Annotated in this window: 55 protein-coding genes and 1 pseudogene; 26 read left to right on the top strand and 30 right to left on the bottom strand. The window is 69.6% G+C overall.

Translation table 11 applies throughout. The features are described 5' to 3' along the window. Nucleotides 1-469, top strand: a pseudogene (locus KBY81_RS06385) (hypothetical protein); the annotation flags it as partial. A gap of 6 nt (nt 470-475) precedes the next feature. On the opposite strand, the gene KBY81_RS06380 reads toward KBY81_RS06385, so the two are convergent. The 7 genes from KBY81_RS06380 to corA all read right to left on the bottom strand — a co-directional run bounded on the left by KBY81_RS06380 (nt 476) and on the right by corA (nt 7,508). Then, on the bottom strand, nt 476-1,681 hold the full coding sequence (locus KBY81_RS06380; protein WP_254975996.1) for an aminotransferase class I/II-fold pyridoxal phosphate-dependent enzyme: 1,206 nt from the start codon (nt 1,679-1,681) through the stop codon (nt 476-478). Between the two features lies 1 nt (nt 1,682). Next, complete coding sequence (locus KBY81_RS06375; protein WP_254973227.1) at nt 1,683-2,783, bottom strand: PAS domain-containing sensor histidine kinase; 1,101 nt, start codon at nt 2,781-2,783, stop codon at nt 1,683-1,685. Then, nucleotides 2,784-3,476, bottom strand: coding sequence for a response regulator transcription factor (locus KBY81_RS06370; RefSeq protein ID WP_254973229.1), 693 nt, complete (start codon nt 3,474-3,476; stop codon nt 2,784-2,786). A 44-nt stretch (nt 3,477-3,520) separates the two neighbouring features. Then, nucleotides 3,521-4,153, bottom strand: coding sequence for a Crp/Fnr family transcriptional regulator (locus KBY81_RS06365; RefSeq protein ID WP_106222811.1), 633 nt, complete (start codon nt 4,151-4,153; stop codon nt 3,521-3,523). 77 nt (nt 4,154-4,230) lie between these two features. Then, on the bottom strand, nt 4,231-5,190 hold the full coding sequence (locus KBY81_RS06360) for a CHAD domain-containing protein (protein WP_106222810.1): 960 nt from the start codon (nt 5,188-5,190) through the stop codon (nt 4,231-4,233). Between the two features lie 17 nt (nt 5,191-5,207). Continuing rightward, nucleotides 5,208-6,254 (bottom strand): PstS family phosphate ABC transporter substrate-binding protein, encoded by a 1,047-nt coding sequence (locus tag KBY81_RS06355; protein ID WP_254973231.1) that lies wholly within the window; start codon nt 6,252-6,254, stop codon nt 5,208-5,210. 153 nt (nt 6,255-6,407) lie between these two features. Then, nucleotides 6,408-7,508 carry a magnesium/cobalt transporter CorA gene (gene corA / locus KBY81_RS06350; protein WP_254975995.1) on the bottom strand — a complete coding sequence of 367 codons (1,101 nt, stop codon included), beginning with the start codon at nt 7,506-7,508 and terminating at the stop codon, nt 6,408-6,410. Between the two features lie 228 nt (nt 7,509-7,736). Between corA and KBY81_RS06345 the strand changes: the two genes are divergently transcribed. Continuing rightward, the gene (locus tag KBY81_RS06345) at nt 7,737-7,952 is read left to right on the top strand and encodes a hypothetical protein (protein WP_106222808.1); all 216 of its coding nucleotides are present in this window, start codon (nt 7,737-7,739) and stop codon (nt 7,950-7,952) included. Nucleotides 7,953-7,979: 27 nt separating this feature from the next. Here the strand turns inward: KBY81_RS06345 and KBY81_RS06340 are convergent, their stop codons facing one another. Further along, the gene (locus KBY81_RS06340; RefSeq protein WP_254975994.1) at nt 7,980-9,677 is read right to left on the bottom strand and encodes a pyruvate kinase; all 1,698 of its coding nucleotides are present in this window, start codon (nt 9,675-9,677) and stop codon (nt 7,980-7,982) included. Further along, nucleotides 9,674-11,560 carry an NAD-binding protein gene (locus KBY81_RS06335; RefSeq protein WP_254975993.1) on the bottom strand — a complete coding sequence of 629 codons (1,887 nt, stop codon included), beginning with the start codon at nt 11,558-11,560 and terminating at the stop codon, nt 9,674-9,676. The genes KBY81_RS06340 and KBY81_RS06335 overlap by 4 nt, the downstream gene beginning before the upstream one ends. 188 nt (nt 11,561-11,748) lie before the next feature. On the opposite strand from KBY81_RS06335, the gene KBY81_RS06330 reads away from it, so the two are divergent. Next, nucleotides 11,749-14,274: a glycogen/starch/alpha-glucan phosphorylase gene (locus tag KBY81_RS06330; RefSeq protein ID WP_254975992.1), complete on the top strand. Its 2,526-nt coding sequence runs from the start codon at nt 11,749-11,751 to the stop codon at nt 14,272-14,274. A gap of 46 nt (nt 14,275-14,320) precedes the next feature. Next, nucleotides 14,321-14,734 carry a Crp/Fnr family transcriptional regulator gene (locus KBY81_RS06325; protein ID WP_254975991.1) on the top strand — a complete coding sequence of 138 codons (414 nt, stop codon included), beginning with the start codon at nt 14,321-14,323 and terminating at the stop codon, nt 14,732-14,734. Here KBY81_RS06325 and KBY81_RS06320 read toward each other — a convergent pair. Further along, complete coding sequence (locus KBY81_RS06320) at nt 14,712-15,944, bottom strand: FAD/NAD(P)-binding oxidoreductase (RefSeq protein WP_254975990.1); 1,233 nt, start codon at nt 15,942-15,944, stop codon at nt 14,712-14,714. The genes KBY81_RS06325 and KBY81_RS06320 overlap by 23 nt on opposite strands. A gap of 116 nt (nt 15,945-16,060) precedes the next feature. Here KBY81_RS06320 and KBY81_RS06315 point away from each other — a divergent pair, with 116 nt between their 5' ends. Genes KBY81_RS06315 through KBY81_RS06300 form a run of 4 tightly spaced genes read left to right on the top strand, consistent with a single transcriptional unit; the run spans nt 16,061 to nt 19,256 of the window. Next, nucleotides 16,061-16,273 carry an acetyltransferase gene (locus KBY81_RS06315; protein WP_254975989.1) on the top strand — a complete coding sequence of 71 codons (213 nt, stop codon included), beginning with the start codon at nt 16,061-16,063 and terminating at the stop codon, nt 16,271-16,273. Between the two features lie 35 nt (nt 16,274-16,308). After that, complete coding sequence (locus KBY81_RS06310; protein ID WP_254975988.1) at nt 16,309-17,223, top strand: cation diffusion facilitator family transporter; 915 nt, start codon at nt 16,309-16,311, stop codon at nt 17,221-17,223. A gap of 29 nt (nt 17,224-17,252) precedes the next feature. Continuing rightward, nucleotides 17,253-18,074: an inositol oxygenase family protein gene (locus KBY81_RS06305; protein WP_254975987.1), complete on the top strand. Its 822-nt coding sequence runs from the start codon at nt 17,253-17,255 to the stop codon at nt 18,072-18,074. A gap of 21 nt (nt 18,075-18,095) precedes the next feature. Further along, on the top strand, nt 18,096-19,256 hold the full coding sequence (locus tag KBY81_RS06300) for a UDP-galactopyranose mutase (protein WP_254973478.1): 1,161 nt from the start codon (nt 18,096-18,098) through the stop codon (nt 19,254-19,256). On the opposite strand, the gene KBY81_RS06295 is transcribed toward KBY81_RS06300, so the two are convergent. The 3 genes from KBY81_RS06295 to cysT form a co-directional block, all read right to left on the bottom strand. After that, the gene (locus KBY81_RS06295; RefSeq protein ID WP_254975986.1) at nt 19,251-20,069 is read right to left on the bottom strand and encodes a glycosyltransferase family 25 protein; all 819 of its coding nucleotides are present in this window, start codon (nt 20,067-20,069) and stop codon (nt 19,251-19,253) included. The genes KBY81_RS06300 and KBY81_RS06295 overlap by 6 nt on opposite strands. A 71-nt stretch (nt 20,070-20,140) precedes the next feature. Further along, entirely contained in the window at nt 20,141-21,040 is a 900-nt protein-coding gene (cysW, locus tag KBY81_RS06290; protein ID WP_254975985.1) for a sulfate ABC transporter permease subunit CysW, read from the bottom strand. A gap of 84 nt (nt 21,041-21,124) precedes the next feature. Further along, nucleotides 21,125-21,976 carry a sulfate ABC transporter permease subunit CysT gene (cysT, locus tag KBY81_RS06285; protein ID WP_254975984.1) on the bottom strand — a complete coding sequence of 284 codons (852 nt, stop codon included), beginning with the start codon at nt 21,974-21,976 and terminating at the stop codon, nt 21,125-21,127. Nucleotides 21,977-22,109: 133 nt separating this feature from the next. Here cysT and KBY81_RS06280 point away from each other — a divergent pair, with 133 nt between their 5' ends. Then, a complete protein-coding gene (locus KBY81_RS06280; RefSeq protein WP_254975983.1) occupies nt 22,110-23,132 on the top strand; it encodes a sulfate/molybdate ABC transporter ATP-binding protein in 1,023 nt (340 codons plus the stop codon). A gap of 21 nt (nt 23,133-23,153) precedes the next feature. Here KBY81_RS06280 and KBY81_RS06275 read toward each other — a convergent pair whose 3' ends face one another. From KBY81_RS06275 to KBY81_RS06265, 3 genes are all read right to left on the bottom strand, one after another. Continuing rightward, nucleotides 23,154-23,321: a hypothetical protein gene (locus KBY81_RS06275; RefSeq protein WP_254975982.1), complete on the bottom strand. Its 168-nt coding sequence runs from the start codon at nt 23,319-23,321 to the stop codon at nt 23,154-23,156. Between the two features lie 91 nt (nt 23,322-23,412). Beyond that, nucleotides 23,413-23,964 (bottom strand): Crp/Fnr family transcriptional regulator, encoded by a 552-nt coding sequence (locus KBY81_RS06270; RefSeq protein WP_159819231.1) that lies wholly within the window; start codon nt 23,962-23,964, stop codon nt 23,413-23,415. 197 nt (nt 23,965-24,161) lie between these two features. After that, complete coding sequence (locus KBY81_RS06265) at nt 24,162-24,593, bottom strand: Rrf2 family transcriptional regulator (protein ID WP_254975981.1); 432 nt, start codon at nt 24,591-24,593, stop codon at nt 24,162-24,164. Between the two features lie 207 nt (nt 24,594-24,800). Between KBY81_RS06265 and KBY81_RS06260 the strand changes: the two genes are divergently transcribed. The 3 genes from KBY81_RS06260 to KBY81_RS06250 all read left to right on the top strand — a co-directional run bounded on the left by KBY81_RS06260 (nt 24,801) and on the right by KBY81_RS06250 (nt 27,873). Then, complete coding sequence (locus tag KBY81_RS06260; RefSeq protein WP_254975980.1) at nt 24,801-25,817, top strand: sulfate ABC transporter substrate-binding protein; 1,017 nt, start codon at nt 24,801-24,803, stop codon at nt 25,815-25,817. Nucleotides 25,818-25,951: 134 nt separating this feature from the next. Further along, a complete protein-coding gene (locus KBY81_RS06255) occupies nt 25,952-27,019 on the top strand; it encodes a sulfate ABC transporter substrate-binding protein (RefSeq protein ID WP_254975979.1) in 1,068 nt (355 codons plus the stop codon). A 50-nt stretch (nt 27,020-27,069) separates the two neighbouring features. Further along, nucleotides 27,070-27,873: a class II glutamine amidotransferase gene (locus KBY81_RS06250; RefSeq protein WP_254973490.1), complete on the top strand. Its 804-nt coding sequence runs from the start codon at nt 27,070-27,072 to the stop codon at nt 27,871-27,873. Here the strand turns inward: KBY81_RS06250 and KBY81_RS06245 are convergent. Next, nucleotides 27,870-28,268, bottom strand: a complete 399-nt coding sequence (locus KBY81_RS06245) for a hypothetical protein (RefSeq protein ID WP_254975978.1) — start codon at nt 28,266-28,268, stop codon at nt 27,870-27,872. The two genes, KBY81_RS06250 and KBY81_RS06245, sit on opposite strands and share 4 nt — an antisense overlap. A gap of 370 nt (nt 28,269-28,638) precedes the next feature. Between KBY81_RS06245 and KBY81_RS06240 the strand changes: the two genes are divergently transcribed. Together KBY81_RS06240 and KBY81_RS06235 are read left to right on the top strand one after the other, a co-directional pair. Continuing rightward, the gene (locus KBY81_RS06240; protein WP_254975977.1) at nt 28,639-28,977 is read left to right on the top strand and encodes a rhodanese-like domain-containing protein; all 339 of its coding nucleotides are present in this window, start codon (nt 28,639-28,641) and stop codon (nt 28,975-28,977) included. A gap of 2 nt (nt 28,978-28,979) precedes the next feature. Further along, on the top strand, nt 28,980-29,999 hold the full coding sequence (locus tag KBY81_RS06235; protein ID WP_254975976.1) for an alpha/beta fold hydrolase family protein: 1,020 nt from the start codon (nt 28,980-28,982) through the stop codon (nt 29,997-29,999). Here KBY81_RS06235 and KBY81_RS06230 read toward each other — a convergent pair. Further along, nucleotides 29,963-30,160: a hypothetical protein gene (locus KBY81_RS06230; RefSeq protein WP_106222519.1), complete on the bottom strand. Its 198-nt coding sequence runs from the start codon at nt 30,158-30,160 to the stop codon at nt 29,963-29,965. The genes KBY81_RS06235 and KBY81_RS06230 overlap by 37 nt on opposite strands. Before the next feature lie 544 nt (nt 30,161-30,704). On the opposite strand from KBY81_RS06230, the gene chrA reads away from it, so the two are divergent. Further along, nucleotides 30,705-32,018 (top strand): chromate efflux transporter, encoded by a 1,314-nt coding sequence (gene chrA / locus KBY81_RS06225; RefSeq protein WP_261357108.1) that lies wholly within the window; start codon nt 30,705-30,707, stop codon nt 32,016-32,018. 9 nt (nt 32,019-32,027) lie between these two features. On the opposite strand, the gene KBY81_RS06220 is transcribed toward chrA, so the two are convergent. The 5 genes from KBY81_RS06220 to KBY81_RS06200 form a co-directional block, all read right to left on the bottom strand. Next, the gene (locus KBY81_RS06220; protein WP_254973499.1) at nt 32,028-32,363 is read right to left on the bottom strand and encodes a hypothetical protein; all 336 of its coding nucleotides are present in this window, start codon (nt 32,361-32,363) and stop codon (nt 32,028-32,030) included. A gap of 53 nt (nt 32,364-32,416) precedes the next feature. Beyond that, a complete protein-coding gene (locus KBY81_RS06215) occupies nt 32,417-33,898 on the bottom strand; it encodes an FAD-linked oxidase C-terminal domain-containing protein (RefSeq protein ID WP_261357107.1) in 1,482 nt (493 codons plus the stop codon). Between the two features lie 80 nt (nt 33,899-33,978). Then, nucleotides 33,979-34,416 carry a hypothetical protein gene (locus tag KBY81_RS06210; RefSeq protein WP_254975973.1) on the bottom strand — a complete coding sequence of 146 codons (438 nt, stop codon included), beginning with the start codon at nt 34,414-34,416 and terminating at the stop codon, nt 33,979-33,981. A 504-nt stretch (nt 34,417-34,920) separates the two neighbouring features. Further along, nucleotides 34,921-35,496, bottom strand: a complete 576-nt coding sequence (locus tag KBY81_RS06205) for a hypothetical protein (protein WP_254975972.1) — start codon at nt 35,494-35,496, stop codon at nt 34,921-34,923. A 516-nt stretch (nt 35,497-36,012) separates the two neighbouring features. Then, nucleotides 36,013-36,528 carry a hypothetical protein gene (locus tag KBY81_RS06200; RefSeq protein WP_254975971.1) on the bottom strand — a complete coding sequence of 172 codons (516 nt, stop codon included), beginning with the start codon at nt 36,526-36,528 and terminating at the stop codon, nt 36,013-36,015. 615 nt (nt 36,529-37,143) lie between these two features. Between KBY81_RS06200 and hemL the strand changes: the two genes are divergently transcribed. Genes hemL through KBY81_RS06160 form a run of 8 tightly spaced genes read left to right on the top strand, consistent with a single transcriptional unit; the run spans nt 37,144 to nt 44,760 of the window. Beyond that, entirely contained in the window at nt 37,144-38,472 is a 1,329-nt protein-coding gene (gene hemL / locus KBY81_RS06195; protein WP_254975970.1) for a glutamate-1-semialdehyde 2,1-aminomutase, read from the top strand. Further along, on the top strand, nt 38,469-39,668 hold the full coding sequence (locus KBY81_RS06190) for an ABC transporter substrate-binding protein (RefSeq protein ID WP_254975969.1): 1,200 nt from the start codon (nt 38,469-38,471) through the stop codon (nt 39,666-39,668). Before hemL ends, KBY81_RS06190 begins: the two co-directional genes overlap by 4 nt. 7 nt (nt 39,669-39,675) lie before the next feature. Continuing rightward, complete coding sequence (locus KBY81_RS06185) at nt 39,676-40,605, top strand: branched-chain amino acid ABC transporter permease (RefSeq protein ID WP_254973505.1); 930 nt, start codon at nt 39,676-39,678, stop codon at nt 40,603-40,605. A gap of 5 nt (nt 40,606-40,610) precedes the next feature. Next, entirely contained in the window at nt 40,611-41,522 is a 912-nt protein-coding gene (locus KBY81_RS06180; protein ID WP_254975968.1) for a branched-chain amino acid ABC transporter permease, read from the top strand. Further along, nucleotides 41,519-42,358 (top strand): ABC transporter ATP-binding protein, encoded by an 840-nt coding sequence (locus tag KBY81_RS06175; protein ID WP_254975967.1) that lies wholly within the window; start codon nt 41,519-41,521, stop codon nt 42,356-42,358. The genes KBY81_RS06180 and KBY81_RS06175 overlap by 4 nt, the downstream gene beginning before the upstream one ends. Then, a complete protein-coding gene (locus tag KBY81_RS06170; protein ID WP_106222499.1) occupies nt 42,355-43,074 on the top strand; it encodes an ABC transporter ATP-binding protein in 720 nt (239 codons plus the stop codon). The genes KBY81_RS06175 and KBY81_RS06170 overlap by 4 nt, the downstream gene beginning before the upstream one ends. Nucleotides 43,075-43,076: 2 nt before the next feature. Continuing rightward, nucleotides 43,077-44,048 carry an ion transporter gene (locus KBY81_RS06165; RefSeq protein ID WP_254975966.1) on the top strand — a complete coding sequence of 324 codons (972 nt, stop codon included), beginning with the start codon at nt 43,077-43,079 and terminating at the stop codon, nt 44,046-44,048. Then, a complete protein-coding gene (locus KBY81_RS06160; protein WP_254973513.1) occupies nt 44,023-44,760 on the top strand; it encodes a 3'-5' exonuclease in 738 nt (245 codons plus the stop codon). Before KBY81_RS06165 ends, KBY81_RS06160 begins: the two co-directional genes overlap by 26 nt. On the opposite strand, the gene KBY81_RS06155 is transcribed toward KBY81_RS06160, so the two are convergent. Genes KBY81_RS06155 through KBY81_RS06135 form a run of 5 tightly spaced genes read right to left on the bottom strand, consistent with a single transcriptional unit; the run spans nt 44,724 to nt 49,485 of the window. Then, complete coding sequence (locus KBY81_RS06155) at nt 44,724-45,578, bottom strand: metal ABC transporter permease (protein WP_106222480.1); 855 nt, start codon at nt 45,576-45,578, stop codon at nt 44,724-44,726. The genes KBY81_RS06160 and KBY81_RS06155 overlap by 37 nt on opposite strands. After that, nucleotides 45,575-46,363 (bottom strand): metal ABC transporter ATP-binding protein, encoded by a 789-nt coding sequence (locus tag KBY81_RS06150; RefSeq protein ID WP_254973516.1) that lies wholly within the window; start codon nt 46,361-46,363, stop codon nt 45,575-45,577. Before KBY81_RS06150 ends, KBY81_RS06155 begins: the two co-directional genes overlap by 4 nt. Beyond that, nucleotides 46,363-47,379: a metal ABC transporter solute-binding protein, Zn/Mn family gene (locus KBY81_RS06145; RefSeq protein ID WP_254975965.1), complete on the bottom strand. Its 1,017-nt coding sequence runs from the start codon at nt 47,377-47,379 to the stop codon at nt 46,363-46,365. The genes KBY81_RS06150 and KBY81_RS06145 overlap by 1 nt, the downstream gene beginning before the upstream one ends. Then, nucleotides 47,376-48,491, bottom strand: coding sequence for a WD40 repeat domain-containing protein (locus KBY81_RS06140; protein WP_254975964.1), 1,116 nt, complete (start codon nt 48,489-48,491; stop codon nt 47,376-47,378). Before KBY81_RS06140 ends, KBY81_RS06145 begins: the two co-directional genes overlap by 4 nt. 7 nt (nt 48,492-48,498) lie before the next feature. Further along, a complete protein-coding gene (locus KBY81_RS06135; protein ID WP_254973523.1) occupies nt 48,499-49,485 on the bottom strand; it encodes a GTP-binding protein in 987 nt (328 codons plus the stop codon). A gap of 186 nt (nt 49,486-49,671) precedes the next feature. On the opposite strand from KBY81_RS06135, the gene KBY81_RS06130 reads away from it, so the two are divergent. Beyond that, a complete protein-coding gene (locus KBY81_RS06130; protein ID WP_254975963.1) occupies nt 49,672-51,156 on the top strand; it encodes an NAD(P)/FAD-dependent oxidoreductase in 1,485 nt (494 codons plus the stop codon). On the opposite strand, the gene KBY81_RS06125 is transcribed toward KBY81_RS06130, so the two are convergent. After that, nucleotides 51,084-51,851, bottom strand: coding sequence for a potassium channel family protein (locus KBY81_RS06125; protein WP_219904409.1), 768 nt, complete (start codon nt 51,849-51,851; stop codon nt 51,084-51,086). The genes KBY81_RS06130 and KBY81_RS06125 overlap by 73 nt on opposite strands. A 111-nt stretch (nt 51,852-51,962) precedes the next feature. Here KBY81_RS06125 and KBY81_RS06120 point away from each other — a divergent pair, with 111 nt between their 5' ends. Together KBY81_RS06120 and KBY81_RS06115 are read left to right on the top strand one after the other, a co-directional pair. Next, nucleotides 51,963-52,343 carry a hypothetical protein gene (locus KBY81_RS06120; protein ID WP_181280187.1) on the top strand — a complete coding sequence of 127 codons (381 nt, stop codon included), beginning with the start codon at nt 51,963-51,965 and terminating at the stop codon, nt 52,341-52,343. A gap of 56 nt (nt 52,344-52,399) precedes the next feature. Further along, a complete protein-coding gene (locus tag KBY81_RS06115; RefSeq protein ID WP_106222468.1) occupies nt 52,400-52,915 on the top strand; it encodes an HdeD family acid-resistance protein in 516 nt (171 codons plus the stop codon). A gap of 10 nt (nt 52,916-52,925) precedes the next feature. On the opposite strand, the gene ggt is transcribed toward KBY81_RS06115, so the two are convergent. Continuing rightward, a partial coding sequence (gene ggt / locus KBY81_RS06110) for a gamma-glutamyltransferase (protein ID WP_254975962.1) occupies nt 52,926-54,295 on the bottom strand: 1,370 nt, incomplete at its 5' end.

Raw genomic sequence — 54,295 nt, 5'->3', positions numbered from 1 at the left:
GCCGCCGGGAGCTGGCCGGGAGCGCGCCGGCGCCAGGACGGGCCCGGAGCTGGCGGCGACCCGGATGCTCGCCCTGGCCCTGCAGGCCAGGGCGCTCGAGGCGGCCGAGTCCAGCGCCGTTACGGCGCTGTGGGAGCAGGCGACGCCCACCCGGGAGGCCCCCGCCGGGATGGCCACCGCTCCGGAGGGAATGGAACTGCGGCGACTGCCGCTCGCCAGAGCCCGCAGCGCCGGTCTGGCCTCCAGCGACCCCCTCGCCGTGCTCGCCGGCGGCAAGGTGCTGCTGCTGTGGCCGGATGGCAGCACCTTCTGGCTGCTGGCGGCCGCGGGCGACAGCCGGGCCGCAGGCGACAGCCGTGGCGCAGGCGACAGCCGTGGCGCAGGCGACAGCCGTGGCGGAGAAGGCAGCCGTGGCGGAGAAGGCAGCCGGAGCGGAGGGGACAGCCGTGCCGCCGGGGCCAAGCCCTGAGGCGGATCAGTCGCCGGTGGCCTGAGGCGCCGCCAGTGCCTCGAACAGGCGCCCCAGGGCCTCCGCCAGGGCGGTGGCGTCGAGCATGCCGTAGCTGAGCCGCAGCAGGGACTGCCCGCCGACCTGGGGCAGTCCGAAGCTGTCGCCCGGCAGGGCGGCCACACCGTGCCCCAGCACCAGATGGCGCAGCAGCGACGCGCCCCCCAGGCTGCAGGGGAACCGCAGCAGCCCATAGAAGGCGCCGTCAGGAGGGCCCAGCAGCTCCACCGCCTGGCCGCCGGCGCGGGCGGTGGCCACCGCATCGAACAGCTGCCGGCGCCGCTCGCCGAGGGCGGCGATGTGGGGCCGGCACCAGGCCGGGCCGGCCTCCAGGGCCGCCAGGGCCGCCCGCTGGCTCACCAGGGGCGGACAGATCAGCACCGTGTCCTGGACCTTGGCCAGCGCCCCCATCAGCTGGCGCGGCACCGCCGCATAGCCCACCCGCCAGCCGGCCATGCCGTAGGCCTTCGACAGGGAGAACAGGGACACCGTGTGGGCCCCGCTGCCCGGCAGACGGCCAGGACTTCCATGGGGCACCGTCCCATGGAGGAAGTCGGCGTAGGCCTCGTCGCTCACATGCAGCAGCCCATGGTGGTGGCAGAGGCGGTTGATGGCCGCCAGCACCTCCGGCGGCGTCACCAGACCGCTGGGGTTGTTGGGAGAGATCGTCACGATGGCCCGGGTGCGGGGGGTGATCGCCGCCGCCAGCCGCCCGGGATCGGGCACCAGCCCCGCCGCCACCGGCACGGGCACGCCGCCGGCCAGGCGGATCGCCATGGCGTGATTGAAATAGAAGGGCAGCGGCAGCAGCACCTCGTCGCCCGGGTCGCAGAGCACCTGGGCGATGGCGTGGAAGGCCATGTTGCTGCCTGCGGTCACCAGCAGGTCGCTGCCCTCCAGATCCAGCCACCGCGCCTCGGTGAGCTCCCGCCGGACCGCCGCCAGCAGGTCCTCCTCGCCCTGCATCGCGCCGTAGCGGTCAAGCCGCGGGTCGGCCTCCGCCAGCGCCAGGGCGACGGCCTGGCGCGCCGCCGCCGGGGGCGCCCAGCTGACCATGCCCTGGGCCAGGGAGAGGACATCCGGGCGCTGGCGCATCAGGGCCCCCACCTGGGCGATCACCGGATCGGCCACCGCCGCCATCCGCCCCGCGGCCTTGGGAGCTGTCCACCCCATCTCAGGCCATCACGGGCAGGAACAGCTCCATCACTGCCCCGCCCCTGGGATGGTTGGAGGCCTGGATGCGGCCGCCATGGGTGACGGCGATCTGCTGGACGATCGCCAGGCCCAGTCCGCTGCCCCCCCGATCGCTGCGCACCCTGGAGGGATCACCGCGGTAGAAGCGCTCGAACATGTGCTCGAGGTCGTCCTCGCTGAGCCCGGGACCCTCGTCGCGCACGGTCAGCAGGCACCAGCCCGCCGTCGCTTCGATCTCCACCCACACGGTGCCCTCCTCCGGGCTGTAGCGCAGGGCATTGTCCAGCAGGTTGAGCACGGCCCGGTGCAGCCGCGAGCCATCCCCCAGCACCGCCAGGTCCCCCTCGGCACTGAGCGCGAGGCGAATGGAGCGCCGTTCGGCCAGGGGCCGCAGGCCCAGCCAGACCTGCTGCACCAGCTGGGGCAGCTCGACCCGGCCACGGCGGCGCACCCCCTCGGGCAGGGTGTTCTCCAGCCGGGAGAGTTCCATCAGGTCGCCCACGAGCCGCTGCAGCCGCAGCAGCTCCCGCTGCAGCCGTTCCACCAGCACGGCATTGGCGTCGTTGACGTGGGCGGCGAGGCTGTCGCCCACCAGCAACAGGGCCGTGAGGGGCGTCTTGAGCTCGTGGGCCACATCGCTGACCCAACGCTCCTGCTGCTCCAGCTGGGCTTCGAGCGAACGACGACTCTGGAGCAGCAGCGCCACCCAGCCGCCCTCACCGGGGAGGGCAAAGACCGCCAGCTGCTGGTCGCCGAGCTCCCAGTCGAGCCGCTGGGGCCGCTCCCGTCGCCGGGTGTTGCGGACCACCTCCTCCAGTTCGCTGGAGCGGCAGACCCGCTCCAGGGGTTCCTGGCGCCGCAGCCCCGCTCCGGGGGCCTCCAGCAGCCGTTCGGCCCGCGGGTTGATCAGCTGGATGTGGTCGGTGCTGTCGAGGATCACCCAGCCATCGGGAGCGGCGTCGATCCAGCGCATCAGCTGCCGGAGGGACAGCCCGGCAACGGTGCGGCCGGGCCTGTCGCTGCGGCGTGCCAGCAGCCAGCCCAGGGCCAGCCCCAGCAGCCCCGCCAGCACGGTTCCCATTCAGCCGAAGCGGTAGCCGAAGCCCCGGACGGTGATCAGGTGTTCCGGAGCCGAGGGGTTGGCCTCCAGCTTCTCCCGCAGCCAGCGGATGTGGACGTCGACGGTCTTGCTGTCGCCGAAGTAGTCGTAGCCCCAGACCCGCTCCAGCAGCTTGTCGCGGCTCCAGACACGGCGGGGATGCTGCATGAACAGCTCCAGCAGCCGGTATTCCTTCGGCGAGAGGTTGACCTCCAGGCCATCGCGGGTGACGCGGCACTCCTCGGGGTAGAGGCTGAGGTTGGCGTGCTGGAGCACCTTGGCGGCCACCTCCACCGAGCGGCTGCGCCGCATCAGGGCCCGGCAGCGGGCCACCAGTTCCCGCAGGCCGAAGGGCTTGATCAGATAGTCGTCGGCTCCCACCTCCAGGCCCAGCACCCGGTCGGTTTCGCTGTCCCGGGCACTGACCACCAGGATCGGGGTCTGGTTGCCGGCGGAGCGGAGCTGCCGGCAGAGATCGAGGCCCCCCAGGCCGGGCAGCATCAGATCGAGCACCACCAGGGAGAATTCCTCTCCGGGAGGGCACTCCTGCAGGGTGCGCAGGGCCTCCTTGCCGTTGCCGCAGGCGGTGACGGAAAACCCCTCCAGCACCAGCACGTCGCGGATGGTCTCGCGGATCGTGTCGTCGTCCTCGACGACCAGGAGGGGGGGATGCATGCCGGCATTATCGGCGTCGGCGGCGGGGAGATCCCAGAACTGTCTCACCGCCGTGGCAGATAGCTGACCACCAGACGCCGCTGGCTGTCGAGCTGCAGCCAGCCTTCGTCGCGGAGGGCGCCGATCACGCGGGTGACGGTGACCCGGGTGGTGGCCAGGGCACTGGCCACCTCCTGATGGGTGAGGCGCAGGTTGAGGCGCAGACCCGACTCGCAGGGCTGGCCGTACTCGCTGGCCAGGAGCTCGAGGAAGCCGCGCACCCGTTCATCGACGCGCTTCAGACCCATCAGGGCCAGCAGGGCCTGGCTCTGCTGGATGCGCTGGCCGAGGGCCTCCAGCATCGCCACGGCCAGGGTGCCGTCCTGGCGGATCTCGCTGCAGCTGAGGCAGAGCAGGTCGGTGTCGGCCAGGGTGGTGGCGGCGTAGGCCTCGACACCATTGAGCGGATCGCCGAAGGGCTCGTTGGGGCCGGCCAGACCGAGCAGCATCTCGTCACCGTGAATGGTGATGGCACTGAGCTTCACCATGCCGCGAACCACGAGCCAGACGTTGTTCTTCAGCAGGGGGACATGGCTCCCGGCGCTGACATGAACCAGACTGCGTTTCTGGTAGTTGGCTTCAAGAAGTTCGCGGAATCCATCCTTGCTGCCGGATTCACGGGAGGGCGTGAATACCATCGGGGAAAGCGCATCGGATGCATCGAACTGTATGCAGCGACACCCGAGGGACGGGCAAAGGCCTGGTAGTGCTTTGGTTAAGAGCTCGGTAAGGCGGGGGAGGTCAGCAGGCTGGGCTGGGGCTGGCCCTGGCAGCGCCGTTCGAGCAGCGCCATCGACAGGCTGCGGCGCCGCTCCGGCCGAACCAGCCCATCGGCCCGCTGCCGCCACTGCCCCCAGCAGGCCTGGGCCCGGCCCCGCAGCAGGGCCTCCAGCACGGGCACGCTGCGCGCCAGCCCCGACGGCAGCTGGTCATCGATCGCCTTCTCCAGGACGTGGAGATCGTTGAGTTCACCGAGGAGCTCCTGCAGGTCCCGCAGCTCGGCGATCCACTGCCGGCAACGGGAGCCGGTGACGGCACCGAGATTCTCCAGCCCGTAGCGCGCCGTCTTGAGTCGCTTGCGCAGGTCGTGGACGAGTTCCATGTCACCCTGCCGGTCGGCGATGAACCAGCCGGGGTGCTGAAACAGGCCGGCCACCATCGGAGCCTGCCACTCCTGGCTCCAGGAACGCAGGGGAAGCGCCCCCAGCGGGGTGAGATCGGGCTCCCGGAGCCAGCCCTGGAGCTGAGAGAGCAGTTTCAGGTAGCCGCCGCTGTGCAGGGCCGTGACCAGCTGCTCGTAGGCCAGGGCCCGCTCGCGCCGCAGCTGCTTCAGCACCGGCCGCAGGGCCCTGCGCTCCCCATCGGGCAGCTCACCGATGAGGTCGTGCTCCAGCCGCTGGCGCAGCACATCCAGATCCCGCGCCATGCCGAGGCGGCGCACCATCTTGGCCAGCCGCGGATCGCCGACGGCCCGGGGCAGCCGCAGGGCGGGGGCGAACTGCTGCAGACAGGTGCGCAGACGACGCAGGGACACGCGCATCTGATGCAGGGGTTCGGGGTCCCGGTCGGCCAGAACGGGCCCCTGGAGTGACACCAGCTTCTGGGTGTGGCGCCCGATCAGGTCAACGGCGAAGGCTCCGTTGCTGGTGAAAGGCTCGTCGTACGGGCTGGCCATGGGAGGGGCCGGGGGCCTCAACGGGGTGATGTCGAGCGGATCTCCGCGAAGCTGCGGCGGATCGCCTGGCTGATGGTGAGTCCGATGGGCAGATCGCCGCCGAAGGAGGTGCCGAGCAGATGGCGATAGAGCTTGGATTCAACGATACGGTAGGTATCCTTCGGCAGGGGAATGGCGCCCGCCTGCTCCGTGAACCGCAGACCCCGCTGCACGGTGAACGTGATGAAACGACGCACTTCGGGCCTCTCGCGCAGGTCCTTGTCGTTCACATAGACGAAGAGCGGACGGGAGAGGGGCTGGTAGCGCTCCCGCTGTACGTTGTTGACTGAAGGCAGCCAGGCGCCCCTCGGCCCGGCGATTTCCAGGGCCTTGAGTCTGCCGCCCTGGCTTCGGTAGTACGAGAAACCGAAATAACCCAGGGCTTGGGGATTTTTCTCCACACAGCGCACCAGCACGTTATCGTCTTCGCTGGCGGTGTAATCGCTGCGGGAGTTACCCGAATCGCCATTAATGGCTTTGTTGAAGTAGTCGAAGGTTCCCGAATCCTTGCCGGGCCCGCAGAGGCTGATCGGCCGATCCGGCCAGGCGGGATTGACCTGCTTCCAGCGCTGGATGCGGCCCTGGGCCTTGCGGTTCCAGAGGCTGGAGAGCTGGGCCGTGCTGATGCGGCTGGCCCAGGTGTTGCGGGGGTTGACCACCACCGAGATGGCATCGAAGGCGAGCGGCAGTTCGATGAAGCGGACCCCCCTGGCGGCGCAGGCCTTCAGCTCCTTGGAATTGATCGGGCGGGAGGAGTTGCTGATCGGGATCTCACCCCGGCAGAAGCTGCGCAGGCCGCCGGAACTGCCCGTCTCCTTCAGGGCGATGGAGACCGGCGGCCCACCCGGCCGCTCCTGGAAGGCTTTGGCCGCCGCCTCCATGATCGGGAAGACGGTGCTCGACCCCTCGATCCGCACCACCGGCGCCGGGGCCGTCTGGGCGTCGGCCCGCTTCGCCGTCAGGGCAGTCCCGAGCCAGGCCCCCAGCAGGAGGGCCACCCCGGCCCGCGCCCCGGTACGCAGCATCGGACCTGTCGCGGACAGCTTCGGGACCATGTCGTGACCAGCGAAGGGGAGGCGCTGGGCCGATCCTGCACCACGAAGACCGGGGGTTGGGTTAAGGGGAGATTGTGGCTGCGGCCACGGCAGCCACGCTGCAAGGGATTCCTTCCAGGGTCATCAGCCCTGCCCTGTCCAGTCCTGGAACCAGCCCCGCCGCCACAGCCACCAGGCCTGGAGCGTGGCGATGAGCAGCATCAGCAGCATGACGATGGCGTAACCATGGCGCCACTTCAGCTCGGGCATGTACTCGAAGTTCATGCCGTAGATGCCGACGATGAACGTGAGCGGCGCGAAGATGCTGGTGAGAATGGTGAGGGTCTTCATCACCTGGTTCATCCGGTTGCCCACGCTGGCGGCATAGGACTGGGTGATGGCATCGCACTGGCCGCGGAGAGACCCGCAGGCTTCGAACAGCTGATCCACCAGCTCGGCCATGTCCCGGAAGCCCTCCAGGGCCTCGGTGCCCAGCAGCCTCTGCCGCTGACGCAGCAGCAGCCGGATCTGGTGGCGCAGGGGCCAGATCATGGTGCGGATGATCCGCAGGTTGCTGCGGAATTCGTAGGAGCGGCGCAGGATCACCGGCCGGGGATTCCGCAGGGAGGATTCCTCCAGGGCATCCAGCCGCTGGGACATGGCCTCCAGCATCGGGAACAGATCATCCAGCAGGTCATCGATCAGGAAGTGCAGGATGTCGTCCAGGTCCCGGTCCGCCAGGGATCCCGACTGGGACAGCAGCCAGTCGGTGAGTTCAGGGAAGGGATCGCCGCCGCCACCTTCCTCCAGGGTGATCAGCAACCCGGGCAGCAGCACCAGGGCCACCTGCTCGCTGACGAGATGGGCCGGGTCCTTGGCGAAGCTGAGCCGGTGCAGCACCACCAGCACCAGGTCCTCCAGCCCGTTGACCTGGGGCCGCTGGGGCACCTCGAGCAGGGGGCCGCGCAGCACCGCCGGCACCTCGAGGCGATCCAGGAGCTCCAGGATGGAGCGGCGATCGCCCAGCCCCTGCACCCGCAGCCACAGGGGTGTGCCCTCCTTGCGCAGGGCGACCAGGCGGTCGACGTCGCCGGCGGTCGTTCGCACGGGCCCGGAGGCGAGGCAGGCCACCGCATCGGCGCGGGTGGGCCCGAGCCCGCCGTGGACATAGAGGTGGGTGGGCAGGCCCGCCGGGCGCTGGTCGAGTCGCTGGGAATCGAGCGCCCCCGGAGTGAGTCGCAGCACGGGCGTACCGGTTGTTGGCACGATTCAACCGCAACCGTCCGTCAGGGGGTATCGCCAACGGCACCGTCCATGGGACCGTCCAACGTGGCTGGTCCCAGGTCTTTACGGGGCCTTAATGGAAGCCCGCTAGGGTGATCTCCTGATGATGTCCGTGCGTTGACAAACCAGCCATCCACGGGACCGCTGAATTCCGAACGCGGCCGGTCCGACCGAGATGTCAAGTCTCCCATGGAGGCCCATGGCAGCTATCGGGGCAGCGACTGGAGTCCCGAGCGGTTGATGTTCCACCAGAACCTGGAGTCCTTCGCTGACCAGGTCGGCTTGATCGTCGGCCTGCAGGCCAACGGCAAGATGACCCAGGACGAGGCCTACGCGAAAATCAAGAAGATCTGGAAAGGGCTCAAATTCACCCGCAGTTCCCTCTTCGACGAATCCACCGACTGAATCCTGCCGTCTGCGCAGTGACGGCGATCACGGCAGCGGGTCGTCGGGTTCACAGTTGGTCCGGAACGACAGGCAGGTGAGCAGGGGGCTGGTGGGATGCCCGTGCTGGGCCAGTGCGTCGAGCACCTCGGTGGCCCAGATGCAGGGCACATTCGCCGCGGTGCAGATCCGCAGGATCTCCTCCTGAATCGGAGCCAGGGCCTCCCAGCCGCACTCGATCGCCAGGTCGCCCCGGGCGATCATCACGCCCACCGGGGCGCCGTGGGCCATGGCCGCCAGCAGCAGCCGGGGCAGGTTCAGGTAGGCCTGGCGGGTTTCGATCTTGAGCACCACCGCCAGATCGCCCCGGCCCATCCCCTCCAGGCAGTGGCGCAGGCTCTGGATGTCGGACTCCCGGTGCACGAAGGAAGAGCTGATCATGTCGGCGTGCTGTGCCGCGAACGCCAGGTCCTCGATGTCCTTGGCGGTGAGGGCCGGCGTGCGCAGGTCACTGTCAGGGAAATTGATCCCCTTGTCGGAGCGAAGTCGGCTGCCCCTGGCCTGGGCCTTGGTGACCTCAATCACCACCTCCTGGGCGGACACCCCACGGATCACGGCACCGATGCGGCCATCGTCGAAGAGCACCCGCTCGCCGAGGCAAAGATCGCCGAAGACCTCCGGCAGGGTGCAGGGGAGCGTGCCGCCGCCCTGGTCCGGCTCCGGTGTCAGGCGGAGGACGTCGCCCGGACGCAGCAGCCGTTCGCCGCTCTCCGGCGCCAGCGGTCCCACGCGAAGCCGGGCTTTGCCGTGCCGCTGGCGGAACACCAGGCCGGACGTGAAGTGGCACGTCTTTTCGGCCTGCAGCAGCAGAACCCCATCGGGGCCGCGTCGCATCACCTGGAGGGTGCGCCAGCGGCCGGAGCCATCCCGCCCCTGCAGGCGACTCCCCTGCTTCAGCCGCTTCGCCTTCGACAGTCGCGCCGGCAGCCGCACGGCTTCCATGTCCTCCGGCCCGGGCAAGGCTCCAGGCGGCACCGCCAGGATCCGCACCGGTTGGGTGGGCCGCCCCATCCGGTCGCGGGGGGGACGGGCGCGGATCACTGCGGGCTGGAGGGCCAGCTGGCCGGTCCGCAGCTTCGGGCCCGCCAGGTCCATGGCGATCGCACAGGGGCGGCCCGTGATCACCCGGGCCGCTCTGAGCGCGTCCACCATCCGGCCCCAGACCACGGGGTCGTCATCGGCGCCATTGATGCGGGCGATGGACATCCCCGCCGCCAGCAGATCAGCGACCAGGGCGGGACTCCCGGCCGCCTCCGCCGGCAGGGTGACCATGATTCCGGCGCCCCCCGCGGCGGCCAGGGCTCCGAACAACCGGTCGCCATGCTGCTCCAGCGCGGCGGGACCGCCCAGGCCCGCGGGGCTGCCCGGCTGTTGCTGCGTCACCGCCGCTGAGGGGCCAAGACCTTCGAGCGCCTCCAGGGCGGTGATCACCGCCTCCAGACTGGACATCAGGTGGGCATCACAATCGGTGAGGGCACACAGGCCCCGCTGGCGCAGCGCCTTCGGCAGCCCCGGATGGGCATGGCGGTGGAAGGCCATGACATGCAGCAGGTTGCGGGCACTGGCCCGGTAGTCGGGGTGAATGGCCTCCAGGCAGGCGGCCTCCTCCACCGCGATGCGCTCCAGCGTGGCCCTGAGGGCCCGCAGGGTGTCGAGCATCCAGAGGGCCGGGGTGGGGTCGTTCATGGCGGCTGGCCCTCGGTGGCGTTGGCCCCACCCACGGCCACGGCTTCCACAGCACAGTGCAGGCCCTGACGGCGCAACTCCACCGCCAGCTGTTCGGCCAGCTCGAGGTCGAGGGCCGGGGTGACGCGCTCCGCCCCATCGAGCAGGGGGGCCATCACCCCCGGTGCCCCCCCCAGATGCCTGGCCAGGGACTGGAGAGCCGCGAAGCGGCCCTCTTCCCTGGGGGAGCCTTGCAGGCGGAGGCGCCAGCCGGGCGGATCGGGACAGCCCAGCTCGATCCGCCGCAGCTGGGTCAGGGTGGCCAGCACCAACAGCTCATCGCCCGCCGCCAGCACCAGATCGAGGCCGGGAAGGACTAGGGGGGAAGGCCGGCCGCTGCGCAGGAGGTGGATGGTGGTGACCCCGTAGCCCTGCTCCACCCGGGAGAGGTTCAGGCCCCACAGCGCATCGCCCTGTTGAATGCGGTAGCGCACCAGCAGGTGGTTGGCGCCGTCGATCCGACAGATCTCTTCCACCCGTTCCCCGAACGCCGTGGCCACGACGGCGTCGGCCACCAGATCCATGCTGGAGATCACCGCAACGCCGCCCAGCAACTCGCCGAGTCGTTCGGCCGCCTCGACGGCGTGGGAAAGGATGGCGTAGCGAGCGCCGGGCCAGGTCTTCTGCAGCTGGAAGGTCTCCTGGAGGTTGGCGAGCAGATCGATCGAGAGGAGGCCGACTCCCTCCACCCGACAGAGCTGCAACGCGGCGAGCGCACTCTCCCAGCGCGGAACGATCGCCAGACCCGGCCGTTGCAGCGCCGGCACGGGCCTGGGATCGATGCGCAGCACGTGCAGGCCGTCCCTGACCAGGTTGTCGGCCACCCTCGCGGCGAGTTCCTCCCCTTCGGCCAACAGGATCCAGCGACTGCCACGCCGGAAACGGCCGGGCTGGCCCCATCCGAAGCGGTCCCGCAGCAACCGTTCCAGGATCACCGCCACCAGGGCAGAGGTGAGCAGGGTGCCCACCAGGGAATACAGCAGGGTGACGCCGATCAGCCAGGGGGCCGCGGCGGCGATGCCGTCATCCGGGTGGAGCATCACGTTCACCGGATCGACGTACTCCCCCTTCAGAAGGGACAGGGTGACGAACATCCCCTGGCGCCATCCACCGCCGGTGGAAAACAGGGCCAGACCGAGGGCCATGAGCAACACGAAGGCCAGCAACCCGCCCTGCTGCAGCCGGCTGCAATGCCGCCACAGCCGCAGCGGTGCCCCCAGGCCGCGGCGCAGGGCCATCCCCCTGCCGCTGGCCGTCGTGGCGGGAACGGCGTCCGACGGACGGTGGTGGTGTGACCCCATCGGAATCACCTGCAGGGATCTGGCCGGGTCGGCTGTGGCCTGACGGAGGCGACGCTGCTGACGTCGATCCAGGTCTTTTCCTTCCACCACCAGGTACGACTGACCATCGACGCGGAAGCAGGCCTCCTGGTCACCAGGCCGCAGGGCCTCGGTGACGGCCCCGGCCGTGAGCAGCAGGGGATCCACCACAGCCACCCCAGGCAGGCGCTCCTCGAGCAGGGCCCCGAGGCTGGCCAGCTGGCCGGAGGAGCGCACCACCAGGTCCGCCGAGGGATTGAGCAACCTCACCTGCAGGGCCGCTTCCACGTTCACCGTGCTCTCGGTGCTCAGGAGCAGCACGGCGCGGGCTGTCTCGACCCCGGCCTGGGAGAGCACATGGGGCAGGCGCATGTCCCCCAGCACGAGCGCGTCTCCGAAGCGATCCTCCAGGCGCGGATCGCGCCAGTCCGGCCGCTCGCGGTCCAGGCAGCGCAGCGGAACATCAAAGGGAAGCAGGCGCAGCAGGCAGGCCTGGCCGAGGGACCCGAGGCCACAGATCAGCACCGAACCCTCCCTGGGGCAGGATGCCCCGGGAGTTGAGGACGGAGTGCTGGACTCCCCTGGATGGGCGTCAGACTCGGAAATGGAACCCTGGCAGGCCTGTCCATCCTCCCAAGCCGACGTTGATGCCGCTTCCCCCGGGACTTAACCATTCCTGGTGAGGGTGTACCCGTGCCCATGACCGTCCAGCCATGACCAGCACCCTCGCCCCCGGGATGAACCTTCCCGAGCCGGGCACCTACGCCGATCCCCAGCGCAACGGCCTGACGGCGAAGGATCTGCTCGATGGTCTGGTCGAGCATCTCTTTTATTCCCTCGGTCGGCGGGTGCAGAGGGCTGACCGCCACGACCTCTACATGGCGCTCAGCTACGCCGTGCGGGACCGGCTGATGACCCGCTACCTGGCGGGGCTGGAAGCCATCGACGCCCACCCCAGGCGGGTCGTGGCCTACCTCTCGGCCGAGTTCCTGATCGGCCCCCAGCTCGGCAATAACCTCCTGATGCTGGGCATCCAGCAGGAGGCCGCCGAGGCTCTCAAGCCGTTCGGCATCAACGACATCGAGGAGATCCTCCACGTGGAGGAGGAGCCCGGCCTCGGCAATGGCGGCCTGGGTCGTCTGGCCGCCTGCTTCCTCGAATCCCTCGCTACCCTCGAGATCCCGGCCACCGGCTACGGCATCCGCTACGAGTTCGGCATCTTCGACCAGCTGATCCGCGACGGCCGCCAGGTGGAAATCACCGACAAGTGGCTCAAGGGCGGTTGGCCATGGGAAATCGCGCAGCCGGAGAAAGCCTGCACCGTGGGCTTCGGCGGCCACACCGAGAGCTACCGCGACCGGAACGGCGCCTACCGGGTGCGCTGGATCCCCGCCGAGCTCGCCATCGGCGTCCCGCACGATGTGCCCGTGCTCGGCTACCGGGTGAACACCTGCAACCGGCTGCGGCTCTGGCGAGCAGAGGCGTGCGAATCCTTCGACTTCCAGGCCTTCGACAGCGGCAACTACGAGGGCGCCGTGGAGGCCAAAGTGAATTCGGAGACCCTCTCCAAGGTGCTTTACCCCAGCGACGGCACCAGTGCGGGCCGCCAGCTGCGCCTCAAGCAGCAGCACTTCTTCGTCAGCTGCTCGCTGCAGGACATGATCCGCAGCCTCGATGCCCGCGGCATTCCCGTCCAGGAGTTCCCCGAGCACTGGGCCATCCAGCTCAACGACACCCACCCCTCCATCGCCGTCGCCGAGCTGATGCGGCTCCTGCTCGACGACAAGCATCTCGAGTGGGACAGCGCCTGGGCCATCACCACCGCCTGCCTCTCCTACACCAACCACACCCTCCTGCCCGAGGCCCTGGAAAAGTGGGGCCTCGATCTCTTCGGCTCCCTGCTGCCCCGCCATCTCGAGCTGATCTTCGAGATCAACCGCCGCTTCCTCCAGCAGGTGCGCCTCAAGTACCCCGGCAACGACGCCGTGCTGCGACGCCTCTCGATCATCGATGAGGCCGGCGACAAGGCCGTCCGCATGGCCCACCTCGCCACCATCGGCTCCCACCACGTCAACGGCGTCGCCGCCCTCCACAGCGCCCTGGTCAAGCAGGACCTCTTCCCCGAGTTCGCCGCCCTCTGGCCCGAGAAGTTCACCAACGTCACCAACGGCGTCACCCCCCGGCGCTGGGTGGCCCTGGCCAATCCGGCGCTGCATGAGCTGTTCTGCGAGAGCATCGGCCCCGACTGGACGACCCGGCCCGGGGCCCTCCAGCGCCTTCAGGACTTCCAGGAGGATGGGTCGTTTCTGGATCGCTGGGGGGCGTGCAAGCGGATCGCCAAGGAGCGGCTGGCCGGATACGTCCGACGGCATCTGGAGCTGGCTGTTGACCCAGACAGCCTTTTCGACGTGCAGGTGAAGCGCATCCACGAGTACAAGCGCCAGCACCTCAATGCCCTCCAGGTGATCGCCCAGTACCTGCGCATCAAGAACGGCCTCGCTGACGGCATGGCCCCCCGCACCGTGATCTTCGGGGGCAAGGCCGCCCCCGGCTACGCCATGGCCAAGCTGATCATCCGCTTCATCAACGGCATCGCCGACGTCGTCAACGCCGATCCAGACATGGACGGCCGCCTGCGCGTCATCTTCCTCGCCGACTACAACGTCAAGCTCGGGGAGCGGGTCTATCCCGCCGCCGACCTCTCCGAGCAGATCTCCACCGCCGGCCTCGAGGCCTCCGGCACCGGCAACATGAAATTCATGATGAACGGCGCCCTCACCATCGGCACCCTCGATGGCGCCAACGTCGAGATCCGTGAGCAGGTGGGCGATGACAACTTCTTCCTGTTCGGACGGACCACTGAGGAGATCGGCCAGCTGCGGGGTCACTATCGGCCCTGGGAGTGGCTAGGGAACGATCCGGTGCTGGCCGAGGTGTTCGAGCTGATCGAGCAGGGGCACTTCAGCCAGGGGGACACGGAACGGTTCCGGCCCCTGACGGACCAGCTGCGGGGGGTCGATCCCTTCTTCGTGCTGGCCGATTTCAGCGACTACCTCCGGGCCCAGGACGCCATCAATGTCACCTGGGCCGACCGCAGCCGCTGGAATCGGATGGCCATCATGAACGCCGCCCGCAGCGGCTTCTTCTCCTCCGATCGCGCGATCAGGGAATATGCGCAGAGAATCTGGGACGTGCAGCCCTCTCCAGTGGCCATGACCGGAGGGCCCGGTCGCACCTGATCCTTAGCCCACCGTCAGCATGGTGGAGGGATTCTGGATTCGGACCATGACTCCCCAATCCTCAGGCGCCCTGACCACCATGCGGCTTCTGGCCCAGGGCCGGGACCTGCGGACCGTCGCCCCAGGGGAGGTGATCTTCCAGGCGGGTGACCTTGGCAACTCGGTCGTTGGGATCCTGGAAGGAGAGGTCAGGATCGACTGGGCCGGAGGTCGCGAGAGTGAACGCCTCGGCCTCGGCAGCACCTTCGGCGTGGGCGCCCTGGTGGACGCCCCGCACCTGCGCTTTGGCACCGCCACGGCCCAGCTGGACGCCCAGCTGCTGGAAATGAAGCGGGAGGAGTTCCTGTTTGCGCTTCAGGAGTTGCCGATGTTCGCCCTGGAGATGCTGCACGGGCTAGAGGAGCGCCTGGGCGATCTGAAGCGGGCGAGTGGCGAGCTCAGTGGGCCACCCCCGGCATGAAGCGCCGCTCGTGCTGGTATCCCTTCAGCATGCGGTTCCAGTAGATCCAGGGCAGCACGTCCTTCTTCACCACCCACATGCTCCAGCGCTCCTGGGTGGGATCGAGGGGGAAGGAGGGAACGGGCTGGCCGTCGTAGTTGAACTCGGCCATGATCACCCGCCCGTAGCCGGTGATCAGCGGACAGCAGGCGTAGCCGTCGTAGCGGGCGGCCAGGGGCTGGCCATCGAGGTGGGCCAGCAGGTTGGCCACCAGCACCGGCGCCTGGCCCCGCACCGCCGCGGCGGTCTTGGAATTGGGCAGCGAAGACACATCACCGAGGGAGAAGACGTTGGGATGGCGCACGTGCTGGGTGGTGAACTTGTCCACATCCACCCAGCCCCCCGGTCCGGCCACCGCCAGGGGGCTGGTGGCCACCACATCCGGGGCCGCCATCGGCGGGGTGACGTGCAGCATCCCGAAGGGGAGCACCTCCTCCCGCACCGTGTCGCCGTCCTTGACGGCGAAGACCGCCTCCTTGCTGGCGGCGCGCACCTCCTTGAGGGTGTGCAGGTAGCGGGGCTCGATGCCGCGGCGGGCCACCACCTGGCGCAGGGGTTCGGCGAAGGTGGGAATGCCGAAGATCCCCGGCGTGGCGGTGGCAAAGATCACCTTGGTCGCCGCCGCCACCACCGGCGAGCGCTTGAAGACGTCGTCGGCCAGGTACATGATCTTCTGGGGCGCCCCGGCGCATTTGATCGGTGTGTCGGGGAAGGTGAAGATCGCGTTGCCGCCGGAGAAGGCCTGGATCGTCTGCCAGGTGTAATCGACCAGATCCTTGGAATAGTTGCTGGTGATGCCCTGGCTGCCGAGGGCCTCCGGCAGCCCCTTGATCCGGTCCCAGCAGAGCTTGATGCCGGTGGCCACCACCAGGGCGTCGTAGTGGAGCGTTTCGCCGTCGCTGCTGGTCACGGTGCCGGCCGCCGGATCGAAGCTGGCGGCGGCGGCGTGGATCCAGCGCACCCCCTCGGGGATCAGGTCGGCCTCGGCCCGACGGGTCTGCTCGAGGCTGAAGACGCCGGCGCCCACCAGGGTCCAGCCGGGTTGGTAGTAGTGGTCGGGGGAGGGCTCCAGGATGGCGATCTCCAGGCCCGGCCGGGCCCGCTTGAGCTGGCTGGCCACGGTGAGGCCCGCAGCCCCTCCGCCGACGATCAGGATCTGGTGATGGGCCATGGAACGGGAATGAAACGCGGAGGGCCCGGCAACGGCGAGGGGAATCGTTACGGTCCTGATCCTTCGTGGCACCGAAGCGCCAGCAGACTGAAGGGATCGAGAACCGGAGCAGGGCGATGTTTCTGAAGGTACGCCACAACGACGACGCCAGCCTGGTGGTGGTGCTGAATGTCAGGCAGTTGTTCAACCCCTTCGACACCCAGGTCCAGGGCCGTCTCCATGGCGGCGAAGAGATGCAGGATCCCCAGGAGTACGCCAAAACCGACCTGCTCTTTCCCTCCGGGGAGGCCCTGCCCCGCTGCTGGCTCGATTCCCACTACCAGAGCTGAAGGCCAGCCAGGGCCATCGCTGCTAAGACGCCTCCATGGCGTCCCACTCCCACCAGCACGACCACGGGCATCCCCACCGCCAGGGCTCGCCCCGGGCCTTCTTCTGGGGGGTGCTGCTCAACAGCGCCCTCTCGGGGCTGCAGCTGGCGATCGGCATCGGCTTCGGCTCCCTGGCCCTGATCGGTGACGCCATCCACAACCTGGGCGATGTGGCCGGCCTGCTGTTCGGCTGGGGGGCCGAACGGCTCAGCGCCCGGCCGGCCACGGCCCGCTTCACCTACGGCTTCGGCCGCAGCACCCAGCTGGCCTCGCTGATGAACGCGGCCCTGATCCTGATGGCGGCGGGGGTGGTGATCGTCGAAGGGGTGCAGCGGCTGCTGAATCCTGTGCCCGTGGTGAGCGGCCCGGTGGCCTGGGCGGCGACGGCCGGCATCGTGGTCAACCTGCTCTCGGCCCGGCTGTTCGGCAGCGGCCACCACCACGATCTGAACCGGCGGGCGGCGGTGGTGCACCTGCTCACCGATGCCGCCGTCTCGGCCGCGGTGCTGATCAGCGCCGTGCTGGTGGGGCTGGTGGGCTGGATGTGGCTGGATGCGGCCACCGCCATCGGCGTGGGGCTGGCGGTGGCCTGGAGCGGCTGGGAACTGCTGGTGGAGGCCCTCAGCGCCAGCCTCGACGCCGTGCCGCGGGGCATCGACCTGGCCGCGGTGGAGGCGGCCCTGCGTGCCCTGCCCGGTGTGGAGGACGTCCACCATCTGCATGTCTGGGGCATGAGCACCTCCCGCGCCGCCCTCACCGCCCATCTCGTGGGCTCCGGCCATGGGCCGCTCGATGGAGACCTGCTGTCGCTGGCCCGGCAGCGGCTCGCCCAGCTGGGCATCAGCCACAGCACCCTCCAGATCGAGGCGCCCGGGAGCTGTGCGCAAGACGCGGCCCACGGGCCCCGATAGGCTGGCCCCAGCCTTCGGCGACGGACGCCTTGCGGTTCTCGCCTTCACTGCTGCCCAGCCACGTGCTGCCCGGCCACCTGCTGCCCAGTCACCTGGTGCCCAGGCTCAAGGGACGGGCCCGGCGCGGGCTGGAGAAGGGGCTGGCCGCAGCGGGCCTCGGCCTCGTGAAGCTCGATCCCCCCGACTCGCCCGCCCACCGGGCCGCCGAGCGCCAGCGGACCCTGCAGCGGCAGATCCTGGATCGCCATGACCAGCAGACGATCGCCGATGTGGAGGCCCTCAACGACCGGTATCGGTCACCGGTCCTCGGCAGCCTCCGGCCGATGGATCTGTTCCGGATGCTGGGGGAGTGCCTGGATCCCACCGACAATCGCCTGGGCTGCGCCAGCCAGCTGACCCACAGCCTGCAGGTGATCGAGGCGATGGTCGGCGACGGCGTGCTCGACGACGATCTGCTGCTGCTGGCCTTCCTGCACGACCTCGGCAAGCTGCTGCTGCTCACCGGTGAAGACCCGGCCAACGTGGTGGGCACCAATGCCATCCTCACGCCCAGGGCCAGGACCGGCCTCGACCAGCACATCTGCCAGTGGAACCACTGCGAATTCGGCTACCTGCGGTTCCGCTCCTTTCTGCCGCCCCATCTCAGCTGGACGATCCGGTACCACGGCCTCAAGGACACCAACCCCGTCGACTACATGAATGCCAGCGATGAACAGCACTTCAACGGCATCATGAAGCGCTTCCGCCACTACGACACGGCCTCCAAATCCATCGACATCAGACCCGAAACCCGGCTGGACGACTACCGAGATTTCATCGAAACGAGACTCCCCGATCGCATCCTTTTCTGATCAATTCGCAGCGTTGCCGTCATGCGCTTTCTTGTCGTTGGATCCGGCTTCGCCGGTGCCGTGCTGGCCAGGGAGCTTGCCGATCACACCGACCACTCCATCGATGTGATCGATGCCAGGGATCACATCGGCGGCAACTGCCACACGCACAGGGAACCGGAGACCGGCATCACCGTGCATACCTACGGAGCCCACATCTTTCACACCAGCGATCGGCAGGTATGGAACTACGTGCAACGCTTCACGGAGATGATGCCGTTCATCAACCGTCCCAAGGCCAGTATCGACAAGGGCATCTTCAGCCTGCCCGTCAACCTGCATACCATCAACCAATATTTCGGCAAGAAGTTCTCGCCTTCAGAAGCCCGGCAGTTTGTGGACTCCATCCGGCGCCATGACATCGAGCAGCCCCGGAACTTCGAAGAGCAGGCACTGCACTTCATGGGCGATGAGCTTTACCGGGCGTTCTTCCATGGCTACACGAAGAAACACTGGGGCTGTGAGCCTGAGCAGATCCCGGCCTCCGTGCTGAAGCGATTGCCGTTGCGCTTCAACTACAACGACAACTATTACTCTTCGATCTATCAGGGCATTCCCAGAGATGGCTACACCGCCATCTTCGAGCGGCTGCTCGACCATCCGCGCATCTCCCTGACCCTCAACCACCGCTGGCAACCCTCCGATGGCCAGGCCTATGACCATGTCTTCTACTCAGGGCCCCTCGATGGCTTCTTCGGCCACCGACGCGGGCGGCTTGGCTATCGCACGGTGTTCTGGGAGCGGCAGATCGAAACCGGGGATGCCCTGGGCCATCCAGGCATCAACTTTCCCTCCCTGGATGTGACCTTCACTCGCCGCAGGGAGCACAAGCATTACGAATACTGGAAGCAGCACGAGAAAACGATCGTGTTCACCGAATACAGCAAGGAAACGGGCACCGAGGATGAGCCCTACTACCCCAAGCGCCTGGCGGCCGACAAGGCCCTGCTGCATGGCTACCTGGGCGATTGCCTGCAGACGGAAAGGACCAGCTTCCTGGGCCGGCTGGGGCTCTACAAGTACATGGACATGCACCAGGTGATCGCCGAATCGCTCTCCCTGGCGCGGGAATTCATCGCCGCGATCGCTTCAGGGGAGCCCAGGCCCACCTTCCCCGAGGCCTTTCGCCTCAGCCTCTCATAGCTTGTCGCCGACCACACCCGGTCCGTCCTCCTCCAGCTGGAACACCAGCCCCCGGTTGCGCTGAATGATGGCGGGATCGCTGCCGCGGCCGGCCGGATCGGGACACAGCCGCAGGCTGTTCCAGGCGTACCACTTCAAAGGAAAGGAACTGACCCGGGGGGATTGACGCATCCCGTCGCAGATCATGTAGTCATACCCATAAACCACCGGCTGACCGGTGAGCCAGCCATAGAGCCGGCGGCATCCGGCCTGGGTGAGGGAATAGGCATGGGTGCAGTACAGCGGGCAGGTCACGATGTCCTGGAGGATCGGCATCGGCCTGGAGATCACACGGCGGGAGAGCGACCTCAGGCGGGGATGGCGATCGAGGAAGCGAAAGACACTGGGGCTGGGCAGATGCTTGTAGAGGATCTGGGAACCGAGAAACAGCAGGTCCCAGTCGGCAGGGGTGGCGGCATGGAAGGCCCTGGCCTGGGTCGTCCAGATGGGCGGAAAGAACACATCGTCCTCGAAGATGTGCACCAGCGGCAGATCCTGCTCGATGGCATGGGCCAGCAGGCCCAGGTGGGAGAGCAGGGACCCCTGGGAGCCGCGCCGGGCCGTGAAGCGATCGACATCGATCGGCCTGCCCAGACCATGGCGCTCGAACAGGGGCTCCAGATCCTCCGATCGGGCATCCACGGCGGGCCAGATCGACACCCGCGGGAATCCCGCCGCCCCCAGCCGCTGGAGCAGTCCGTCGCGGCGATCGGGACGGCGCTCCAGATTAATGCAGAAGGCGGGGGCCTCCAGAAACGCCTGCCAAGGCCCCATGGCTGTTGCTCCCTGCCGACGCGAACGCTAGGGAACCGTCCCGTGCCCCGCCCGAATCAGGCCGGTGGGGCTCAGGGCTCGATCCTGGCCGCCCGCTTGTCCTGCTCCAGCAGCTGCTCCACCAGGAGCTTGAGCAGCAGCGACACGATCGCCACGCCCCCCAGCACCATCGCCGCCCCGAAGGCCAGCTCGGTCTGGTAGTTCTTGTAGGCGTCCTCGACGAACAGCGGCAGGGTCTGGGTGAGGCCCTCAATGTTGCCGCTGACCACCGCGACGGCGCCGAATTCACCCAGGGCCCGGGCCGTGGTGAGGATCAGGCCGTAGAGCGCGGCCCAGCGCACCGAGGGGAGGGTCACCTTCCAGAACACCTGCCAGTTGGTGGCCCCCAGGGTGCGGGCGGCCTCCTCCTGCTCCCAGCCCTCCTCCTCCAGCAGGGGAATCACCTCCCGGGCCATGAAGGGGAAGGTGACGATGATCGTGGCCAGCACGATGCCGGGCCAGGAGAAGATGATCTTCCAGCCCAGGCTCTCGATGACGCCCCCCAGCAGGCCATGGGTGGGGCTGTAGAGCAGCACCAGCATCAGGCCCACCACCACCGGTGAGATCGAGAAGGGCAGGTCGATGATGCTGAGCAGCAGGGCCTTGCCCCGGAACTGGCGGCGGGCGATGGCGGTGGCCGCGGCCAGGCCGAAGATGACGTTGCAGGGCACCGCCACGGCGGTGGCGAGCAGGGTGAGGCGCAGGGCCGAGAGCAGTTCGTGGGACTGGAAGTTCTCGAGGAACGGCCCCAGGCCCCGGGCGAAGGCCGAAGCCACGACGCTCAGGGCCGGCAGCAGGATCACCACCCCCACGTAGACGCAGGCGATCAGGGGAATCAGGATCGCTCCCGGATCAGGGCCGTGCCGGCGGGACTTCGGACGTGGAGCCTGGGCGGCGGCGGGGGTCTCCAGGGTGGGAACGACGATGGTCATGGCGGACAGCCGACGGCGGGAACGGAAGACGGACAGGAGAGGGGGAGATGGCCGAGGCAGGGGGCGGCGGGACGGGCGGCAGGATCAGGCCCCATCGCCCTGGTAGCGCTGGCCCCACACCTGCAGCAGGTTGATGACGAGCAGGCTCAGCAGGGAGAAGATCAGCATCACCGCGCCGATCACGGTGGCGGCATCGAAGTCGTATTCCTCCAGCTTCTGGATGATCAGGGTGGGGGTGATCAGATCCCGGAACGGCACGTTGCTGGAGATCATCACCACCGAGCCGTACTCCCCCACGGCCCGGCTGTAGCCCTGGGCCACCCCGCCGAGGATCGCCGGCAGAAGCTGGGGCAGCACCACCCGAAGGGTGGTCTGGAGCGGCGTGGCCCCCAGGCACCAGGAGGCCTCCTCCTGCTCCTTTTCGAGGGAGCGCAGCACGGGCTCCACGGTGCGCACCACGAAGGGCAGGGAGATGAACACCATCGCCACGGTCACCCCCGGGGCGGCGAAGGCCACCTTGACGCCGAAGGCCTCGTGGAGCGGCTGGCCCAGCCAGCCGTTGGTGCTGTACACCGCCGTGAGAGCCAGGCCGGCGACGGCGGTGGGCAGGGCGAAGGGGAGATCGATCAGGGCATCGAGCAGACGCTGGCCCGGAAAGCGGCAGCGCACCAGCGCCCAGGCCACCACCAGCCCGAAGACGCCGTTGATCAGGCTGGCCACCAGGGCCAGGCCGAAGCTGACCTTGTAGGTGGCGATGGCCTCCGGCGTGGTGGCCATCTCCCAGAAACCGGCGGGTCCCACTTCGGCGGCCCTGAGCAGCATGGCCCCCAGGGGCAGGAACAGGATCAGGCCCAGGTAGGTCCAGGTGATGCGCCAGGGCCAGCTGGGCAGGGCCAGGGCCGGCGGACGCCAGCGACGCAGGAGGGCGGGGGTCATCAGGACAGGGGGACGGGGAGCGCGGGGGTGGAGCCGGACGGCGCTGGGCGCGACGACCGCGTCAGACTAAAGGACGGTTTGGCGGTGCGCTTACCGGTATAGTCAGATTCTCCCTGCCACCCAGGCCGTTTCCATGGGCATCCGCGTCGCCAACGTCAGCAAGAACTTCGGCGACTTCCGCGCCGTGGACGACGTCAGCGTCGACGTGGAAACCGGCTCCCTGGTGGCCCTGCTCGGCCCCTCCGGGTCGGGCAAGAGCACCCTGCTGCGACTGATCGCCGGGCTTGAGGAGGCCGATGCGGGCCGCATCTGGATCACCGGTGAGGAGGCCACCGCACGGTCGGTGCAGGAGCGCCAGGTGGGCTTCGTCTTCCAGCATTTCGCCCTGTTCAAGCACCGCAACGTGCGTCGCAACGTGGCCTTCGGCCTGGAACTGCGCCGCTGGAAGCCCGAGGCGATCCGCCGGCGGGTCGACGAACTGCTCGACCTCGTGCATCTGCGCGGCTACGGCAACCGCTACCCCTCCCAGCTGTCCGGCGGCCAGCGCCAGCGGGTGGCCCTGGCCCGCGCCCTGGCGGTGCAGCCCCGGGTGCTGCTGCTCGACGAACCCTTCAGCGCCCTCGATGCCAAGGTGCGCAAGGAACTGCGGGCCTGGTTGCGCAATCTCCACGACGAGATGCACGTCACCACCGTGATCGTCACCCACGACCAGGAGGAGGCCATGGAGGTGGCCGATCGGATCGTGGTCATGAACGAAGGCCGGGTGGAGCAGATCGGTTCCCCGGCGGAGATCTATGACCATCCCGCCTCCCCGTTCGTGATGAGCTTCGTGGGCGCCGTCAACGAGCTGCCCAGCGGCTCGCTGCCGGTGCGGCGCGATGCGGCCCCGGCGCTGCCGGCGGAGGGCCGGATCTTCGTGCGCCCCCACCATGTGCAGGTGCATGCCACCCCCCAGCCGGGCACCGTGCCGGCCCGCCTCCGGCGCCTCACCCACATGGGCCGCGACCTGCAGGCGGAACTGGTGCTCGATTCCGAGGAGGTGGTGGTGGCCCAGTTCCCCCGGGAAGAGGTGGACTACGCCAACCTGAAGCCCGGCGACCGACTGCATGTGATCAGCCGCCAGGCCCACGCCTTCCAGCCGGACTACTCGATCTGATCCGTGCCGCGGAGGATCTGATCAGGGCCGTGGGGGTTCGGTGTGAACCTCCGCCAGCCGGGCGTCGGCGAGGTACTGGGCCACGGCCAGGGTGTCCTGGTGGCGCAGCAGCTCACCGTTGCGGAAGATCAGGGTGAAGCGCTGGGGGTGGGGCTCATTGAGCCTGGAGCGGAAGTACTGGGCGGCCATGGCATTGGATGTGGATGAGCAGGATGGAGTCAGGGCAGTCGGCGCTGGGACGCCCGTGCCGGGACGTGGGCGCCGAAACGCGTCGGTGGGCTCAGGGGATGCTGACCATCAGGTCGGTGTCGCTCACCTGATGCAGCAGGCCGAGGCGCTTGAAATGGTTGAGGGTCTTGGTGACCGTCACCCGGGTGAGGCCGCAGATCTCCGCCAGGGCCTGATGGGTGAGGTTCATGTCCCGCAGGGAGAGGCGGTAGCCGCGGCTGCTCACCTGCCCGAAGCGGAGGCCAATCCAGCGCAGCAGCCGCAGCAGCCGTGAGTCGGCACCGCGGACCCGGTTGATCTCGAACAGCTCTTCGGTGTTGCGGATCTGGTGATGCAGGAAAGCCAGGATCTCGGCCTCGCTGGGATGGCCCTGCTCCACCACCACCGTGGACAGGCACTGGATCTCCACCGGACGCAGGGTGGAGTAGGCGTTGGTCACCCAGTCACCCGGGCCCCAGAGGCCGAGGGTGAAGGATTCGCCTTCTTCGTCGTGGGAGGCGGTGCGGATGTAGCCGTCCTGGATCTTCCAATGAAGTCCGTCGGGCAGGACGTCATGGGGCAGGAGCGTGAGGCGGAGGGTCTGGGGCGTGCGTGAGGTGGTCATGGCCGCAGGCGGAAAGCGATGGGATCGGGGGGTTCAGGGCAGGGCGGACAGCCAGCGTTCGGCTGGCGACAGGCATTCGCCGACAACAGCACATGGGGAGCCTGCGGGGACCCCAGAACCATACCTCACATTCCCCATCGGCAATGTGGCCTATTTAACGATCCGGCGCGGCCCGCTCAGATCCCGGCCCGTCCCGCTCAGATGAAGTACATCGCCTGGGCCTGGGCCAGGTGATCCCGCTGATCGAGCAGGTCCTGCAGGGTGGTGCCCGAGAGGATGCCGCGACGGGCCTCTTCAAGCCGCTCCTCCAGCCGGCCCAGCACTTCGAATTCGGGCGTGGCGCCCTGCTCGCCGGAACGGGCGGCGACATCCCCCTCCAGGCAGCTCACCACGTCATCGACCCGGATCTCGGCCGGCGGCCGCGCCAGCTGGTAGCCCCCCCTGGGGCCGCGGATGCTGCGCAGGATCTGGCCCCGGCGCAGGCTGGCGAGCATCTGCTCCAGATAGCGGTCGGGGATGCCCTGGCGCTGGGCGATCTCCGCCACCTGCAGCACCCCGCCCCGGGCGTGGATGGCGGCCAGCTCCATCAGCGAGACGAGGCCGTAGCCGGTTTTCGCACTGAAGGCCAAGGGATTCCCCGGTCGGTTTACGGGGATTGTGGCAGCCCAGGCCCTGGCGCCAGGCACCCACCGGACCTCCGCCCGGTGTCATCCGCCCTACATCGCCCGGCGAGCGGCAGGGATAACTTTCTCCAGTTCGCCCATCGGTCAACCGTGCTTCATTCGTTCTCCTCGCCCCCTCGGCCCGCCGCCTGCCGCCCGTGGCTGCCCGGCCTGGTGGCCGCCCCCCTGACCTTCGCCATCGCCCTGGGGGGTTCCGGCACCCTGCTGCCCCTGAACGCCCAGGCCCAGCAACCGGCGCCACGGCAGGAACTGCTGCTCGTGTCCTATGCCGTCACCAAGGCGGCCTACGACAAGATCATTCCCCGCTTCACGGCCGACTGGAAGAAGCGGACCGGCCAGACCGTCGTCATCCGCACCAGCTACGGCGGCTCGGGCTCCCAGACCAGGGCGGTGATCGACGGCCTGGCGGCGGATGTGGTGGGCCTGGCCCTGGCGGCCGACACCCTCAAACTCCAGGAGGCCGGCCTGATCCGTCCCGGCTGGGAGAGGGAGAACCCCAACAACAGCATCATCACCAACTCGGTGGTGGCCTTCTTCGTGCGGCCCGGCAACCCGAAGAAGATCCGCACCTGGAACGATCTCGACAACAAGAACGTGGAGGTGATCACCGCCAATCCCAAGACCTCCGGCGGCGCCCGCTGGAACTTCCTGGGCCTGTGGGGTTCGGTGACGGAGACCGGTGGCAATGAGGCCAAGGCCCGCGCCTTCGTGACCAACGTGTACCGCAACGTGGACACCCTGCCCAAGGATGCCCGCGAGGCGACCGACGTGTTCGTCAAACGCAACCAGGGTGATGTGCTGCTGAACTATGAGAACGAGGCGATCCTGGCCAGGAAGAGCGGCACCTGGAAAACCCCCTACATCGTGCCCACCACCAACATCCTGATCGAGGGGCCGATCGCCGTGGTCGACAGGAACGTGGACCGCAAGGGAACCCGCCGAGTGGCCGAGGCTTTCGCCAGGTACCTGTACAGCGAACCGGCCCAGCGGGCCTTTGCCGAGGAGGGATTCCGACCCGTCAACGCCAAGGTGAAGGCCGAGACGAGATCCCGATTCGCTCCGGTCTCGAAGCTGTTCACCGCCCGGGACTTCGGCGGCTGGGACACCATCAACAAGCGGTTCTTCGGCAAGGGAGGGCTCTGGGATTCGATCTTCTCCAAGTCCCGCTGAGCCAGCAGCCGGCCCCCTGAGCGGGGGAGCCGCAGGCCAGAGAGAGGGGGAGGGGGCCGGCCACGGGCACAGGGGAACTGGATAGCCGATCGGGATACCGGTGTATGCTCTGCCGGATTGTCGATCAGAAAACCGTGGTTTCCCCCTTCGCCCGTTCCGCCGCCCCCCTCGCCATCACCGGCCTCCTGCTGGGGGGTCTGGCCCTGACCGGCTGCAGCCCCCGGCCCGAGGGCGGCGCCAGCGGCGGTGCCGGTGCCGGTGCCGGCGGCGCTCCCCAGGAGCTGCTGCTGGTGAGCTACGCCGTGACCAAGGGGGCCTACGACCGGATCCTGCCCAAGTTCGAAGCCGACTGGAAGGCCAGAACCGGCCAGGCCATCAATGTCAAGACGAGCTACGGCGGCTCCGGCTCCCAGACCCGGGCGATCATCGACGGGCTCGATGCCGACGTGGCCACCCTCGCCCTGGCCGGTGACGTGCTCAAGCTCCAGGAAGCGGGCCTGGTGCAGCCGGGCTGGGAAAAGGATCTGCCCGGCGGCGCGATCATCACCCATTCGGTGGTGGCCTTCATCACCCGTGACGGCAATCCCAAGGGGGTCCGGACCTGGGCCGACCTGGCCAAGCCCGACGTCACCGTGGTGACGGCCAATCCCAAGACCTCCGGTGGTGCCCGCTGGAACTTCCTGGGGCTGTGGGGCTCGATCAGCCAGACCGGCGGAAGCGAGGCCCAGGCCAAGGCCTACGTCAGTTCGGTCTACCGCAACGTGGAGAACCTGCCCAAGGACGCCCGCGAGGCCAGTGACGTCTTCCTCAAACGCGGCCAGGGCGACGTGCTGCTGAACTACGAGAACGAGGCAATCCTCGCCAAGCGCAGCGGTGACCTCAAAGCCCCCTTCATCGTTCCCGAGGTCAACATCCGCATCGAGGGCCCGGTGACTGTTGTCGACCGCAACGTGGATCGCAAGGGCACCCGCAAGGCCGCCGAGGCCCTGGCCACCTATCTCCAGAGTGAGCCGGCCCAGGAGATCTTCGCCGAAGAGGGCTTCCGTCCGGTCAACCCGGGGGTCTGGAGCCGGGTGAAGGGCCGCTTCGCGCCGGTGAAGCAGCTATTCACGGCCGGCGACTTCGGCGGCTGGAAGCAGATCAACGACACCTTCTTCGGCAAGGACGGGGTCTGGGACCAGCTGTTCAGCAGCTCCCGCTGATCCGGGCCTCCCCCGGTGGGGAGAATGGAGGCCTCGGTGGACCTCGGGTGATGTGTGAACTGCTGGCCCTCAGCGCCAACACCCCCACCGACATGCGCTTCTCCTTCCATGGCCTCACCCGCCGGGGGGGAGCCACCGGCTGCCACGGGGACGGCTGGGGGGTGGCCAGCTTCGATCCCGATGGCCGCGGGGTGCATCTCTACCGGGAGGACGCCCCGGCCGCCTTCTCGCCGATCGCCGCACGGGTGGCCAGCCTGGATCTGCGCTCCCACTGCTCAATCGCCCACATCCGCAAGGCGACCCAGGGGGTGGTGGCCCTGGAGAACTGCCACCCCTTCCACCGGCGCTGGCAAGGGCGGGAATGGGTGTTCGCCCACAACGGCAACCTGCTGGGGCCGCTGCCGCCGACCCGGCTGTTCGTTCCGGAGGGGTCCACCGACAGCGAAGTGGCCTTCTGCTGGATCCTGGAGCAACTGAACGCCGCCGGTGCCGATCCGGCGGACCTGGACAGCATCTTCGACACGCTGGTGCTTTGCTCCCGGCAGCTGGAGCAGCAGGGCACCTTCAACTGTCTGATCAGCAACGGCAGCTGGCTGTTCGCCCACGCCAGCACCCGCCTGCACCGCATCACCCGCCGGGCCCCGTTCGGCCGGGCCACCCTGGCCGATGACGACCTCAGCGTCGACTTCTCCGAACTGGCCGGCGTCGACGACGTCGTGACGATCGTCAGCACCGAACCGCTGACCAGGGATGAGGCATGGCTGCCGCTTCAGGCCGGCGAGGCCGTCCTGCTGGTGGGGGGAGAGGTGGTGCGGCACCAGCCCCCTGGGGTGCCCGTCGAGCCCATCGGCTAAGCCAGGCAGAAGACATGGCGGTACCCCAGGTCGAGCAGCTCCTCCGCCAGCTGAACGGCTGACGCCTGGATCGGGCCCCCACTGCCCCGTCCGATGCAGATCAGGGGCCAGGCCAGATCGGGCAGCAGGGCGCGGATCCGGTCCGGCTCCATCTCCGCCTCCAGCTGGACGGCACCCTGGAGGGCCTCGCCGAGGGGATGCTTTCGCTGCACCAGGGTGGCTCCTTCCCAGAGCAGGCGGCGCACCTCCAGGGGCTGAAGATCCTGGCGCTCGGCACGGGTGAGGAACTCCCGATCGCAGAGGGAGTCCTGACGGTCCCGGAGGCCATCGTGGTCGTGGTGATAGCCCATACGGAACGGAGGCAGAGTCCTTTTCGCCTGCAGCATGACCTGCATCAGGGGAACAGCCTGTGCGTTCAGGCCTTCGGCCATGTGTTCACAACCACGACTGAAGAGACAGGAGAAGAGCACCATGTCGGAGTGCTCCGAAGGAGTGCGAGTAAGGGACTTCAGGGATCCTGCCGAACAGCAGGATCCTTTTTCATGGGCGGCGCCTTGGCGGAAAGCCTGTTTTCAACGGTTTGTTGCCCGGATTACCGTAGTTAAGACCTTCGGGCCTGAAGATTGGGGCACCGCAGCAAGGATCTCCATGGCAACCGCCCTCCAAAACGCAGAATCCACAAGTCTTTCCGGTGATCTCCTCTCCCCCCGGCAACTCCTGCGCCTGCTGGCCGGCTCAGGCCCCAACGGCCCGGATGCACCGCAAGTGATCATCGATCTTCGCGCCAGGAGCCGCTATCGCCACAGCCATGTCCCAGGGAGTCACAACATTCCCAGCGGCTGGCTGATCAGCGGCGAGCTCCCCGACGGTGACCTGATCCTGGTGGGCGACAGCACCCAGCATTCGGCCGCGACGATCGACCATCTCCAGGCGCAGGGCCATGCCCGACGCATCCGCCATCTCGCTGGCGGCTTCGGGGCCTGGCAACACCAGCACCTGCCCGTGACCGGACGGCAACGCAAGGGGTGGCCCCAGCTCTTCCGGGGGATCCCGGGGCTCCGCCCGAACCGCCTGCTCCGCCCGGCCTCCCGGCAGGAGGCCTGACGTTGACGACCACCCGAACGACCCATCGCGCCGGCCATCGGCAGGTCCTCGAGCTGTTCCGCGAGCAGCCGTTGCGGCTGGAATCCGGGGAGACCCTGGGGCCGATCACGATCGCCCATGAGAGCTGGGGGCAGCCCGATGCTGCGCGCAGCAACGGCGTGCTGCTCCTGCATGGATTCAGCGGCGACAGCCACGCTGCCGGCCCGGCGGGCCCAGGCCACCCCACCCGAGGCTGGTGGGATGGGCTGATCGGCCCGGGCCGGGCGATCGACACCGACCGGTTCTTCGTGGTCTGCCCGAACGTGCTGGGGGGCTGCCAGGGCAGCACCGGCCCCGGCAGCCCGGCCCCCGACGGCAGGCCGTGGGGAAGCCGTTTCCCCTCGCTCACGATCCGCGACCAGGTGGCGGCGGAGGTGGCCTTCAGCGGCAGGCTCAAGATCCGGCGCTGGCAGGCGGTGATCGGGGGCTCCATGGGCGGCATGCGCGCCATGGAATGGGCGATCGCCCATCCCGGGCGGCTGGAGCGGCTGGTCCTGCTGGCCACGACAGCCCGCTGCTCCGCCCGGACCAACGATGTCCACCGCAGCCAGATCGACGCCATCCAGCAGGACCCGGCCTTCCTGGGCGGCGACTACGACGACCATCCCGGCGGCGGACCCCGGACGGGGCTGGCCCGGGCTCGGGCCATCGCCCGGCTCACCTACGGGGGCCTCGACGACGGGAGCGGGTTCCTGGAGCGCTTCGACGCCAACAGCTACATCGTCCTCACCCAGGCCATGGCCGGCCATGACGTGGGCCGCGGGCGGGGCGGGGTGGCCGCGGCCCTGGCCCGGATCAGCGTGCCCGCGTCCGTGGCTTCGGTGAGCTCCGACCGGCTCTTCCCACCCCACAGCCAGCGCGAGCTGGCCCGGGCGATCGCCGGGCCCGTCCGCTTCACTTCGATCGACAGCCACCTCGGCCACGACGGCTTCCTGGCGGAACAGAATCAGCTCGCACCGATCCTGCGACAGGCGCTGGCCTGACGCCGGCGGGCCAGGGCGCGGGAGAGAGTCGGCAGCGCCGGGGTTCCATCGGCCGAGCGCAGCAGGGCCAGGCCCAGGACCAGGAGTGGCACCCCGATCAGGACCGGGGCCGTCAGCATGCCAAGCGCCAGCAGCAGGGTCGGGCCGAAGTTGTTGGGCACCGGAGGGAGGCTCTCGGGATGGACGGCGGACGCCTCAGGGGAACCGTGTGGGAAGAACGATCGTGACACGAACGATGGGGAGCGACACCATCGTCCTACCGACAATCGATCGAGGGGAACGTCACTCGAACCACAGCAGGATGTGGGGCCGGATCATCGCTCGAAAAGCCAGCCACAAAGCAGACAGAACGCCGCGATGAGAACGAACAACTGGGGGGAGAAACCGATCACATGGCCGACAATCACACCCGCCAGAATCACCATCCAGGCACGCCAGTTCGGCCACGGACTGAAGAAGGAGTCCTCGCGGACGACTCCTGCCGGCGGCTTCTGGGATGTCCTTGCCGATGCCCCTGCGCCGGCACTGAGGGTGGAGGTGGAAGTGGAGCTGGGGTCTGGAGCTTGGCGCCCTGTCATGGCCAGTCTTTTGCGTTCATCCTGCGTCCCCATCGATGGACCCGATGTAAGTGGGAACACATCCCCGCGGTGGCGGACGGGCACGTCCCACTGACTAGGTTGTGACCCTTCGCGGTGCCGATCGGTGCTGAAGGATCCGTTCAGCCTCACCACGGCCGCCCGTTTCTGGCTGCGGCTGGGGCTGGTCAGTTTCGGCGGGCCGGCCGGCCAGATCGCGCTGCTGCATGCCGAACTGGTGGAGCGCCGGCGCTGGCTGTCGGAGCGTCGCTTCCTGCATGCGCTCAACTACTGCATGCTGCTGCCGGGTCCGGAGGCCACCCAGCTGGCCACCTACCTGGGCTGGCTGATGCACGGCCTGGGGGGTGCCCTGGTCGCCGGTGGCCTGTTCCTGCTGCCGTCGGTGGTGGTGCTGCTGAGCCTCTCCGCGATCTACGCCCTCTGGGGCCAGCTGCCGCTGCTGGCGGCGGTGTTCTGGGCGCTCAAACCGGCGGTGCTCGGAATCGTGCTCCAGGCGGCCTGGCGGCTGGGGCGGCGCACGCTGCACAACCCCGCCCTGGCGCTGATCGCGGCGGCGGCCTGCCTGGCCCTGGCCGTGGGCCGGGTGCCCTACCCGGCCCTGATCATCGCCACGGCCCTGGTGGGCTGGATCGGCGGTCGGCTGCGGCCGGCCCTGTTCCGGGGCCCCGCGCCACGCACCTCCGCCGCCTCCGGGGCTGCCCCAACCCCGGAGGCCGCCCTGCACGGCGATGACACCCCCACCCCCGCCCACGCCCGCTTCCGCTGGCCCGGCCTCGGCCTCACCCTGCTCGGGGGCGGCGCGGCCCTCGGGCTGCCCCTGGCCCTGCTGACGCTGGCGGGGGGCTGGGACGGCCAGCTCGCCACCATGGCCCGGTTCTTCTTCAAGGTGGCCCTGGTCAGCTTCGGCGGCGCCTATGCCGTTCTCCCCTACGTGGCCCAGGGGGCGGTGGAGACCTACGGCTGGCTGGACGCCGCCCAGATGGTGGACGGCCTGGCCCTCGGCGAGACCACCCCGGGGCCGCTGATCATGGTGGTGGCCTTCGTGGGCTTCATGGGGGGCTGGAACGGCAGCGGCACCCTGGCGGCCGGCGTGGCGGCCGCCCTGGTGGTGGTGTGGTTCACCTTCCTCCCCTCCTTCCTGTTCATCCTGGCCGGCGGCCCCCTTGTGGAGGCAAGCCGCGAGGACCTGCGCGTCGGCGCACCCCTCACCGCCATCACCGCCGCCGTGGTCGGGGTGATCGTGAGCCTGGCGCTCTACCTGGCCGGCCCGGCCCTGGCCCCAGGCGGCGCCCCCGACGGCGGCGCCGTGCTGGTGCTGCTGGTGGCCGTGGTGCTGCTGTGCCGGGGGCTCGGTGCCCTGCCGGTGATCGGCGCCGCCACCGCGGTGGGCCTGGGGCGCTGGTGGCTCAGCGGGGGGGGCTGAGGCCGGCGGTCAGGGGAGCATCCCGCAGGCGAACAGCTTGTTCATCACCGGGCCCGCCACCTGGTCGATGAAGCCCTGACGCAGCTGGGGATCGTCGTTGAGCATGTCGAGCACGCGCTGCTCCTGGGACCCACGCCGCTCGCTGCGGGCGGCCCAGAGCTGGTCGCAGCTGGATTTCTGGTAGCGATCGATCACCTTCTTGGCCACCAGGTTGACGACCGGGGACTGGGCAAGGACGGGGGCCGGGGTCAGCAGACCTCCGGAGAGACCGGCCGTGACACCGACGACAACACCCATCACGGCACCTGCGGCGATACCCGGACGGGCCAGCGGGCGGTTCAGCATGGAGCGCCAGGGGAAACGGTGTCCCCAACGTAGATCCGTGCCATCGGCCGGGCTCAGAAGACGTCCAGGGGCTCGCGGCTGGGCGGCTGGACGGCACCACCGCTGAGGGCGTCAAGGCGCACGGTGAGCGTCGACGCCTGGCGACGGGCCGATTCCCCGCAGCTGCGCGGGGTGGGGAAGATCTTGCCGGGATTGGCCAGGCCCGCCGGGTCGAAGGCCTCCCGCACCAGGCGCATGGTGGCCAGGTCGTCGGGGGCGAACATCCAGTCGAGGTAGCAGCGCTTGTCGCTGCCCACCCCGTGCTCGCCGGTGATGCTGCCGCCCGCCTCGATGCAGAGGCGCAGGATGTCGGCCCCCAGCTCCTGCACCCGGTCGGTCACGCCGGGTTCATCGGCCCGATACAGGATCAGGGGGTGGAGATTGCCGTCTCCGGCATGGAACACGTTGGCCACCGGCAGGTCGTAGCGGTGGCTGAGCTCCTCGATCGCCGCCAGCACCGAAGGCAGGGCGCTGCGGGGAACGACGCCGTCCTGCACGTAGTAGGTGGGGGTGATGCGGCCGACGGCGGCGAAGGCAGACTTGCGCCCCTTCCACAGCAGGGCCCGGTCGGCCTCGCTGGAGGCCCGCCGGATCGTGCGGGCACCGGCCCGTCGGCAGAGATCCCCGGCGATCTCCACGGCGGCGGCCACCTCCCGTTCCTGGCCGTCCAGTTCGATCAGGAGCACGGCGGCCGCATCGCGGGGGTATTCGTCCCGGCCGAACAGGTCGTCGACGGCGTTGATGGTGAAGTTGTCCATGATCTCCATCCCGGCCGGCAGCACCCCGGCGGCGGTGACCAGCCGCACCGCCTCACCGGCGGCCTCCATGGCGGTGAAATCGGCCAGCAGCACCGCCACGCTCTGGGGCGCCCGCAGCAGCCGCAGGGTGATGGCGGTGGCGATGCCGAGGGTGCCTTCGCTGCCGATGAACACCCCGCGCAGATCCAGCTCGGGGGTCTCGGCCAGACCGCTGCCCAGGGTGGTGACCGTGCCGTCGGGGAGCACCACCTCCATCTCCAGCACGTGGTTGCTGGTGACGCCGTACTTGAGGCAGTGCACGCCGCCGGAGTTCTCGGCCACGTTGCCGCCGATGCTGCAGACCACCTGGCTGGAGGGATCCGGGGCGTAGTAGAAGCCGTCGCCGGCCACTGCCCGGGTGACCCAGCCGTTGATCACCCCCGGCTGGACGGTGATGCGCCGGTTGGCCAGATCGACATCCAGGATCGAGCGCATGCGACTGGTGGCGATCACCAGGGCTCCGTTCTCGGCCAGGGCGCCGCCCGAGAGGCCGGTGCCGCTGCCGCGGGCCAGGAAAGGCACCCCGTGGCGGTGGCACAGCCGCAGGATGGCGGCCACCTGCTCGGTGGTCTCGGGCAGCACCACCAGCGGGGGCTGGGCCCGGTGCAGGGTGAGGCCGTCGCAGTCGTAGGCCAGCAGCTCCTGGGGCGCCGCCACCACGGCTTTCGGCGGCAGGATGGCGCGCAGCCGACGCTCCATCAGGGGCCAGTCGGGGCTCACGGCTTGCGGACGGGGGTCAAGGAACGCTCCGCTGAACAGGGAACAGGCTTCTGCCGACCTTACCTGGGTCCGATGGGGACCTCGCCGGCGGCCGGAGGGATCACCACAGTGGATCCACCGGTGGGGGCGGGAACCAGCCCGCCGAGCTCCTCACTGAGGGGCCCGAAGAGCTTCAGCAGGGCCTTGCGGTACTGGGATTCGTTGATCACGTCCTCATCCACCAGTTGGCGCAGGTTCTCGATGCGGGCCTTGATCTGGGCATCCTTGAGCAAGGAGGTGCAGTCGAAGTTCTGATTGGTCTTCGCCAGGGGAAGGGTGACGCTCATCAGGGCCAGCAGGGAAGAGCGATTGCCCACATTGCCGGTGGCGTTGGGTGTCACGATCACTTCATTGGCGGCGCCCCACTGGTCGGGATAGGCCCCGGCCGAGATCGAGAGGCTGGGAACCGAGCCACCATCGGAGCTGCAGCGGATCCCGCCGCCGAGATCGATGGACACCCGGGACCGCTGCGTGTTGCCCTGGTTGGGGCTCAGATAGATCTGGGCCTGGGCGGGAGCGATGGCGACAGGGAGGCCCGATCCAGCCCCGGCCAGAGCGAACAGACCCGCAAGGTGAACAGTCCGGAGGGAGTGACGCCGCATACGTAGAAGGGGCGAGAGGGGGAGAGAACGCGATACGACACGCCACGGGTCTGGCCAGGGCCGAGGCGAAAGCTGGTGGGACGTAGACGGATGAGCCTCTCGGCCTCAGCCAAGGGCAGGGGCACCAGGCTGGGGGAGCGGGTCGGGCCAGCGCCAAGGACGCCGTAAACCCCCAATGTGAGACGAATCAGACGGGATTCGCTGTTGGCGATCTGCACCAGACCGCGGCTGTTCTGCAGCCGCATCGGCCCCAGCGTCAGCGCCAGGCCTGCTGACGGGGCGGCGACAAGGAGGGCAAGACAGGCCAGGGCCTGACGGGCGGGAGGAGCCAGGAACCCCTGAATCACTGCAGGTTGCCCTTCATTGCGCATAACAGGTGGCGCTGGCGCGGGCGTTGTAGCTGCCGGCCTTGAAACCCGTGGCGGCGGAGAACTTCACATGCACCTCGGTCGGCGGCAGGGTGCCATCGGCATTAGGGATGTTGATCTCCGCCGAGGTGGCAAAGGGGGAACCGCCGATCCGCACCTCGCTGGTGCTGGGGCTGGTGCCACCGCTCAGGGTGGGGGAGGCCACCTGCACCCGGGCCGCGGTGGTGAGGTTGCTGTAGGCCGAGAGCAGACCCGGCTGGGGGTTGCCGAACATCTCGCGGGTGACCCGGCCCTCGGCACCCAGCTCGGCCACATCGGAGGAGAGGGTGCGGGCATCGCGGGACACGCCCAGACGCCCCTGGCTGACCACCAGGGTGCACTGGGGCGTGTACACCAGTTCCTGGAAGTCCACCGGCTGGGAGCTGACGCCATCGGCGCGGGCACCCGGAACCCCGAGGCACACCTGGTTGGCGAGCAGGCCTGCCCAGAGGAACCGGGCAAGGCTCGGGCGCGTGGGCGGCCGGATCGGGCTGGGGGCGGCGTGATGGAGCGCTCGAAGGTGTGTCATCGCGCTAGGGCTGGCCCTGCTTGGGGCCAGGGCTGGCTGGTTTGACGGCCCGCCCCGGCCAACGCGAGCAGACGCGAAGGGAGGTCAGGCCGGAAGCGCTCACGGAGCAGACATAAAACTCTCGAGAAACATCCAGAACCCTGTAGCGAATGCTTCGGGCCTCTCCTGCGCCAAGCCGGAAGCTGCTGGGCCGGAAGCTGACGATTCTCTCGGCCTCCTCCACGGCCAAGGGCTCCTCGGCGGCCGTTTTCCGGCCATCCACCAGCCGGGGCTGGTACACCGCCATGCGCACACGCTGAAAGCGTGATTCGGTGTTCCTGACCTGAATCTGGCCCGAAGCCTGGATCAGAACCAGCGGACCCTGTGTCAGGGCCTTGGCCGCCAATGCCCAGAAAGAAACCGCGCCGGCAACGGTGGCCAGCGCGGCAAGGAGGAAAGGAAATCTACGAATCACAAGGGGAGTGAATCAGGAGGATGGGATGAATCGCAGATCGCCCTCAAAGGAGAATCTGATGATCAGATTGCTCCATCATCGGTGCAGGTAACTGTTGAGGAGGTCGAATAGATACCGGCTGGCCACCTGGTGGCGGAACTGAGTGTGAATTCAACACCAAGGTCGGTCGCTGCAAGGGAGCCATCATCCGCGAGATCGATCGCAAAAGCGGCCGTTTTCTTGACTCCATCGATATACATGGCCTTGGCATTGGCAGGAACTACTGATCCGTACCCGCCCGTTCTGACCAGGTCAGCAGGAACACTGAAGACAACCGCAGCCGCACCCGTCGTCTCGTCGATCAGGTTCGAAGTCGCGCTGATCTGAACAGCGTCTGTAGGAGACGCCAGAACGAGAAGGCTCTGCGTCATCGTGGCGGCGCCACTGCCACTGGCAACGAGCGTACACTCCTTATTGAGTTCGCCAGTGAATGTTGGCGCAACAGGCGTGCCGATCGTCGCTGCCATGGCACCCAGACCACCACCCAGAATGGTCACAGTAGCCAGGGCAAGGGCCAGGCGGAAGGATGTTGTCGTCATGTTGTCCTCAGAGCAATGGGATCGAGCCATGGAAGGCCTGCAAGACGCAAGGCCTGCAAGGAAATGGCAGAAGATCGGGTAGAGAAACCAATCAGCACACACAACGTCAATGATGTGTCAATGCAGCAAGTCTGCTGTTTATGTTCTCTATTTCCCCCTCCCCCTGTCTCCTGGATTTACTCTAGGCCCATGGGTTAGGCATCTGTTGCCATGGACATGCTTTGCCCCTGGAAGATCGCTCATTTCGGTGGCATCAAGGAGCCACACATTGAGTGAGTTTTTGACTGAAAGTGTCTTCACTTTGTGAGCCGCTTTCCTCACCACCATCTTTCGTGCCACCGGCACCCCCACACCCGCGGACAGGCCGTGGCAGGCGGCTCGAGGGTGGGGGCAGGGGTGGGGAAACGGACCAGACCCGGCGCTGCTGACACCGCAGGCCCTGCACGAAGCCGGCCGATGTCCTGGGCCCAACCGCCTGTGCCCGCCAGGGTTTGGACGCCGCCGGCCAGCGACCGGAGGCCATCCGGCCCACCACGGAGTCTGAAGGGATCCCACCTCGGCACCCTTCTGGGTCAGGATGGGAAACGAATGCGTCCACCTTCCGCGGATCCCGCCTTGAGTTCGGCCACCCCTTCAGCGCCCGCCTCGGCCCCTTCCCTCCTCACCACCCGATCCGAGGAGATCTTCGCCGCCGCCCAGACCCTGATGCCCGGGGGCGTCAGTTCTCCGGTGCGGGCCTTCAAGTCGGTGGGCGGCCAGCCGATCGTCTTCGACCGGGTCAAGGGCGCCTACGCCTGGGACGTCGACGGCAACCGCTACATCGATTACGTGGGCAGCTGGGGCCCCGCCATCTGCGGCCACAGCCACCCTGAGGTGATCGCGGCCCTGCACCAGGCCCTGGAGAAGGGCACCAGCTTCGGCGCCCCCTGCGTGCTCGAGAACGAGCTGGCCGAACTGGTCATCGCCGCCGTGCCGTCGGTGGAGATGGTGCGCTTCGTCAACTCCGGCACCGAGGCCTGCATGGCCGTGCTGCGGCTGATGCGTGCCTTCACCGGCCGGGAGAAGGTGATCAAGTTCGAAGGCTGCTACCACGGCCACGCCGACATGTTCCTGGTGAAGGCGGGCTCCGGGGTGGCCACCCTCGGCCTGCCCGACTCCCCCGGTGTGCCCCGCGCCGTCACGGCCGGCACCCTCACCGCCCCCTACAACTGCCTGGAGTCGGTCAAGCAGCTGTTCGCCAACAACCCCGGTGAGATCGCCGGGGTGATCCTGGAGCCGGTGGTGGGCAATGCCGGCTTCATCACCCCCGAACCCGGCTTCCTCGAGGGCCTGCGCGAACTCACCAAGGAGAACGGCGCCCTGCTGGTGTTCGACGAAGTCATGACCGGCTTCCGCATCAGCTACGGCGGCGCCCAGGCCCGCTTCGGCGTCACCCCGGACCTCACCACCATGGGCAAGGTGATCGGCGGCGGTCTGCCGGTGGGGGCCTACGGCGGCCGGGCCGACATCATGGCGATGGTGGCGCCCGCCGGCCCCATGTATCAGGCCGGCACCCTGAGCGGCAATCCCCTGGCCATGACCGCCGGCATCAAGACCCTGCAGCTGCTCAGCCAGCCCGGCACCTACGAGCGGCTGGAGACCATCACCAAGCGGCTCATCGACGGCGTCCGCGCCGCCGCCGCCGAGGCGGGCATCCCCTTCTGCGGCGGCAGCATCAGCGCCATGTTCGGCTTCTTCCTCTGCGAAGGGCCGGTGCACAACTTCGAGCAGGCCAAGGCGGCCGACACGGTGCGCTTCGGCCGCCTGCACCGCGGCATGCTCGAGCGCGGCGTCTACCTGGCACCAAGCGCCTTCGAGGCCGGCTTCACCTCCCTGGCCCACAGCGACGCCGACATCGACGCCACCATCGACGCCTTCCGCGACGTCTTCCTCTCGCTGGCGTGAGGGTCGGCCGTCTGCTGCAGGTCGGCACCGGGCTGCTGACCCTCGGCCTGCTGGTGGCGGGCTGCAGCTCCGACCCCGGCAGTCAGCCCGTTGATCTGGCCGGCGGGGTGCCGGTGGGGGCGGTGCTGGCCCTCACCGGCAACGCCAACGTCTACGGCCAGGACCAGAAGATCGGCCTGGAGCTGGCCCTGCAGCACCGCAACGGCAACGGGGGCATCAACGGCCAGCCCCTGAAGCTGGCGCTGGAGGACAGCGGCAGCGATGAACCCGGGGCGAATGCGGCCTTCACCCTGCAGATCAACCGGGGCGTGCTGGCCCTGGTCGGCCCCACCCTCTCCCAGCAGGCCTTCTCCGCCGACCCGATCGCCCAGCGCCGCGGCGTGCCGGTGGTGGCCCCCTCCAACACCGCCACCGGCATCCCGGAGATCGGTTTCTTCATCAGCCGGGTCTCGGCCCAGAGCTCGGTGATCGCACCCCTGGCCATCGAGCGGGCCCTGAAGATCCAGCCCGGCCTGAAGCGGGCGGCGGTGTTCTACGCCCAGGACGACGCCTACAGCACCGCCGAGACCACCATCTTCCAGAAGGCCCTCAAGGAGAAAGGTCTCGATCCGGTGACGGTGCAGCGCACCCAGCTCAACGACCAGGACTTCCAGAACCAGATCAGCGCCGCCCTGCGGGAGCGGCCCGACCTGATCGTGCTGTCGCTCCAGGCGGTGGACGGCGGCAACCTGATCCGCCAGCTGCGGGAGCTGGGTTACCGGGGCCTGATCGTGGCCGGCAACGGCATGAACACCCCCAACATCTACCCGATCTGCCAGAAGTACTGTGACGGGCTGCTGATCGCCCAGGCCTACAGCCCCGAGCTGGACACCCCCGCCAACACAGCCTTCCTCAAGGCCTTCCAGGCGGCCAAGGGCGGCGCCATCCCGCCCCAGCTCACCGCCCAGGCCTACACGGCCCTGCAGGTGATCGGCGAGGCCTTGGTGCGGCTGGACAAACGCCAGCCCCTGAAGGGGGCCACCCTGACGGCGGCGCGCAAGGCGCTGATGGAGGAGATCCTGGCCGGCACCTACGCCACCCCCCTGGGGGAGATCCGCTTCACTCCGGAGGGAGAGGTGATCCAGAGCCAGTTCTTCGTGGCCCAGGTGCGCATGGATCCGGGTGGGCGCAGCGGACGCTTCGCCCTGCTGAAGTAGGCGCCGGGTGGACCTGCTCCAGATCCTGGTCAACGGTCTGTCGGTGGGGGCGGTCTACGGCCTGTTCGCCCTCGGCTACACCCTGGTGTTCTCGGTGCTGGGGGTGATCAACTTCGCCCACGGAGCCGTGTTCACCCTGGGGGCCTACTTCACCTACCTGCTGATCGGCGGCGCGGTGGGGGCCAACGGTCTGCTGGCCGGCTTCCAGCTGCCCGTCGCCCTGCCCTTCTGGGGTGCCCTGCCCCTGGCGGGCCTGGGGGCGGCCCTGGTGGCCCTGCTGGTGGAGCGGGTGGCCTTCCGCCCCCTGCGCCGCCGCCGGGCCGACCCGCTGCTGGCCCTGATCACCAGCCTGGGGGCCGGGGTGATCCTGGTGAACCTGATCCAGCTGCTGGTGGGGGCGGAAAGCTACGCCATCCCCACCGGCGCCCTCGGCGGCCTGCCGGCCTCCTTCCCCCTGCTGGGGGCCCGGGTGCGCACGGTCCAGGCCCTGCTGCTGGGCGTCGCCGTGCTGCTGCTGGCCCTGCTCACCCTCTGGCTGGAGGGCAGCCGCAACGGCAAGGGGCTGCAGGCGGTGGCCGAGGACCCCGAAACCGCCCAGCTGCTGGGCATCGACAGCACGGCCATGGTGCGGCTGGCCTTCGGCCTCAGCGGCTTCCTGGCCGGGGTGGCCGGCGGGCTGGTGGGGCTGAGCGTCAGCATCGCCGGGCCCTACTTCGGCATCGGCTACGGCCTCAAGGGGCTGGCGGTGCTGGTGCTCGGCGGACTGGGCAGCGTGCCGGGGGCGGTGCTGGGCGGGCTGATCGTCGGGCTGGCGGAGGCGTTCGTGCCGGCCGACTGGTCGGGCTGGAAGGATGCGGTGAGCTACGGCTTCCTCTTTCTGGTGCTGCTGCTGCGGCCGCGGGGGCTGCTGGGCCGGCCGCTGCCCACCAAAGTGTGAGGGCCATGGACGCCACTCTGCTCGAACAGATGCTGCTCGGCGCCCTGCTGGCGCTCTCGGTCTACCTGCCCCTGCGCTGCGGCCAGCTGTCCCTGGCCACCCCGGGCTTCTATGCGGTGGGCGGCTACGTGGCCGCCCTGCTCTCCACCGGCGTTCCCGCCTTCGCCGGCAGCGGCGCCACCTCGCCGCTGCCGGCCCTGCTGGCGGAGATGGCGCTGGGCGGGGCCCTGGCGGGGCTGATCGCCCTGGCGATCGGCGGGCCGGTGCTGCGGCTGCGGGGCATCTACCTGGCCATCGCCACCATCGCCCTGGTGGAGATCCTGCGGGTGTTCAACCTCAACCTGCCCTTCACCGGCGGGGCCATGGGGATCTTCGGCATCCCCCAGCCCTTCGCCCACGCCGAGGGCTATGTGCTGTTCACCCTGGTGCTGCTGGCGCTGGCCTGCTGGCTGTGCCATCGGCTGGAGGCCCTGCGGCTGGGGCGGGCCATGGCCGCCATCCGCGACGACGAACTGGCGGCCGCCTGCGTCGGCATCGACACCCCCCGCACCAAGCTGATCGCCTTCGTGGCCAGTGCCGTGCTCGCCGGCGTCACCGGCGCGCTGGCGGCCCATTTCTTCAACTCCTGGAACGCCCGGGCCGGCAGTTTCGACGCCAGCATCACCACCCTGGCCTTCGTGGTCTTCGGCGGTTCCCGCCTGTGGCCGGGACCGGTGCTGGGGGGACTGGTGCTCACCGCCCTGCCGGAGCTGCTGCGGCCCGTGGGCGACCTGCGCCTGATCCTGTTCGGGGCGGTGATCCTGCTGGGTCCGCTGTTCTTTCCCCAGGGGCTCGTCACGGCGGAGCGGCTGGGCTGGCTGGCCGCCCTGCTCGGCCGTCGCCGCCACCGGGGCCGCCAGGCTCCCCAGGCCCCATGAACCAGAGCCCCGACGGCACCGCCCCGGTGCCCCTGCTGCAGGTGGAGGCCGTCAGCTGCCGCTTCGGCGGCCTGCTGGCCCTCGATCAGGTGAGCCTGGCGCTGGCGGAGGGAGAGATCTTCGGCCTGATCGGCCCCAACGGCGCCGGCAAGACCACCCTGTTCAACGTCATCTCCGGCCTCACCACCCCCAGCGGCGGCCGCTGCCTGTGGCGGGGCGCGCCCACCACGGGCCTGGGGGCCAGCGGTCTCAACCGGCTCGGCATCGCCCGCACCTTCCAGAACCTGCGCCTGTTCGAGAGCCTCTCGGTGCGCGAGAACGTGCTGGTGGGCCTCCACCATGCGGCCCGCACCCCCCTGCTGGGGGCCCTGCTGGCCAGCGGCGGCTTCCGCCGCCACCGGAGGGGCCTGGAGGATCGGGCGATGGAGCTGCTCACCCTGCTGGAGCTGGAGGCCCTGGCGGAGCAGCGGGCCGGGGACCTGCCCTACGGCGACCGCCGCCGGCTGGAGATCGCCCGGGCCCTGGCGACGGCCCCGCAGCTGCTGCTGCTCGATGAACCCGCCGCCGGCATGAACCCGGCCGAGAAGGACGACCTGCGGCGGCTGATCGGCACGATCCGCGAGCAGTTCGCGCTGACGGTGCTGATCATCGAGCACCACGTGCCACTGATGATGCAGCTCTGTGATCGGCTGGCGGTGCTCAACTTCGGCAGGCGCATCGCCCTGGGCAGCCCCGCCGAGGTGCGCACCGACCCGCGGGTGATCGAGGCCTACCTGGGTGGCTCGGGCGGCGGATCGGCAGGTGGCTCTGGCGATGCCGCCGGAGACGGCCGATGACGGCCCCGCTGCTGGAGCTGCGCCGGCTCACCGTGCGCTACGGCGCTCTCACCGCCCTGCGGGGCCTCGATCTGCAGGTGAGGGAGGGGGAGCTGGTGGCCCTGCTGGGGGCCAACGGTGCCGGCAAGAGCACCACCCTGCGGGCCATCTCCCGGCTGGTGGGCGCCGCGGCCGGCCAGGTGCTGTGGCGCGGCGCCGACCTGGCGGGGGTGAGCACCCACCGCACGGTGCGCCTCGGCATCGGCCATTGCCCGGAGGGCCGCCGGGTGCTGGCCCGCCAGACCGTGGCCACCAACCTGGAGCTGGGGGCCTGGCTGCGGCGCGATCGGGCCGGCATCGCCGCCGACCTGGAGCGCTGCTACGGCCTGTTCCCCCGCCTGGCGGAGCGGCGCCGCCAGCTGGCCGGCAACCTTTCGGGGGGCGAGCAGCAGATGCTGGCGATCGCCCGGGCCCTGATGGGCCGGCCCAGCCTGCTGCTGCTCGATGAGCCGAGCCTGGGCCTGGCTCCGAAGCTGGTGGCCGAGGTGATGGCGGCCCTGGCGGCGCTGCACGCCGGCGGGCTGTCGATGCTGCTGGTGGAACAGAACGCCACCGCCGCCCTGGAGATCGCCGACCGCGGCGTGGTGCTCGAAGGCGGCAGCATCGCCCTGGAGGGCAGCGCTGCCGCCCTGCTGGCCGATGCGGGCCTGCGGGCCTCCTACCTGGGGAGCGGCTGAGGATGCCGCCGGCGACGCTGCAGGAGCCGCTGCTGGTGCCGTTGCTGCTGGGCGGCCTGCTGGCCGTGGCCCTGGCGCTGGTGCGGGTGGTGGGTCGCCCCTGGCTGGAGCGGACGATCCTCGAGACGGACACCCCCTCCGGCAAGGCTTTCGACGCCCTGCTGATGCTGGCGATCGCCCTCAGCGTGCTGGCGGTGGTGCTGGAGAGCGATCCGCTGCTGCGGCAGCGCTGGGCCGCCGCCTTCCTGGGGCTGGAGTGGGGCTTCACCCTGCTGTTCAGCCTCGAGTACCTGCTGCGGCTGCTGCTGGTGGCCGAGCCGCGGCGCTATGCCACCAGCTTCTTCGGGCTGGTGGATCTGCTGGCGATCCTGCCCACCTACCTGGGGCTGCTGATCGGCGGCGGCCAGCTGTTCCTGGTGGTGCGGGTGCTGCGGCTGCTGCGGGTGTTCCGGGTGCTGAAGCTGGGCGCCTACCTGCAGGAGGCCGAACTCCTCTGGAGCGCCCTGATCGCCGCCCGCCGCAAGATCACCGTGTTCCTGCTGGCGATGGTGACGCTGGTGATCCTGATCGGCGCCTTCATGTACGTGATCGAGGCCGGCAACGACGGCTTCCGCAGCATCCCGGTGGCCATCTACTGGGCCTGCGTCACGATCACCACCGTGGGCTACGGCGACGTGGCGCCGGTGACACCCCTGGGGCGCTTCATGGCCTCGGTGGTGATGCTGATCGGCTACAGCATCATCGCCGTGCCCACCGGCATCCTCAGCGCCGAGATCGGCCTGTCGGTGCTGCGGCCGGCCAGCCCGCAGCCGGCAGGCCCCTGCCCCGCCTGCGGGCTGGGTGGCCACGAGGCCGAAGCGCGCCACTGCAAGCACTGCGGGGCGGCGCTGGCCGGGAATGCTCTCGGTGAGAATCCCCCCAGTCGCGACGAGCCCACCCCAGGTGCCCATGGAGGAGCCGAGCCCCAGCGCTGAACTCCTGGCCGCGGGCTGGTCGGAGCAGGACGTGCGTCGCTACCGCCAGTTGGGGACCTACCGCAGCCGCTGGGGCGCCGCCAACCTGGATCGTGACGAGCGGCGCTTCCTGCGCAGGGGTGACGAGGCCCTGCGGACGATCCAGCGGTCACCGGCACCGGCTCCGGTCTCACGCGCGGGCCTGGCCGATCTCCACCCGAGCTGTTTCGTGGCGCTGGATTTCGAGACAGCCGATCAGGGCCGGGACAGTGCCTGCTCGATCGCCCTGGTGCGGGTGGAGGGGCGGACGATCGTGCGCCGCGAGCACCACCTGATCCGACCGCCGCGCCGGACCTTCCTGTTCACCTCCATCCACGGGATCAGCTGGGCCCAGGTGGCCGATGCGCCCAGCTTCGCCGAACTCTGGCCCCAGCTGGCGGCCTGTCTGGAGGGGGCCCAGTTCATCGCCGCCCACAACGCCAGCTTCGATGCCGGGGTGCTGCGGGCCTGCTGCGAGCAGGCCGGCCTGCGGCCCCCGGCCCAACCCTTCGTCTGCACCGTGCAGGTGGCCCGGCGGGCCTGGAACCTGCGGCCCACCAAGCTGCCGGATGTGTGCCGCCATCTGGGCCTGCCGCTCCGGCACCACGATGCCCTCTCCGATGCCGAGGCCTGCGCCGGCATCGTGCTGGCGGCCGGTCAGGGGGTGACGGCCGGGTTGGCCCGCAGCCGCTGAGGGCGCCACTGGCTGACGCCAAGGGCGACCAGGAAGCCGAGGAACTGCACGATCACCACGCAGGGGCCCGACGGCAGGTTGGTGAGGCCCGAGCCGAGCAGCCCCAGCACGGCGCAGCCGCCGCCGATCAGCGAAGAGAGCACCAGGTAGGTGCCGAAACGGCGGCTCACCAGCCGGGAGGCACAGGCGGGGATCACCACGAAGGCGCTGATCAGCAGCACCCCCACCGCCTTGATCGACACGGCCACCACCACGGCCAGCAACAGGATGAAGGCGATGCGATGCCACTGGCTGCCCACCCCGAAGGCGCCGGCCAGATCGGCATGGAGGGTGACCAGCACCTGGGCCCGCAGGCTCACCAGCAGGTAGGCCACCGCCGCCACCAGCAGCACGGCGATCAGGCCGAGATCCAGCCAGGAGATGCCGAGGATGTCGCCGAACAGCAGCTGCTGGATGCCGCCGGTGTAGGTGGTCACCAGGCTGAGGGCGACCACGGCGAAGGCCAGGGAGGTGGAGTAAACGATGTTCAGCAGGGCATCGGTGGGCAGCTGGCTGCGCTGCACCAGCAGGTTCACCAGCAGGGCGAACAGCACCGCGAAGGGGATCAGCACCAGGGTGGGGTTGAGCCCCAGCAGGATCCCCAGGCTGAGGCCCAGCAGGGCCGAATGGCCCAGGGCATCACTGAAGAAGGACAGCTGCCGCAGCACCGCGAAGCTGCCCAGCAGACCGCCCAGGGCCCCGGTGAGCAGCCCGCCCACCAGGGCCCGCTGCATGAACGGCTGCGTGATCACCGCGGCAAGCGGGGAGAACTCCGTCATCGGATCCGGGGGCTGCCCTCGGGTGCACGGGGCCGGCGGAGGTCGGGGGCATCGGCCGGGTCGTAGAGCCGCTCCAGCTGGGCCCGGGAGAGGGCCAGTTCGGGACGGCCGCTGCAGCGCAGCTGGCGGTTGAGGCACAGCACCTGGTCGCAGCTGCGCCGCACCATGTCCAGGTCGTGGGAGACCTGCAGCACGGTCCAGCCCTCACTGCGGCGCAGGTCGAACAGCAGCCGGTGGAACTGCTCGGTGGAGGGGGCATCCAGGCCAGCCTGGGCCTCATCCAGCACCAGCAGGCGCCGGGGCCGCACGACGCAGAAGGCCAGCAGCACCCGCTTCAGCTGGCCCCCCGACAGCTCGCTCAGCAGGCGCTCGGCCAGGGGACCGCAGCTGGTCTTGGCCAGGGCGGAGCGCACGGCGGAGCGGCGTGCACCGCCGCCGCTCCAGGGCAGGCGCGGACCGGGAGGATCCCAGCCGAAACCGACGAACTCGGCCACGGTCAGCGGCAGGCGCCCCTGAAGCGGCAGGGCCTGGGGCAGGAAGGCCAGCTGGGCCCGGACCGGTGCCGGCAGCTGGCCGGCGGGCCCCAGCCGGTGGCCAAGGATCCGCACCTCCCCGGACTGGCGGGGGATCAGGCCGAGGATCGCCCCCACCAGCGAGCTCTTGCCGGCCCCGTTCGGCCCCACCAGGGCGGTGTCGCTTTCGGCAGCGAGCTGGAAGCTGACGTCGTCCACCGCCAGCACCCCGTCGCGCAGCACCCGCAGGCCCTCGACCTCCAGCACGGCCATCAGCGGAAGGCGCTCACCAGGTCGGTGACGTTGCGGCGCATCACGTCGGCATAGGTGCCGGGGTTGCGGGAGGCCTCCTCGGTGCCGGTCTCCAGGGGGTTGAAGACGCTGATGCGGATGCCCAGATCCCCGGCCAGGGCGTTGAAGGAGCGGTTGCCCTCCTGGGGTTCGCTGAGCAGGGCCTTGAGCTGGGTGCGCTTGACCGTCTCCGCCACCCGGGCCAGATCGGCGGGCGAGGGGTTCTGCTCCGGCACATCGACCAGGTATTCGGCCTTGAGGCCATAGCGGTCGGCGAAGTAAGGGGCGAAGTCGTGCAGAACCACGAAGGTCTTGCCCCGGAACGGCGCCAGCTGCTTCTCGAAGTCCGTGTTGAGCTGGCGCAGCTGGCCGGTGAAGGCGGCGGCATTGCGGCGGTAGCCATCGGCGCAGGCGGGGTCGGCGGCGATCAGGCCATCACGGATGTTGTCCACCTGCTGGGCGGCGCGCACCGGATCGAGCCAGATGTGGGGATTGATCGGGCCATGGTCATGGCCGTGGTCATGATCGTGGCCGCCGGCCTCGGCGTGGTCGTCGCCCTGGCCGTGGTCGTCGCCATGGTCATCGTGGGACTTGGCGGGCTTCTCCGGGTTCTCCAGGGTGGGGATGCCGCTGCTGGAGTCGATCACCTTCAGGTCGGGGTTCTCGGCGCCCTTCACCAGCTTGTCGAGGAAGGATTCCATCTCCAGACCGTTCTTCACCAGCACCCGGGCGTTCTTCAGCGCCGCCACATCCCCGGGGCGGGCCTGGAAATCGTGGGGACCGCTGGCGGCGGGGATCAGGGCCGTCACCTCGGCGCAGTCGCCGGCGACGGCCCGGGTGAAGAGGGTGATCGGCAGGAAGGTGGTCACCACGCTGGGCCGGTCGGTCCGGCCGGTCTGGGCTTCCGGCGCCTGCACCGCCGGGCGGCAGCCCAGGAGCAGGGCGGAGAGCCCGGCGGCCATGGCCAGAACGGGACGACGGACGGGGGGCTGGATCATGGGGCGAAACCTCCGGAACGGGGTGGGCGGGAAGGCTGGGGGCGAGAACGGACGGACGGGGGCAGGGTGACCGGCCAGAGCCACCACTGCCCCTGGTCGCCGCCGGCGGCGAGGTGGCGGCCATCGGGACGCCAGCTCAGACAGGTGATCGCCTGGCCGTCGCCCTCCAGGAGCTGCTGCAGGCGGCCGCGGCCATCCCAGAGCGCCACGGTGCCATCGCTTGAGGCGCTGGCCAGCAGACTGCTGCCGGGGGCGAAGGCGACCGCGTTGACGCGGCCCTCATGCAGCACCAGGGGCTCCGGTTTCCAGCCCTTGGCGCCGCGATCCTGCTGGCTCCAGATCACGGCGATGTCGGTGGAGGCCACAGCCAGCAGGGGGGCCAGGCGCCCCGGCTGATCGCACCAGGCCAGGGACCGCACCTTGCCCGGGAAGCCGCTGAACTGCCAGCCGCGGCCGGCCGCGGCGTCGGGCCAGAGCATCAGCGAGCCGTCGAGCTGGCCGCTGGCCAGCAGGGTTCCCTGGTCGGACCAGCCCAGAACAACGCCGGCCGAGCCCGTGGCACAGCGCTGGGGCGGCTCCCCGGGGTCGTCCGGCCGCCAGAGGAGCACCTCACCGTGGCAGGCGGCCGCGAGCCGTTGGCCATCACGGCTCCAGGCCAGGGCCAGCACGGTGCGCTCCAGCTCCTGGCTCTCCTCCCGCAGCGACCGGCGCTCCCCATCCCAGAGCCGCACCCGCCGGCCGGCCCCCAGCGCCAGCAGCGATCCCTGGGGCCGCCAGGCGGCCGCATCCAGCCAGCCGGCCTGCAGCGGCACGGGGTCGAAGGCCATCGGCCGCACCCCGGTGCCCCCCATCTCCCACAGCAGCACGTCGCCGTTCTGGCCCGCCGCCATCAGAAAGCGGCCATCGGGACTGAAGCCGAGCACATCGAGGCTGCTGTCCCGCTCCCCGCGCAGCAGCTCCTCGCAGCCCGCCCGGAAATCGAGCAGCAGCAGCTCACCACCGGCCGTGGCCATCGCCAGGAACTCACCATCGGCCGACCAGGCCTGGGCGGTGATGGCATTGCCGCAGGTGCCGCTGAGCCGCTCCCGCACCAGGGTCTGCGGAGGGGCCATGGCCGGATCAGGCGACACAGGCCTCGAAACCGGCCCGCAGGGCGGGTTCATCGAGATCGCGGCCGATGATCACGAAATCGGTTCGGGGGGTTTCATCCGCCCGCCAGGGCCGATCCCTGGCGCTGTCGATGAGCATGTGCACCGACTGGAAGACGTAGCGGTGGCTCTCGCCGTCGATCTGGAGGATGCCCTTCATGCGGAACAGATCGGGACCCCGCTCGCTCACCAGCCGATCGATCCATTCGCCCAGCTTCTGATAACTCATCGGCCGCTCCTCGATGAAGGCCACCGAGCTGACGGCATCGTCATGCTCATGGTCATGGTCGGAGGCGAGGAACTCCGGATCGATCGCCAGGGCCCGCTCAAGTTCGAAGGCCCCCACGCCCAGGATCTGGTCCATGGCCGCATCGGCCCGGCAGGTGGGAATCACCCGGGCCAGGGGATTGATGGCCCGGGTGCGCTGGCGGATGGCCTCGAGGGCCTCGGCTTCCACGAGGTCGGTCTTGTTGAGCAGCAGCACATCGGCGAAGGCCAGCTGTTCCTGCACCTCCTCGCTCTCCCAGTGCTGCTCCACATGCCGGAGATCGACGAGGGTGACGACGGCATCGAGCCGGAGCTGCTCCCGCAGGTCCTCGTCGACGAAGAAGGTCTGGATCACGGGAGCCGGATCGGCCAGGCCGGTGGTCTCGATCACGAGGTGGTCAAAGCGGTCGCGGCGCTTCATCAGGTTGCCGATGATGCGGATGAGATCACCACGAACGGTGCAGCAGATGCAGCCGTTGTTCATCTCGAAGATCTCCTCATCGGCCTCGATCACGAGCTGGTTGTCGATGCCCACCTCGCCGAATTCATTGACGATCACCGCCACCTTGAGGCCGTGCTCGTGGGTGAGGATGCGGTTGAGCAGCGTCGTCTTGCCGGAGCCGAGGTAGCCCGTGAGGACGGTGACGGGCAGGCGTTCCCGATCAGGTGCCGGGGAAGGGGCCGAGCGCATCGGTGCAGAGCCCAAAGGGCCGGGCATGGGAATCATTTTCAAGCTAGCAGTCCCGGCCCCCCTGGCCGCCCCAGCGGGCCCTCCCGACGTCCGCGTCCACCAAACCGCTTCCATCACTACCGCTCCGCTGCGGCGGGCTGCCTACGGTTCAGTCCCGGGGATCCGCCCGATGGCCCCCTCCGCTTGATGGCCCAAGAACGCTTCTTCCTCGAGCTGGATCCGCCCCAGAGCGCCATGGCCGCGTGGCCCCACGTGGTGATCGTGGGCGGGGGGTTCGCCGGGCTCAAGGCCTGCCATGTCCTGGCGGGACAGCCGGTGCGCGTCACCCTGATCGACAAGCGCAACTTCAACCTGTTCCAGCCGCTGCTGTACCAGGTGGCTTCCGGTCTGGTGTCGGAGGCGGATGTGGCGTCCCCCCTGCGCCAGATGGTGGGCCAGGTCCCCAACATCCAGATCCTGCTGGGCGAGGTGGTCGACATCGACACCGACGCCAGGGAGGTGGTGTTCAACGACCACCGCTACGCCTACGACCACCTGGTCCTGGCGAGCGGGTCGGGCAGCACCTACTTCGGCCACGAGGAGTGGCGGCCCCTGGCGCCGCCGATGAAGATCCTCGAGCACGCCGACGAGATCCGCCGCCGGCTGCTGATGGCCCTCGAAGAGGCCGAGCAGACCCGGGACCCCGGTCGGCGCCGCTTCCTGCAGTCGGTGGTGGTGGTGGGGGCCGGGCCGGCGGGCTGCGAACTGGCCGGCTCCCTGATCGAGCTGATGCACCGCGCCGTGGAGCGCGATTTCAAGCAGCTCGACCGAGCCCAGTGCCGGGTGATCCTGCTGGATGCGGTGGACCGGGTGCTGCCGGCGATGCCGGCCGATCTCTCCGCCGACGCCGCGGCCTACCTGCAGCGCGCCGGCGTGGAGCTGCGCCTGAACACGATGGTGGCCGCGATCGAACCCGGCCGGGTGATCCTCCAGCGCCCCGCGGCTGTCGCCGCGGACGGATCGGACGCCGGGGCCGATGGCCTCGGCGACCTGGAGGCGGCCACGATCTGCTGGACCGCCGGGGTGCGTGCCTCGCGCCTGGGCCGGCTGCTGGCGGAACGCACCGGCGCCCCCCTCGACCGGGGCGGGCGGCTGCAGGTGGAGGCCGACTTCTCGCTGCCGGGGCACCCGGAGATCCGGGCGGTGGGGGATCTCTGCCACTACGCCCACACCGGCGACGGCCGGGTGCTGCCGGGCATGGCGGGCCCGGCGGTGCAGATGGGCGGCTGGGTGGCGCGCGACATCCTGGCCGGCCTCGAAGGGCGCCGCAGCAAGCCGTTCCGCTGGTTTGATCTGGGCAGCATGGCCGTGATCGGTCCCTGGTACGCGGTGGCCGACCTGCGCGGGCTGCACGTGAGCGGTCTGGCGGGCTGGATCCTGTGGGCCCTGGCCCATCTGGCCTTCATCCCCGACACCGAGAACCGCATCGCCCTGTTCAGCAAGTGGATGTGGCAGATCGCCACCCGCCAGCGCACGGCCCTGCTGATCACCGGCCGTCCCGACCAGCACCTCGGGGTGGATGTGGGCCTCGAGCGGGCCCTGCCGCCGGATGGCGCGATTCAGTCGCCGGGAACGCCCGCCTCCGGCCCCTTGAACCGGTTGATCAGCACCCCCAGGATCACGGCGATGTAGAGCGGCCCGGCGATCCCCAGCACCACGCTGGCCATGCGCGCCGGGGGCCGGGCGGGAGTGATGTCGCCGTAACCGGTGGTGGTGAGGCTGACGAAGGCGAAGTAATTGATGCGGGCGAAATCCAGCTCCCAGACGCTGTGGGCGCGCCCACCCGCCTGGGGGCGAACAATGGCGGCCTGGCCATCGGCGGTGTTGGCCAGGAAGCTGCCGGGCTGGATCGTTTCCAGCACACTCAGCACCAGGCCGCCGCTGAGGCCGAGCAGGAGATAGCCGGCCACCGCCCCGACCACCACCGACCGGGTGGCCCGGGGCTCCCGGCCCAGGGTCCGCACCAGCCGCACCAGGCTCCAGCCGATGAACAGGGTGGTGATCAGCAGCAGGGGCACCCCGGAGAGGCGCCGCGACTCGGGGGTCAGCAGCCAGTACAACTGCAGGAAGGGGTTGGTGCATCCCAGCGCCAGGAACAGACGGTCGCTCCAGGAACGCCCGACCCCGCCGGCCAGGCATCCGCTCAGTTCCAGGGTGGTGAGGACCGTGATCAGGAGATAGCTCACCGATCCGACCAGGCTCAACGTCTGGGGAAACGCCAGGCTCAGCATCACCAGCAGGCACAGCACGAGCAGCCGGCGATAGAAGCGATGCCGCCGGCGCGCCAGAACCTCCGGCGGCGCCGGCGCTGCCGGAGGTCGGATCAAGGGGCGTGGGATCGGAACCGACAACGTAGGTCGAACCCCTGCGGCGGCCAGCGGCCACTGGACGCGGATCCGTTCAGCCCATGGATACTGGACACACCCGCGAGGATCTCCATGGCCATCCGTTTCCGGCCCGCCTCCCGCCTGCTGCCCGTCGCCGCAGGGTTCCTGCTGGCGGTGGCCCCCCTGGCCCCGGCCCTGGCCCAGGGGATCCCCTTCAACGAAGTCCGGGCCCTCAACCTGGCCCGCAACGCGGCCGTGCTCAGCAACGGCGGGCTGACGGTGTACACCCCGGCCAACTGCATGTTCACCACCTCGGCGGCCACCAACCCCTGCCTGGTGCGCAGCGACGCCGACGGCTTCGTGTACCGCTTCCTCGGAGGCCCCCCCGGCTGGGAGGCCAAGGGGCTGCCGGCCACCACGGAAACCGAGATCCAGATCGCCCCCGACGGCCGCCGGGTGGTGGCGATCCTCTACAACGGCCCGCCGCGCTGAGCACGGCTGTCGGCCACGGGAAAGCGGCCTAACCTCCCACCAGCCTCCCCAAGCCCTTGTCCGTCCCCGCTTCCCCCACCCTGCGCTGGGTCACCGCCGGCCTGCTGCTCGTGGCGGCCGTCCTCTGTCTGGCCCTTCCCTTCGTCTCGGCCACCCTGCTGACCATCGCCCTCGGTGGAGTTTCAGCGGCGGCGGGCGTCTCCCAGCTGCTGCGGCTCACCTCGGCCGATGACACCCGCAGCAAGGTGTTCCGCGCCATCTCCGGGGTGCTGTACGTGGTGGGCGGCATCGGCCTGGTGGCCTTCCCGGTGGCCAGCACCGTCAGCCTGACGCTGTTCATCGGCGTGCTGCTGGCCGTCGAGGGGGTGATGGAGCTGGCGGGCGCCGCCGCCGGTGCCGGGCAGGCCCGGGGCCTGGTGCTGCTCGATGGCATCGTCACGGTGGTGCTCGGCGGGATGCTGATCGCCGAGTGGCCCTCCGACAGCCTCTGGGCCATCGGCACCCTGTTCGGCTTCGGCCTGGCCTTCTCCGCCTTCAACCTGATCACCGCCCCCGCGGCTCCCCAGGCCTGAGGGCTGGGCCTCATTCCGCCACGGCCGGACCTTCGGCCCGGCGCGGATCCACCGTCCCCAGGCTGCCGCCCTCCGCCAGCACCTCGACGCTGTTGGCCGCCCCCATGGCCGGGGCCCGGCGGACGCTGTGGCCCATGGCCTCCAGCAGGCGGCGGCTGTCGGGGCTGAGGCCTTCTTCTGCATCGATCCGCTCGGGCCACAGCTGGCTGTGGATGCGGGGGGCGGCCACGGCACCGGCCAGGTTGAGACCGTGCACCATCCGGTTGAGCAGCACCTGGAGGATGGTGGTGATGATGCGGCTGCCGCCGGGGCTGCCGGTGGCGAGCCAGGGGCGGCCATCGGGGCGGAACACCAGGGTGGGGGCCATGGAGCTGAGCGGGCGCTTGCCCGGTGCGATGGCGTTGGCCGTCCCCTGGCGCAGACCGAAGGCGTTGGCGCTGCCGGGGAGGGCGGTGAAGTCGTCCATCTCGTTGTTGAGCAGGAAACCCATCCCCGGCACGCTGATGCCGTTGCCGTAGGGGAAGTTGAGGGTGGTGGTGAGGGCCGCCAGCCCGCCCTGGCGGTCGGCCACCGAAAGGTGGGTGGTGTTGGTGCCTTCACGGGCGGCGGCCGCCTCCAGCGCCGGGGCCGGGGTGTGGCGCCGGGGATCGATGCGGCGGCGCAGGCCATCGAGGTGGGCCGGCGACAGCAGCCGTTCCACCGGCACCGGCACCTGGTCGGGGTCGCCGAGCAGGGCGTTGCGGTCGCGGTAGGCCAGGTTCATGGCCTCGGCCATGGGGTGGAGGCTGGCGGCGGCATTCAGGCCGGTGGCCGCCAGGTCGAAGGGCTCGAGAATCCCCAGCAGCTGCAGCAGGGTGAGCCCGCCCCCGGGCGGCGGCATGGTGAGCACCGGGTGGCCGCGGAACTCGCGCCGCAGCGGCCGCACCAGCTGGGCGCGGTAGGCGCGCAGATCGCTGTGGGTGATCAGGCCGCCGCCCCGCTCCATGGCCCCCACCAGGGCGTCGGCCACCGGCCCTGCGTAGAAACCCCGCTCCCCCTCGGCGGCGATGCGCCGCAGGCTGGCCGCCAGCTCGCCCTGGCGCAGCCGCGTGCCGGGCACCGGGGGCGGCAGGAACAGGCGACGGGAGACGGGATCGGCCTGCAGCCGCGGGGCGGCGGCGGCCAGGGAATCGCTCAGCTCGCGGCTCACCGGGAAGCCCTGGTCCGCCAGCCGGATCGCCGGGGCCATCACCTGGGCCAGGGGCAGGCGTCCGTAGCAGCGCTGGGCCAGGGCCAGCCCGGCGACGCTGCCGGGCACGGCGGTGCTGAGCAGGCTGCGGGTGGCACGGGCCCGGTCCACCTGGCCGTCGGGGCCCAGGAACATGGTGGCCGTGGCCGCCG

It is taken from the genome of Cyanobium sp. Lug-B (assembly GCF_024345635.1).
GTDB classification, from domain to species: domain Bacteria; phylum Cyanobacteriota; class Cyanobacteriia; order PCC-6307; family Cyanobiaceae; genus Cyanobium; species Cyanobium minutissimum.
This window is presented reverse-complemented; position numbering and strand designations above follow the sequence as displayed.

What these genes read in the sequence shown, in the direction of transcription:
- KBY81_RS06170 (WP_106222499.1), top strand. Translation starts at nt 42,355, where the DNA reads ATGACGGCCCCGCTGCTGGAGCTGCGCCGGCTCACCGTGCGCTACGGC.
- KBY81_RS06360 (WP_106222810.1), bottom strand. Translation starts at nt 5,190, where the DNA reads ATGGCCAGCCCGTACGACGAGCCTTTCACCAGCAACGGAGCCTTCGCC.
- KBY81_RS06370 (WP_254973229.1), bottom strand. Translation starts at nt 3,476, where the DNA reads ATGCATCCCCCCCTCCTGGTCGTCGAGGACGACGACACGATCCGCGAG.
- KBY81_RS06205 (WP_254975972.1), bottom strand. Translation starts at nt 35,496, where the DNA reads ATGACACACCTTCGAGCGCTCCATCACGCCGCCCCCAGCCCGATCCGG.
- KBY81_RS06200 (WP_254975971.1), bottom strand. Translation starts at nt 36,528, where the DNA reads ATGACGACAACATCCTTCCGCCTGGCCCTTGCCCTGGCTACTGTGACC.
- KBY81_RS06220 (WP_254973499.1), bottom strand. Translation starts at nt 32,363, where the DNA reads ATGCTGAACCGCCCGCTGGCCCGTCCGGGTATCGCCGCAGGTGCCGTG.
- KBY81_RS06295 (WP_254975986.1), bottom strand. Translation starts at nt 20,069, where the DNA reads ATGGGGCCTTGGCAGGCGTTTCTGGAGGCCCCCGCCTTCTGCATTAAT.
- KBY81_RS06160 (WP_254973513.1), top strand. Translation starts at nt 44,023, where the DNA reads ATGGAGGAGCCGAGCCCCAGCGCTGAACTCCTGGCCGCGGGCTGGTCG.
- KBY81_RS06135 (WP_254973523.1), bottom strand. Translation starts at nt 49,485, where the DNA reads ATGCGCTCGGCCCCTTCCCCGGCACCTGATCGGGAACGCCTGCCCGTC.
- KBY81_RS06150 (WP_254973516.1), bottom strand. Translation starts at nt 46,363, where the DNA reads ATGGCCGTGCTGGAGGTCGAGGGCCTGCGGGTGCTGCGCGACGGGGTG.
- KBY81_RS06180 (WP_254975968.1), top strand. Translation starts at nt 40,611, where the DNA reads ATGGACGCCACTCTGCTCGAACAGATGCTGCTCGGCGCCCTGCTGGCG.
- KBY81_RS06140 (WP_254975964.1), bottom strand. Translation starts at nt 48,491, where the DNA reads ATGGCCCCTCCGCAGACCCTGGTGCGGGAGCGGCTCAGCGGCACCTGC.
- KBY81_RS06270 (WP_159819231.1), bottom strand. Translation starts at nt 23,964, where the DNA reads ATGACCACCTCACGCACGCCCCAGACCCTCCGCCTCACGCTCCTGCCC.
- KBY81_RS06280 (WP_254975983.1), top strand. Translation starts at nt 22,110, where the DNA reads ATGGGCATCCGCGTCGCCAACGTCAGCAAGAACTTCGGCGACTTCCGC.
- KBY81_RS06215 (WP_261357107.1), bottom strand. Translation starts at nt 33,898, where the DNA reads ATGGAGCGTCGGCTGCGCGCCATCCTGCCGCCGAAAGCCGTGGTGGCG.
- KBY81_RS06340 (WP_254975994.1), bottom strand. Translation starts at nt 9,677, where the DNA reads ATGAACGACCCCACCCCGGCCCTCTGGATGCTCGACACCCTGCGGGCC.
- cysW (WP_254975985.1), bottom strand. Translation starts at nt 21,040, where the DNA reads ATGACCATCGTCGTTCCCACCCTGGAGACCCCCGCCGCCGCCCAGGCT.
- KBY81_RS06130 (WP_254975963.1), top strand. Translation starts at nt 49,672, where the DNA reads ATGGCCCAAGAACGCTTCTTCCTCGAGCTGGATCCGCCCCAGAGCGCC.
- KBY81_RS06275 (WP_254975982.1), bottom strand. Translation starts at nt 23,321, where the DNA reads ATGGCCGCCCAGTACTTCCGCTCCAGGCTCAATGAGCCCCACCCCCAG.
- KBY81_RS06175 (WP_254975967.1), top strand. Translation starts at nt 41,519, where the DNA reads ATGAACCAGAGCCCCGACGGCACCGCCCCGGTGCCCCTGCTGCAGGTG.
- KBY81_RS06300 (WP_254973478.1), top strand. Translation starts at nt 18,096, where the DNA reads ATGCGCTTTCTTGTCGTTGGATCCGGCTTCGCCGGTGCCGTGCTGGCC.
- KBY81_RS06320 (WP_254975990.1), bottom strand. Translation starts at nt 15,944, where the DNA reads ATGGCCCATCACCAGATCCTGATCGTCGGCGGAGGGGCTGCGGGCCTC.
- cysT (WP_254975984.1), bottom strand. Translation starts at nt 21,976, where the DNA reads ATGACCCCCGCCCTCCTGCGTCGCTGGCGTCCGCCGGCCCTGGCCCTG.
- KBY81_RS06145 (WP_254975965.1), bottom strand. Translation starts at nt 47,379, where the DNA reads ATGATCCAGCCCCCCGTCCGTCGTCCCGTTCTGGCCATGGCCGCCGGG.
- KBY81_RS06325 (WP_254975991.1), top strand. Translation starts at nt 14,321, where the DNA reads ATGACTCCCCAATCCTCAGGCGCCCTGACCACCATGCGGCTTCTGGCC.
- KBY81_RS06380 (WP_254975996.1), bottom strand. Translation starts at nt 1,681, where the DNA reads ATGGGGTGGACAGCTCCCAAGGCCGCGGGGCGGATGGCGGCGGTGGCC.
- KBY81_RS06155 (WP_106222480.1), bottom strand. Translation starts at nt 45,578, where the DNA reads ATGACGGAGTTCTCCCCGCTTGCCGCGGTGATCACGCAGCCGTTCATG.
- KBY81_RS06355 (WP_254973231.1), bottom strand. Translation starts at nt 6,254, where the DNA reads ATGCTGCGTACCGGGGCGCGGGCCGGGGTGGCCCTCCTGCTGGGGGCC.
- KBY81_RS06165 (WP_254975966.1), top strand. Translation starts at nt 43,077, where the DNA reads ATGCCGCCGGCGACGCTGCAGGAGCCGCTGCTGGTGCCGTTGCTGCTG.
- KBY81_RS06345 (WP_106222808.1), top strand. Translation starts at nt 7,737, where the DNA reads ATGGAGGCCCATGGCAGCTATCGGGGCAGCGACTGGAGTCCCGAGCGG.
- KBY81_RS06245 (WP_254975978.1), bottom strand. Translation starts at nt 28,268, where the DNA reads ATGCAGGTCATGCTGCAGGCGAAAAGGACTCTGCCTCCGTTCCGTATG.
- KBY81_RS06365 (WP_106222811.1), bottom strand. Translation starts at nt 4,153, where the DNA reads ATGGTATTCACGCCCTCCCGTGAATCCGGCAGCAAGGATGGATTCCGC.
- KBY81_RS06310 (WP_254975988.1), top strand. Translation starts at nt 16,309, where the DNA reads ATGGCGTCCCACTCCCACCAGCACGACCACGGGCATCCCCACCGCCAG.
- KBY81_RS06330 (WP_254975992.1), top strand. Translation starts at nt 11,749, where the DNA reads ATGACCAGCACCCTCGCCCCCGGGATGAACCTTCCCGAGCCGGGCACC.
- KBY81_RS06315 (WP_254975989.1), top strand. Translation starts at nt 16,061, where the DNA reads ATGTTTCTGAAGGTACGCCACAACGACGACGCCAGCCTGGTGGTGGTG.
- KBY81_RS06120 (WP_181280187.1), top strand. Translation starts at nt 51,963, where the DNA reads ATGGCCATCCGTTTCCGGCCCGCCTCCCGCCTGCTGCCCGTCGCCGCA.
- KBY81_RS06250 (WP_254973490.1), top strand. Translation starts at nt 27,070, where the DNA reads ATGTGTGAACTGCTGGCCCTCAGCGCCAACACCCCCACCGACATGCGC.
- KBY81_RS06375 (WP_254973227.1), bottom strand. Translation starts at nt 2,783, where the DNA reads ATGGGAACCGTGCTGGCGGGGCTGCTGGGGCTGGCCCTGGGCTGGCTG.